The sequence below is a fragment of the Streptomyces sp. MA5143a genome, assembly GCF_900290235.1.
Classification (GTDB): Bacteria; Actinomycetota; Actinomycetes; order Streptomycetales; family Streptomycetaceae; genus Streptomyces.
Genome location: NZ_OLMK01000096.1, coordinates 55,803 through 112,069, shown reverse-complemented (window position 1 = coordinate 112,069; position 56,267 = coordinate 55,803). Strand labels below are relative to the sequence as shown.

The 56,267-nt window shown below is 72.1% G+C and carries 52 protein-coding genes and 1 tRNA gene (2 of these 53 cut by a window edge); 33 read left to right on the top strand and 20 right to left on the bottom strand.

What is annotated here, in order from left to right; genetic code table 11:
- The 3 genes from SMA5143A_RS34535 to SMA5143A_RS34525 all read right to left on the bottom strand — a co-directional run.
- Positions 1 to 11 carry the beginning of a plasmid mobilization relaxosome protein MobC gene (locus SMA5143A_RS34535; RefSeq protein WP_107466764.1) on the bottom strand. 331 nt of this gene lie to the left of the window's left edge, so only the first 11 of its 342 coding nucleotides appear in the window; the start codon lies at positions 9 to 11; the stop codon falls past the left edge of the window.
- A 785-nt stretch (positions 12 to 796) separates the two neighbouring features.
- The gene (locus tag SMA5143A_RS34530; RefSeq protein ID WP_107466763.1) at positions 797 to 1,486 is read right to left on the bottom strand and encodes a zinc finger domain-containing protein; all 690 of its coding nucleotides are present in this window, start codon (positions 1,484 to 1,486) and stop codon (positions 797 to 799) included.
- A 7-nt stretch (positions 1,487 to 1,493) separates the two neighbouring features.
- A complete protein-coding gene (locus SMA5143A_RS34525; RefSeq protein ID WP_107466762.1) occupies positions 1,494 to 2,336 on the bottom strand; it encodes a helix-turn-helix domain-containing protein in 843 nt (280 codons plus the stop codon).
- Between the two features lie 470 nt (positions 2,337 to 2,806).
- Between SMA5143A_RS34525 and SMA5143A_RS34520 the strand changes: the two genes are divergently transcribed.
- The 5 genes from SMA5143A_RS34520 to SMA5143A_RS34500 all read left to right on the top strand — a co-directional run bounded on the left by SMA5143A_RS34520 (position 2,807) and on the right by SMA5143A_RS34500 (position 7,313).
- A complete protein-coding gene (locus SMA5143A_RS34520; protein WP_107466761.1) occupies positions 2,807 to 3,064 on the top strand; it encodes a helix-turn-helix domain-containing protein in 258 nt (85 codons plus the stop codon).
- Positions 3,065 to 3,205: 141 nt separating this feature from the next.
- Entirely contained in the window at positions 3,206 to 3,418 is a 213-nt protein-coding gene (locus SMA5143A_RS34515; RefSeq protein ID WP_107466760.1) for a helix-turn-helix domain-containing protein, read from the top strand.
- A complete protein-coding gene (locus SMA5143A_RS34510) occupies positions 3,418 to 4,569 on the top strand; it encodes a tyrosine-type recombinase/integrase (RefSeq protein ID WP_107466759.1) in 1,152 nt (383 codons plus the stop codon). The genes SMA5143A_RS34515 and SMA5143A_RS34510 overlap by 1 nt, the downstream gene beginning before the upstream one ends.
- Before the next feature lie 201 nt (positions 4,570 to 4,770).
- Positions 4,771 to 6,837 (top strand): GNAT family N-acetyltransferase, encoded by a 2,067-nt coding sequence (locus SMA5143A_RS34505; protein ID WP_107466758.1) that lies wholly within the window; start codon positions 4,771 to 4,773, stop codon positions 6,835 to 6,837.
- The gene (locus SMA5143A_RS34500) at positions 6,834 to 7,313 is read left to right on the top strand and encodes an ASCH domain-containing protein (protein ID WP_258193895.1); all 480 of its coding nucleotides are present in this window, start codon (positions 6,834 to 6,836) and stop codon (positions 7,311 to 7,313) included. Before SMA5143A_RS34505 ends, SMA5143A_RS34500 begins: the two co-directional genes overlap by 4 nt.
- A 59-nt stretch (positions 7,314 to 7,372) precedes the next feature.
- On the opposite strand, the gene SMA5143A_RS34495 is transcribed toward SMA5143A_RS34500, so the two are convergent.
- Together SMA5143A_RS34495 and SMA5143A_RS34490 are read right to left on the bottom strand one after the other, a co-directional pair.
- On the bottom strand, positions 7,373 to 7,873 hold the full coding sequence (locus tag SMA5143A_RS34495; RefSeq protein WP_181362145.1) for a hypothetical protein: 501 nt from the start codon (positions 7,871 to 7,873) through the stop codon (positions 7,373 to 7,375).
- Between the two features lie 508 nt (positions 7,874 to 8,381).
- A tRNA-Gly gene (locus SMA5143A_RS34490) sits at positions 8,382 to 8,455 on the bottom strand.
- A 612-nt stretch (positions 8,456 to 9,067) separates the two neighbouring features.
- On the opposite strand from SMA5143A_RS34490, the gene dcd reads away from it, so the two are divergent.
- The 3 genes from dcd (at position 9,068) to SMA5143A_RS44260 (ending at position 10,608) form a co-directional block, all read left to right on the top strand.
- Complete coding sequence (gene dcd, locus SMA5143A_RS34480; protein ID WP_107466754.1) at positions 9,068 to 9,643, top strand: dCTP deaminase; 576 nt, start codon at positions 9,068 to 9,070, stop codon at positions 9,641 to 9,643.
- 2 nt (positions 9,644 to 9,645) lie between these two features.
- Positions 9,646 to 10,155: a phosphoribosyltransferase gene (locus SMA5143A_RS34475; RefSeq protein WP_107466753.1), complete on the top strand. Its 510-nt coding sequence runs from the start codon at positions 9,646 to 9,648 to the stop codon at positions 10,153 to 10,155.
- 327 nt (positions 10,156 to 10,482) lie between these two features.
- Entirely contained in the window at positions 10,483 to 10,608 is a 126-nt protein-coding gene (locus SMA5143A_RS44260) for a hypothetical protein (RefSeq protein ID WP_258193894.1), read from the top strand.
- A gap of 123 nt (positions 10,609 to 10,731) precedes the next feature.
- On the opposite strand, the gene SMA5143A_RS34465 is transcribed toward SMA5143A_RS44260, so the two are convergent.
- From SMA5143A_RS34465 to SMA5143A_RS34425, 9 genes are all read right to left on the bottom strand, one after another.
- The gene (locus tag SMA5143A_RS34465; RefSeq protein ID WP_107424077.1) at positions 10,732 to 11,751 is read right to left on the bottom strand and encodes a Yip1 family protein; all 1,020 of its coding nucleotides are present in this window, start codon (positions 11,749 to 11,751) and stop codon (positions 10,732 to 10,734) included.
- 133 nt (positions 11,752 to 11,884) lie between these two features.
- Complete coding sequence (locus SMA5143A_RS34460) at positions 11,885 to 13,360, bottom strand: FG-GAP-like repeat-containing protein (protein WP_258193893.1); 1,476 nt, start codon at positions 13,358 to 13,360, stop codon at positions 11,885 to 11,887.
- Between the two features lie 236 nt (positions 13,361 to 13,596).
- Positions 13,597 to 13,992, bottom strand: coding sequence for a nuclear transport factor 2 family protein (locus SMA5143A_RS34455; RefSeq protein WP_107466751.1), 396 nt, complete (start codon positions 13,990 to 13,992; stop codon positions 13,597 to 13,599).
- A 135-nt stretch (positions 13,993 to 14,127) separates the two neighbouring features.
- Positions 14,128 to 17,472, bottom strand: a complete 3,345-nt coding sequence (locus SMA5143A_RS34450; protein ID WP_181362143.1) for an NACHT domain-containing protein — start codon at positions 17,470 to 17,472, stop codon at positions 14,128 to 14,130.
- 195 nt (positions 17,473 to 17,667) lie between these two features.
- Positions 17,668 to 19,059 (bottom strand): FG-GAP and VCBS repeat-containing protein, encoded by a 1,392-nt coding sequence (locus SMA5143A_RS34445; protein ID WP_107466749.1) that lies wholly within the window; start codon positions 19,057 to 19,059, stop codon positions 17,668 to 17,670.
- Between the two features lie 58 nt (positions 19,060 to 19,117).
- Positions 19,118 to 20,554, bottom strand: coding sequence for an FG-GAP repeat protein (locus SMA5143A_RS34440; RefSeq protein WP_107466748.1), 1,437 nt, complete (start codon positions 20,552 to 20,554; stop codon positions 19,118 to 19,120).
- Between the two features lie 533 nt (positions 20,555 to 21,087).
- Entirely contained in the window at positions 21,088 to 22,563 is a 1,476-nt protein-coding gene (locus SMA5143A_RS34435; RefSeq protein ID WP_107466747.1) for an FG-GAP and VCBS repeat-containing protein, read from the bottom strand.
- A gap of 237 nt (positions 22,564 to 22,800) precedes the next feature.
- The gene (locus SMA5143A_RS34430; protein WP_107466746.1) at positions 22,801 to 24,270 is read right to left on the bottom strand and encodes an FG-GAP-like repeat-containing protein; all 1,470 of its coding nucleotides are present in this window, start codon (positions 24,268 to 24,270) and stop codon (positions 22,801 to 22,803) included.
- Positions 24,271 to 24,543: 273 nt separating this feature from the next.
- Positions 24,544 to 25,953, bottom strand: coding sequence for an FG-GAP-like repeat-containing protein (locus SMA5143A_RS34425; protein ID WP_107466745.1), 1,410 nt, complete (start codon positions 25,951 to 25,953; stop codon positions 24,544 to 24,546).
- A gap of 168 nt (positions 25,954 to 26,121) precedes the next feature.
- On the opposite strand from SMA5143A_RS34425, the gene SMA5143A_RS34420 reads away from it, so the two are divergent.
- Together SMA5143A_RS34420 and SMA5143A_RS34415 are read left to right on the top strand one after the other, a co-directional pair.
- Entirely contained in the window at positions 26,122 to 26,898 is a 777-nt protein-coding gene (locus SMA5143A_RS34420) for a DUF6281 family protein (RefSeq protein ID WP_107466744.1), read from the top strand.
- 109 nt (positions 26,899 to 27,007) lie between these two features.
- Positions 27,008 to 27,577, top strand: coding sequence for an NUDIX hydrolase (locus SMA5143A_RS34415; RefSeq protein WP_107466743.1), 570 nt, complete (start codon positions 27,008 to 27,010; stop codon positions 27,575 to 27,577).
- Here the strand turns inward: SMA5143A_RS34415 and SMA5143A_RS34410 are convergent.
- Positions 27,570 to 29,867, bottom strand: a complete 2,298-nt coding sequence (locus tag SMA5143A_RS34410; protein WP_107466742.1) for a (Fe-S)-binding protein — start codon at positions 29,865 to 29,867, stop codon at positions 27,570 to 27,572. The genes SMA5143A_RS34415 and SMA5143A_RS34410 overlap by 8 nt on opposite strands.
- 270 nt (positions 29,868 to 30,137) lie before the next feature.
- Between SMA5143A_RS34410 and SMA5143A_RS34405 the strand changes: the two genes are divergently transcribed.
- From SMA5143A_RS34405 to SMA5143A_RS34360, 11 genes are all read left to right on the top strand, one after another.
- Positions 30,138 to 31,298 carry an MraY family glycosyltransferase gene (locus SMA5143A_RS34405; RefSeq protein WP_258193892.1) on the top strand — a complete coding sequence of 387 codons (1,161 nt, stop codon included), beginning with the start codon at positions 30,138 to 30,140 and terminating at the stop codon, positions 31,296 to 31,298.
- A gap of 69 nt (positions 31,299 to 31,367) precedes the next feature.
- Positions 31,368 to 31,889: a hypothetical protein gene (locus tag SMA5143A_RS34400; protein ID WP_107466741.1), complete on the top strand. Its 522-nt coding sequence runs from the start codon at positions 31,368 to 31,370 to the stop codon at positions 31,887 to 31,889.
- Positions 31,886 to 32,362 (top strand): GNAT family N-acetyltransferase, encoded by a 477-nt coding sequence (locus SMA5143A_RS34395; protein WP_107466740.1) that lies wholly within the window; start codon positions 31,886 to 31,888, stop codon positions 32,360 to 32,362. The genes SMA5143A_RS34400 and SMA5143A_RS34395 overlap by 4 nt, the downstream gene beginning before the upstream one ends.
- 3 nt (positions 32,363 to 32,365) lie before the next feature.
- A complete protein-coding gene (locus tag SMA5143A_RS34390; protein WP_258193891.1) occupies positions 32,366 to 32,686 on the top strand; it encodes a hypothetical protein in 321 nt (106 codons plus the stop codon).
- Between the two features lie 34 nt (positions 32,687 to 32,720).
- Entirely contained in the window at positions 32,721 to 33,962 is a 1,242-nt protein-coding gene (locus tag SMA5143A_RS34385) for an alpha/beta hydrolase family protein (RefSeq protein ID WP_181362142.1), read from the top strand.
- A gap of 142 nt (positions 33,963 to 34,104) precedes the next feature.
- Positions 34,105 to 35,949: a molecular chaperone DnaK gene (gene dnaK / locus SMA5143A_RS34380; protein ID WP_099966864.1), complete on the top strand. Its 1,845-nt coding sequence runs from the start codon at positions 34,105 to 34,107 to the stop codon at positions 35,947 to 35,949.
- Positions 35,946 to 36,626, top strand: a complete 681-nt coding sequence (gene grpE, locus SMA5143A_RS34375) for a nucleotide exchange factor GrpE (RefSeq protein ID WP_055715940.1) — start codon at positions 35,946 to 35,948, stop codon at positions 36,624 to 36,626. Before dnaK ends, grpE begins: the two co-directional genes overlap by 4 nt.
- 42 nt (positions 36,627 to 36,668) lie before the next feature.
- Positions 36,669 to 37,847 (top strand): molecular chaperone DnaJ, encoded by a 1,179-nt coding sequence (gene dnaJ, locus SMA5143A_RS34370; protein ID WP_107466738.1) that lies wholly within the window; start codon positions 36,669 to 36,671, stop codon positions 37,845 to 37,847.
- 7 nt (positions 37,848 to 37,854) lie between these two features.
- A complete protein-coding gene (locus SMA5143A_RS34365) occupies positions 37,855 to 38,313 on the top strand; it encodes a heat shock protein transcriptional repressor HspR (protein ID WP_099966866.1) in 459 nt (152 codons plus the stop codon).
- Between the two features lie 135 nt (positions 38,314 to 38,448).
- Positions 38,449 to 38,592, top strand: a complete 144-nt coding sequence (locus SMA5143A_RS43205; protein WP_181362141.1) for a hypothetical protein — start codon at positions 38,449 to 38,451, stop codon at positions 38,590 to 38,592.
- Between the two features lie 22 nt (positions 38,593 to 38,614).
- Positions 38,615 to 39,007 carry a hypothetical protein gene (locus SMA5143A_RS34360; RefSeq protein ID WP_107466737.1) on the top strand — a complete coding sequence of 131 codons (393 nt, stop codon included), beginning with the start codon at positions 38,615 to 38,617 and terminating at the stop codon, positions 39,005 to 39,007.
- Between the two features lie 9 nt (positions 39,008 to 39,016).
- Here the strand turns inward: SMA5143A_RS34360 and SMA5143A_RS34355 are convergent, their stop codons facing one another.
- Complete coding sequence (locus tag SMA5143A_RS34355; RefSeq protein WP_107466736.1) at positions 39,017 to 40,084, bottom strand: helix-turn-helix transcriptional regulator; 1,068 nt, start codon at positions 40,082 to 40,084, stop codon at positions 39,017 to 39,019.
- Between the two features lie 440 nt (positions 40,085 to 40,524).
- Here SMA5143A_RS34355 and SMA5143A_RS34350 point away from each other — a divergent pair, with 440 nt between their 5' ends.
- Positions 40,525 to 40,770 carry a helix-turn-helix domain-containing protein gene (locus SMA5143A_RS34350; RefSeq protein WP_107466735.1) on the top strand — a complete coding sequence of 82 codons (246 nt, stop codon included), beginning with the start codon at positions 40,525 to 40,527 and terminating at the stop codon, positions 40,768 to 40,770.
- A 75-nt stretch (positions 40,771 to 40,845) separates the two neighbouring features.
- Here SMA5143A_RS34350 and SMA5143A_RS34345 read toward each other — a convergent pair whose 3' ends face one another.
- Positions 40,846 to 41,514: a hypothetical protein gene (locus tag SMA5143A_RS34345; RefSeq protein ID WP_375136579.1), complete on the bottom strand. Its 669-nt coding sequence runs from the start codon at positions 41,512 to 41,514 to the stop codon at positions 40,846 to 40,848.
- 70 nt (positions 41,515 to 41,584) lie between these two features.
- Positions 41,585 to 43,426, bottom strand: coding sequence for an ABC transporter ATP-binding protein (locus tag SMA5143A_RS34340; protein ID WP_258193890.1), 1,842 nt, complete (start codon positions 43,424 to 43,426; stop codon positions 41,585 to 41,587).
- A gap of 276 nt (positions 43,427 to 43,702) precedes the next feature.
- On the opposite strand from SMA5143A_RS34340, the gene lxmA reads away from it, so the two are divergent.
- The 9 genes from lxmA to lxmJ all read left to right on the top strand — a co-directional run bounded on the left by lxmA (position 43,703) and on the right by lxmJ (position 52,451).
- The gene (gene lxmA / locus SMA5143A_RS34335) at positions 43,703 to 43,921 is read left to right on the top strand and encodes a lexapeptide family class V lantibiotic (protein ID WP_107466734.1); all 219 of its coding nucleotides are present in this window, start codon (positions 43,703 to 43,705) and stop codon (positions 43,919 to 43,921) included.
- A gap of 108 nt (positions 43,922 to 44,029) precedes the next feature.
- Positions 44,030 to 44,635 (top strand): peptide terminal cysteine decarboxylase LxmD, encoded by a 606-nt coding sequence (gene lxmD, locus SMA5143A_RS34330; protein ID WP_107466733.1) that lies wholly within the window; start codon positions 44,030 to 44,032, stop codon positions 44,633 to 44,635.
- Positions 44,632 to 45,654: a hypothetical protein gene (locus SMA5143A_RS34325; RefSeq protein ID WP_181362140.1), complete on the top strand. Its 1,023-nt coding sequence runs from the start codon at positions 44,632 to 44,634 to the stop codon at positions 45,652 to 45,654. The genes lxmD and SMA5143A_RS34325 overlap by 4 nt, the downstream gene beginning before the upstream one ends.
- Positions 45,651 to 46,850, top strand: coding sequence for a class V lanthionine synthetase subunit LxmK (gene lxmK / locus SMA5143A_RS34320; protein WP_107466732.1), 1,200 nt, complete (start codon positions 45,651 to 45,653; stop codon positions 46,848 to 46,850). The genes SMA5143A_RS34325 and lxmK overlap by 4 nt, the downstream gene beginning before the upstream one ends.
- Before the next feature lie 172 nt (positions 46,851 to 47,022).
- Complete coding sequence (locus SMA5143A_RS34315) at positions 47,023 to 48,069, top strand: T3SS effector HopA1 family protein (protein ID WP_107466731.1); 1,047 nt, start codon at positions 47,023 to 47,025, stop codon at positions 48,067 to 48,069.
- Positions 48,066 to 48,911, top strand: a complete 846-nt coding sequence (locus tag SMA5143A_RS34310; protein WP_258193889.1) for a class I SAM-dependent methyltransferase — start codon at positions 48,066 to 48,068, stop codon at positions 48,909 to 48,911. Before SMA5143A_RS34315 ends, SMA5143A_RS34310 begins: the two co-directional genes overlap by 4 nt.
- A complete protein-coding gene (locus SMA5143A_RS34305; protein ID WP_181362139.1) occupies positions 48,908 to 50,185 on the top strand; it encodes a M16 family metallopeptidase in 1,278 nt (425 codons plus the stop codon). Before SMA5143A_RS34310 ends, SMA5143A_RS34305 begins: the two co-directional genes overlap by 4 nt.
- Positions 50,182 to 51,411: a M16 family metallopeptidase gene (locus SMA5143A_RS34300; RefSeq protein WP_107466729.1), complete on the top strand. Its 1,230-nt coding sequence runs from the start codon at positions 50,182 to 50,184 to the stop codon at positions 51,409 to 51,411. The genes SMA5143A_RS34305 and SMA5143A_RS34300 overlap by 4 nt, the downstream gene beginning before the upstream one ends.
- Positions 51,412 to 51,419: 8 nt before the next feature.
- On the top strand, positions 51,420 to 52,451 hold the full coding sequence (gene lxmJ / locus SMA5143A_RS34295) for a F420-dependent peptide dehydroalanine reductase LxmJ (protein WP_107466728.1): 1,032 nt from the start codon (positions 51,420 to 51,422) through the stop codon (positions 52,449 to 52,451).
- Here lxmJ and SMA5143A_RS34290 read toward each other — a convergent pair.
- Entirely contained in the window at positions 52,429 to 53,016 is a 588-nt protein-coding gene (locus tag SMA5143A_RS34290) for a PA14 domain-containing protein (protein ID WP_308812060.1), read from the bottom strand. The genes lxmJ and SMA5143A_RS34290 overlap by 23 nt on opposite strands.
- A 325-nt stretch (positions 53,017 to 53,341) precedes the next feature.
- The gene (locus SMA5143A_RS34285; protein ID WP_107466726.1) at positions 53,342 to 53,692 is read right to left on the bottom strand and encodes a winged helix-turn-helix transcriptional regulator; all 351 of its coding nucleotides are present in this window, start codon (positions 53,690 to 53,692) and stop codon (positions 53,342 to 53,344) included.
- A 220-nt stretch (positions 53,693 to 53,912) separates the two neighbouring features.
- Between SMA5143A_RS34285 and SMA5143A_RS34280 the strand changes: the two genes are divergently transcribed.
- Both SMA5143A_RS34280 and SMA5143A_RS34275 read left to right on the top strand, forming a co-directional pair.
- On the top strand, positions 53,913 to 55,550 hold the full coding sequence (locus SMA5143A_RS34280) for an IS200/IS605 family element transposase accessory protein TnpB (protein ID WP_107466725.1): 1,638 nt from the start codon (positions 53,913 to 53,915) through the stop codon (positions 55,548 to 55,550).
- Between the two features lie 58 nt (positions 55,551 to 55,608).
- Positions 55,609 to 56,267 carry the 5' portion of an NAD(P)-dependent oxidoreductase gene (locus tag SMA5143A_RS34275; protein ID WP_107466788.1) on the top strand. The gene runs 223 nt beyond the window's last position, so only the first 659 of its 882 coding nucleotides appear in the window; the start codon lies at positions 55,609 to 55,611; its stop codon lies beyond the right edge, outside the window.

The window sequence follows — 56,267 nt, the reverse complement described above, 5'->3', positions numbered from 1 at the left end:
GTGTCGTTCATACGGCAGCTGGGCTGCTTCAAGCGCTTGCGCTCTTTTGGCTGACGAGCGCGCTGACGCTTCTTCGCGAGGGGCTCTGCCTGCTTCCCTCCTGGCTGCGGTCCGCCCTCGGTCGCAACCTGACGGTCCGGTGCCCCCTGGCGCAGGGCTGCTCCCGCCACCCCTGGGGCGGGAACCCCGGGAGCATTGCTCCCGGGACAACTTGCTGCGCGGTTGTCTTGGGCGATGGGTGTCTCCTGCCGGTTGGTGTGTTCGTTGTGTCGGTCGTGCACGTGTGGTTCTCCGGGGCATGGTTGATACGGGGGCTGACTTGCCGAGGCGCCGAGCGATGGCAGATGAGGCCAGTGGCCAGGGCGATTCGACGGCTGTGGGGGTTGCGGTAGGCGCCGTCAGGGCGGGGCTGTCGTTGCGAGGAGAGCAGGGGGACGGTCCCCAAAGCGCTGCGGGGCACGGTCCCCCGGACGCTTGGGGACCGCGACACGATGCGCATTGGGGACGGTCCCCCTGACACATCGTCACGGGGACCGTCCCGCTTCCACTGCACGGTCCCGGTCCCCGAGGAGACCGAAGGGGCTACTCCGAGGACGGTCCCCGTTGCTGGGGACGCTCCGGGGACCGCGATGAAAGGCCCTCTGGGCTGCGGTTTCAGAGGGGACCGGTCCCCGAAGCCGTCGGTACGGTCCCCGGGACGCGGTCCCCGAAGTGCTCGTCGGGACCGTGTACGACCAGTTCGGGACCGACGGTCGTAGCCGCACGCAGCTGCCGCGAGAAGCGAAGCCGGGACGCGTCACGCGACTCGGTGTCGGTCCATCCGGGCAGCGGCGAGGTCGACGCGCGAGGGGTGGGGAGTCGCACGCACAGCGTTGCCCCGGGCGGCTCCGTCAGGGCTCGCCCTGCGTTGACGGCACGGGGAGCCCACGGGGGCGTGGCACCAGTCGCACCGGACACCGAGCGCATCGGGGACGCCCTCGGCGACGGCGGCCTCGCGCGCAGCGCGGGTCGGACGGTAGCGGGCCAGTTCGGCGCGGACGGTCGGCGGGATGCATGACCCGATCTCGCGCAGGCGCTCCTCGATGTCGCGAGGCCGGCCATCGCTGGTGATCTGCCGGTGCGTCGACGGGGCGGCCATGCCGGCGGCGACAGCGTTCCGGGCACGGAGCAGCTCGGCACGCCAGGCGACCGGATTGTCGGGGTCGGCAGTTGGAGTGGGGTCGGTGTGCCGGTCGAGGCGGTCGCGTCGGTGGGCACGCCATCGGCGGGCGACGTCCACGGGCAGGATCGGGTACGGCGAGTCGAGGACGTGGGACCGTATCGCCTCGCGGACGTCCCAGCCGTGGTCGGTGGCGAAGGGTACGTCGGCGAGCAGCTCCTGCCACTGGGCGATCTGGTCACGGGCCTCGCCCGTGCCGGTGCGGATGGTGCGGGGGTCGAGGCGTCCGATGTAGGCGAGGACGGCGGCGACTTCGCGTCGGTCCAAGGGCGGGTTACTCCGTTCCGGTCGGTTCGTCGAGGGCGGCGAGCAGGGCGGCCATGTGCGCCTCGGAGCGCGTCATGCCGGTGGTCGGGGTGGGTGTGCCGCCGGGCAGGGCGTAGAGGTTGGGGCGGCCAGTGGTGGGGGTGTGCTCCCGGGCGATCCACGCGCGCCAGTCGGCGGCCCACGCGGCGGCGGTGCGGGGCGCCCACGAGCTCCGGTAGGTGCGCCACTTCTCGTCGGCGGCGTGCAGGGCATGCTCGCCGAGTCGGTCAAGGTGGCCGCGGTGCTGCAGCCAGACACGGGCGTCGTCGTCGATCTGCCACTCGGTGGCGGAGACGAGTGGGGAGCTGCTGCTGCTCTTACCGTTCACCTTCGGTTCTCTACAGTTCTGGGGGTCAGAATCTGCACCCCCCTCGGGTCGGAATTCGTACCCCCTGGGGGCCGGATTTCGTTCCCCGGGGTCGGATTCCGATCCCCCCTCGAAGGGCTCGGCAGGGTCGGATTCAGGCCCCCCGAGGGTCGGAATCCGACCCCCCTGAGGTGCCGGATTTCGGTCCCCCTCTCGGGGCTCATCGGCGAGGAACCTGGCGGCGACTGGAAGGCAGTAGTACGTCTCTCCCCTTGGCCCCTTGCGGTCGGGGAGCTGCACCAGCTCGCCGCTGGCGATCAGCTTCGCCAGGGCGTCGCGCACAGCGGAGCGGGAGGCGTTGGCGCGTTTCATGAGGGTGGGCACGGACGCGTACGCGACGCAGTGCCGGTCGCGGCACCGGTCGGCGATCAGGGCGAGGACCATGCGGGCGGTGCCCTTGCTGCGGCTGTGGTCCCACACCCATTCGCGGGCGTCGTAGCTCATCGGGCGGCGGCTCCTAGGTCAGGACGGGGAGGTGCGATCGGCCCTCGTCGGGCGATGCACAGGGAGGGGGGTGCACACAGCCCCGGTCCGAAGGCGCAGGGGAGGGCTGGTGGCGTCGTATGGCCAAGACAGCCACACCCATGCCGCACAAGTCCAGCATTCCGCCGGGAAATCAGACAGCTGACGGCGAACGTGTGCTGCGAGGCAGGAACAAAACCATAAACCCGGATCGCCGGTTGCCGAAATAATGCACCGTCAGGTGAAGCCAGAAGCATCACATCGGGAACCCGTTGACTCCCGCTGAGAGTGCAAGCTACAACACAACACCCCACGTCAGAGCATGTCATCGGGCTGGCGAAGGCACCGCCAACCGGATACTCGGAACCATAAGCCCAGCCCGTTCGCCGGGCGCAACATAGCCGACGATCGCCGGTTAACCAAACCGGCGAATGGAAGCTACAAATGGAGCCATGGCAGCACGATCCCTGGAAATCGGACCGGCCGGAATACGGACCGCTCGCACCATCGAAATACTCCGCACCGAACGCGGCCTCGCCCAGCGCGAGCTCGCCGCCAGCGTCACCGCTCTCGGCCGTCCGATGACCAACACCATGCTGTCCCGCATCGAACGCGCCCAACGCCGCTGTGACATCGACGACCTCGTCGCCCTCGCCCAGGCTCTCCGGGTCTCGCCCCTGGCCCTCCTGCACGGGATCCGCGCCACGTAGTTCCAGGCGACGCCCGCCGAACGGCCTGCCACGCCCAACCACCCCGAGTAAAGGACCCAACGCCCTTGCGCCGACCCGCAATACCCCCTGCCCTTCCGCGCTCCCGGCGCACCGTCTGCATCGCGCAGGAGGTGACCGCGAATGGCTGACCGCCTCCTGACCGTGGCCGAGGCCGGCGAAATGCTCGGCATGGGCGAGCGCTTCGTCCGCCGCTTGATCGCCGAGCGCCGCATCCGCTACGTGAAGCTCGGCCGCCCGGTCCGCATCCCCGAGAGCGCGATCACCGAGTACGTCGAGGCGCGCACCGTCGAGCCGGTCCGGCGCATCCGTGCCCGCTACGGGAAGGCGGCCTGATGGCGGCACGCAAGCCGCAGAGGCGGCGCGAGTTCGGCACGGTACGCAAGCTCGCCTCCGGCCGATGGCAGGCCCGCTACCTCGGACCGGACGGTCAACGGCACAAGGCACCGGAGATGTTCGAGACCAAGTCTGATGCCCAGGACTGGCTCAACCTCGTCCGTGCGGACATCGAGCGCAGCACATGGCGCGACCCGGACGCCGGCGCGGTCAACTTCGAGAAGTACGCACTCCGTTGGCTGGAGGAACGCGGCCTGGCTCCCACCACCGTCGACCGCTACGACGGACTGCTCCGTCTCCACATCCTGCCGACGTTCGGCGGCAAGGACCTGGACGAGATCGCCCCGCCCTTCGTCCGCACGTGGCGCGCCGAGCGCCTGAAGGCGACCGGCGCCACCACGGTCGCCAAGTCGTACCGCCTGCTGAAGGCCATCCTTCAGACCGCAGTCGACGACGACCTACTCCGCAACAACCCATGCCGTATCAAGGGCGCAGGCAAGGAGGAGGCCGACGAACGTCCCACCGCCACCATCGCCCAGGTCTTCGACCTGGCCGACGCCATGGGACCGCGCTGGCGCCTGATGGTCCTGCTCGGCGCCTTCGCCTCCCTCCGCCCGGAGGAACTGGCCGAACTCCGCCGTCACAGTGTCGATCTCGACGAATGCTCCCTGCGCGTCACACAGGCTTCGCCGGAGCTGACGAACGGCCGACGGGTCACCGGCGACCCCAAGACCCGGGCGGGCAAGCGCACCGTGTACCTGCCCGACTTCCTGCTCCCGGAGCTGCGTCGCCACCTTCAGTGGTTCGCCGAGAAGGAGCTGGACGGCCTCCTCTTCATCGGGGAGAAGGGCGCACCGTTCCGCCGCTCGACCTTCGGCCGCAAGTGGCGCATGGCGAGGGCCAAGGTCGGCATGCCGGACAACTTCCGCTTCTACGACCTCCGCCACACCGGCAACACCCTGGCTGCCGACACCGGCGCCAAGCTGAAGGACCTCATGGTCCGCGCAGGCCAGTCCTCGGAGCGGGCCCAGCTGATCTATCAGCACTCGACGGCGAAGCACCAACGGAGGCTGGCGCAGGGGATCGACGCTGAGGTACGCCAGCAGTTGCGCGAGTCAGCTGGCGAGCAGAGGCGAGGCGAACAGGCATGAGTACGCCGCGGCGTTCGGACCCGGCCGACGGTTCTGTCGACCGGGTCCGAACGCGGTAGTGGAGCGGTGATAGCCCCCGCAGCACCGTGCGCCCCTCGTGCCCCCTTGAGCGAGACGCGTGATTGAGATCAGCTTTCCCACGTATGTAAGTGACAGGGGAGTTGCGGTCGGTTACGCCTGGCCCAACTGGGAGGGGAAGCAATGGCGATCAAGTTGGTGTCCGTTTCGCCTGCGCAGGACGAGCTGATCGACAAGGCCATAACCCTGGGCGATCGCTACACCAAGACACTCGGTCTCCTGACGCCGCCTGCCTACCGGAAGGCAGCTGAGGACGGCGGCCTTCTGGTGGCCGTCGAAGCGCACGAGGTGATCGGCTACGCACTGTTCGGGCTACCGAAGAGAAGCGCTCACATACGCCTCGCCCATCTGTGCGTGGCGGAGGAGCAGCGTGGGCGAGGAATCGGACGCCGGCTGGTGGAGGGCATCAAGGAGCGCTATCCACAACGACTCGGGATCAAGGCCAAGTGCCGACGGGACTACAAGCTCAGTGGGATGTGGAGGAGTCTGGGCTTCGTCCCTCACGGTGAGGTCCAAGGGCGAGGCCGTGACGGCGAGATCCTTGACGGGTGGTGGCTGGACCTTGGCCATCCAGACCTGTTCACGGATATGGAGAGCGACGCGCTCTTGGTGGTGACCGTCGACCATGGCGTGTTCGCCGATCTGCGTGGCCTCGCCGATGCGCCCGACGCGGAGGAGTCCCGCGCGCTTGAAGCAGGCTGGATGACGGATCTGGTCGAGCTCGCCTACACACCGCAGTTGTTCCATGCGCTCCGGGACCTCACGGATACGGCAGAGCGGCAGCACCAGCGGGCGGCGCTCACCGGCCTGCGCAAGCTTTCACCCGCCTCGGCTGCTGTGGAGGAGAGAAGCCGTGAACTCCTCCATGCCGCCACACAGGCGCTGCCGGATCTGCCCGTTGGCGCCGAGCTTCAGAGCTGTCTTCAGTACGTGGCCGAGACGTCGTGTGCCGGACTACAAGTCCTTGCGACGCGAGATCCGTTGCTCACCCGCGTAGCCGAGGTGGCTTGGGAGGTCGCCCGGGTTCGCGTCGTCTCACCGGCCACGGTGACTCTCCACGTGGACGAGCTGCGGCAGGCCCAGGTATACCGCCCGGCCGATCTGATGGGAACGGAGTTCAGGTCCAGCGAGATGGCGCCAGGCGCGGAGGACGAATTGGTCGCGTTCTTTCATCAGTCGGGTCATGACGACGGGGCGACCTTCGCTGAGCGCCTGCGCTCCTTGAACGGGGGAGCGGTTGCGTGGCATCGCGAACTGCTGCGCGACGGAGAAGGCCACCCCGTTGCCCTGTACGCGTGGGCCCTGGACGGGCGAACCCTGATCGTGCCCGTACTCCGCACGGCCGGCCACCGGTTGGAAGAGACCCTGGCCAGGCAACTTCTCTTCCTGCTCAAGCGGCTGGGGCGGGATTGCGGTGCCGAGATCATCCGCATCAGCGATCCCCATCCCTCCGAGGCGGCGAAAGCCGCGGCAGGGGATGACGGGTTCTTCGAGCACGACGGCAGGCTCGTCGCTCTCCTGGTGAATGTGTGCGGGACGGCGGCCGAGGTGGAGGCGGTGGCTGGCGGACTCGCCCGCGAGCTGACCGTGGAGACGGCCGCGCTCCGGGCCGGAATGTCGGCTGAGGTGGCCGCTGTAGTGGAGCGGACGTGGTGGCCGGCGAAGGTCATCGACTCCGAGTTGCCGTCCTTCGTGGTGCCCATCAAGCCCCGCTGGTCGACCGAGCTGTTCAATGTTCCCGCCATGCTCGTGCCGCGGAGTGACGTCCTGGGAATCAGCCGGGAGCACGTCTACTACCGCTCTTCCGGCCATCGCGGGGAGAGTGTCCCTGCGCGGCTGCTCTGGTATGTCAGCGAGAGCAAGTCCGCGGTGGAAAGCCAAATGGTGGTGGGCAGTTCGCGTCTCGACGAGGTGCTCATCGACACACCGGATGCCCTCTTCTCGAAATTCGAACACCTGGGCGTATATGGTCGGGCTGAGGTGCAGGAAGCCGCTGACACCTCCGGCCACGCCATGGCGCTGAGGTTCTCGGACACCGAGATCTTCCCCGAGCCGGTGGCGCTTCGGCGATTGACCTCGCTGGCCAGGGAGCTGGGACTACCTTGGTCGTCGAACTCGCTGATCTCGCTGTCGAAGATCAGCAACGAGCTGTTCCAGGCGGTCTACAAAGAGGGGCACCGAAAGACGTGAACGATCCGGAACGCGCGATGCTGCTGTCCGTCCACCCGCGCTTCGCTACCGCGATCCTGGCCGGCAGCAAGACGGTGGAGGTTCGTCGCCAGCGCGTCGCCGCCCCTCCCGGAACCCGAGTTCTGCTCTATGCGACCGCGCCCACCATGGCCTTGGTGGGCATGGCGCGCATTGCCGCGGTTCATGTCGCCTCTCCCAAGGAGGTCTGGTCGGTCCACCGCAGCCAGACGGGGATCACCCGGCGCGAGTACGACGCCTACATGAACGGTGCGACCCAGGCGAGTGGTCTGACGCTGGAGGAACCGGTTTCCTTTGACGAACCGGTGACACTCGGGGCATTGCGGGCTGCGGGGACGTTCCACCCTCCCCAGAGTTACCGCTACATGAAGGTCGATGACCTTCGTCAGGTGGCGGTCGCAGGACCGGTCGTAGGCACGACCCTTCGTGAGGTGCTGGGACACCTGGCGCCTGCGTAAGGTCGCGGTCGGAGTCCTGCGCGCTCGGAGATTCTGGATGCGGGACTTGCCGTGCATGATCAGTCGAAGAACAGCGTCGCCCAAGGCTGTGCCGGTACCACGCCGCCGTGGTGTGAGCAGGCCCCTCGTCGGCCGATTGAGGTGGACGGCCATCCGTCGGCGCAGTGAGCAGGCGACGGCATCTCGACCCGCCTGACCTCGGGGGGCGCCTGTTCTATCCGGGAAGCGGCGGCGATGAAATCGTCACCGAAGCACTCTCGGTGATCGAGAACGAGACGTGCTGCCTGTCCGGCCAGGGTCCGCTTCTCGGAGTACGCGCTGGATATGTCCACCTCGGTCGCGGGCGTAGCGTCGAGGCTCCCCAGGCCGTCGGGGAAATCGGTCCCGAGCTGCAGGATGCTGATGTCCGGGTCGCCGGCGAACACCAGGGGAATCCGGATGGCGCGGGCCTTGTCGCTCAGGGCCAGTGCCTGTGTCCGGTGCGGCCGGCACATGGCCTCATGCTCGTCGTCCTTCCATCCGTTCCAGATGGCGACACCGAGGCCGGCGAACACGGTCACGGTGACGAGAGCGACCACAGCGAGAACGGCCCGTCGCTTCCGTTCCGCCTGCTGCCTCGCGCTCTCGGCACGAGCCCTCGCCTCCTCTGCGGCGGCTTCGCGCTCTGCTCGGGTGGCATGGTGCCGACAGCCCTTGCCGATCTCCTGCGGGAGCTTGCACGGAGTCCCCTTCTGCGTGAGGCGACCACAGCGCGCTGTCGTTCGGCGTCTTCGGGAACGGTCGTACCTGGTGGCCATACTGGGCATTGTGAATCGCCCGGCCATACCACCGCCGCGCAAGTGGCCCTTTGCGTAAGCGACTTAGTCGCCATTTGCTCGACCTGTGCCGCGGGTCACATGAAATGCGTCTCGGTATTTGAGACGGTCGTGGGCTGGAGGGGGCAAAGTGACGCCCGAGGGTCCGGTAAAGGGGTGCGTGGCCTCGATTTAGGGCACACGGAGGGCACGCAACCCCCAAATTGGTCTAGACAACAAACAAACCCCAGGCCGTTGACCTGGGGTTTCATCATGGAGCGGGTGACGAGAATCGAACTCGCGCTCTCAGCTTGGGAAGCTGATGTTCTACCATTAAACTACACCCGCGTGAGACGCCGGTCGGTGCCGGTGTCGGAACGCTTCGTTACTTTACCTCATGTCGGGCCCCGCGTGTTGATGACGTGGGGCCCGGGCCTGTTTCAGGGGTGGGGACGGGGGCTGCGGGGCGCGGGAGTTGGGGCGTACGGTGGGGGTGCGGAAGAGGGTCCGTGGGGGCCTCCGGTGGATCGGAGTGCCGCCTGGAGGGCCGTCCCAATCATCCCGTAATGTGGCTTTCGTCGTCAGGTCGGCGTGAGGTCGGCCATCAGACGCGGCTCTTGGGGAAGGGACTCTTGGACTTGATGGAGCGCACCGTCGTCCGTTGTGCCGATGGGCACGTGTTCAGCACCGCTTCGTTCCCGATGCAGCAGGCCGAGCGACTCGGCCCCGGCCGGCTCATCCGTTGCCCTCGCTGCGCCCGGCTGCGCAGCGTCGTGCCGGTCGCCTTGCAGAAGCGGTGAGCGTGAAGCGGGAAGCAGTGGGCCAGTAGGAGATGCGGTAGCCGTCGTGCTGCTGTGGCGTCGTGCGGCGTAGGCGTGCGGTGCCGGTTTCGGTAGGTGTGAGACGCGCGGTTCCCCGCCCGAATGCGGAGGGTCCGCGCGTCTTGCGTATCCTCGGGGCGTGCTTCTCTCAGACAAGGACATCCGGGCCGAGATCGACGCGGGACGGGTGCGGATCGATCCGTACGACGAATCCATGGTGCAGCCGTCGAGCATCGACGTGCGGCTCGATCGCTTCTTCCGGGTGTTCGAGAATCACCGGTACCCCCACATCGACCCCTCCATCGAGCAGGCGGATCTCACCCGGCTCGTGGAGCCCGAGGGTGACGAGCCGTTCATCCTGCACCCCGGGGAGTTCGTCCTCGCCAGCACCTACGAGGTCATCACGTTGCCCGATGATCTCGCCTCCCGTCTGGAGGGCAAGAGCTCCCTCGGGCGGCTCGGGCTCGTCACGCACTCCACCGCCGGGTTCATCGACCCCGGGTTCTCCGGTCACGTGACGCTGGAGCTGTCGAATCTCGCGACGCTCCCGATCAAGCTGTGGCCCGGTATGAAGATCGGGCAGCTGTGCATGTTCCGGCTCAGCTCGCCGGCCGAGGCCCCGTACGGGAGCGAGCGGTACGGGTCGCGGTACCAGGGGCAGCGGGGGCCGACCGCCTCCCGGTCCTTCCTCAACTTCCATCGGACGCAGGTGTGAGCGTGGCCCAGGCCCGGGAGAACCTCACCTACGAGGCGTTCGGCGTCGCCGTGCGCGAACTCGCGCAGTCCATCGCCGACGACGGGTACGAGCCCGACATCGTCCTCTCCATCGCCCGCGGCGGTGTCTTCGTCGCCGGCGGGCTCGCCTACGCCCTCGACTGCAAGAACATCCACCTGGTCAACGTCGAGTTCTACACCGGCGTCGGCACCACCCTCGAGATGCCCGTCATGCTCGCGCCCGTGCCCAACGCGATCGACTTCTCCGACAAGAAGGTCCTGATCACGGACGACGTCGCCGACACGGGCAAGACGCTCAAGCTCGTCCACGACTTCTGCCTCGACGCCGTCGCCGAGGTTCGGTCCGCCGTGATCTATGAGAAGTCCCACTCCCTCGTGAAGTGCGAGTACGTGTGGAAGCGGACGGACGAGTGGATCAACTTTCCCTGGAGTGTCCTGCCTCCAGTACATAAGTCGGGCGAGGCGCAGAAGGAGAACAAGGAAGCGCTCTGAACTGCGCTGATGCGTTTGCTTGGCGCTCAGGCGAGCGATCTTGAAAGCCGTCGTGGCAGCGATAGGGCGGGCCGTGAGGGCCGGTGTCGGTCGCTGGCAGTTGCTGGGGTTGCTGTGCTGGTTGCTGTACAGCAGGATCGGACGATGTCCCGATCAGTAGGCGAACACACTGCCGACCCGTGCCCTCGGTGCCTCGTCGAAGCGGTCCGTCCGGGCCGGCCGATGACTGCTGAGGGGCGCGATGTGGTCGCCTATCGCTGCGATCACTGTTCGAATGCGTGGGCTCGGCCGGTCGAGGATGACCTGGACGTCCATGACATCGTCAGGGTGGATCTCCCCGACGGTACGCTCTACGGCGACGTCCGGCAGGTGGAGGACGACCGCGTCCAGGTCCGCGGTCCGGGCGGTGAATGGCTGCTGTGGGTTGAGCGCTGGAGAGTCATCCTCTACTGAGGGAATTCGGCAGCACCGGCTTTGTCAGCGCCCGCCGCGCACCGAGTGAGGGGCTCCCGGTCGGTTGGCCGGGAGCCCCTCACTCTGTGGGTCGGTGCCTGCTCGGAGGCTGTTGCTCCGGGGCTAGAACGTGCCCAGTTTGATCAGCGAGAGGATCGCGATCAGTTGGATCGCCGATGCTCCCAGGGCCTTCGGCCAGGGGAGGTCGTGGGACTTGGAGACCATCAGGGTCAGCAGGGCGCCCGCGGCGACCCAGGTGATCCAGCCGAGGATCTGGACGAAGGGCGCGTCGCCGCCCGCGAACATCGCCACGACCAGACGGGGCGCGTCCGTGAGCGCCATGATCAGCATGGAGAGGCCGACCGTCGGCTGCCACGCGCCGTCGCCGCCCAGCTGACGGGCCAGGGTGTGGGTGACCACGCCCAGGATGAACGTGCTCAGCACCATCGTCACGGCGGTGACCAGGACGATCGGCACGGCGTTCGACAGCGTCGCGTTGATCGCGTCCTCGCGGGCCGTGTCGAAGCCGAAGACGGCGAGCAGGCCGTAGAGGAACATCACGATCAGGGCCGGGCCCCACACCGCGTAGTCGCGCATCACCAGGAACGTCTGGTTCGGGCTGGTGACGATGCCCTTCAGGAGGTCCTTCCACGGCAGACGCGGGCCGACCGGGGCCGCGGGGGCGTTCCCGGCGCGGTAGGTGCCGCCCTGCTGGTACGGGTCCTCGCCGACGGCGAACATCTGGGTGTGGCCCGGGTTGTTGGCCGCGTACGGGTCCGCGCCGGCGCCGCCGTGGCCGCCGTCGCCGAAGTACTCCGGCTCGCCGTGGTTCCCCTGGCCCTGGTGGCCCTGGGGGCCGTAGTTGCCCGGGCGGCCGCCGTGCGTCTGCGGCCAGCCCTGGTTGCCGCCCCGGCCGCCGCCGTACGGCGGGCCCGGTGGCGTCTGGGGATAGCCGTACGACGGGCCGCCGGCCTGCGGGGCCTGCTGTCCGTGCGGGGGGTGTTGCGGTCGCGTCTGAGGAGCGCCGTTGTCCCGGCCGCGTCCGATCCTGAATCCAGCCACGTCATCGAACGTACCTGGTCCCGGCGAGCGGCGTGCCGGGCCGGGGGGCACCGGCCCGGCTTTGCGGCCGAGCTGTGACATCCCCTAAGGGATCGTCAGGTACTCGGGTCGGAGATTTCGTTCCGGGATCATCCGCGAGTACTCAGGGTGTCCCGAGGGGACTTTGGCCCTGCCGGGGCCGGGGCCGGTGCCGGTGCCGGGGCCGGGGCCCGGGTCAGTGGCTGCTCATGTACCTGCCGTACTGCAGGGCCGTCGTCGGGGACGGGAGGCCCAGGTTCGACGGGGTGAGGGCGTACGAGCCCTTCGTGGAGGTCTTCGGGAGGAGCCAGACGCCGCCGGAGCCGCCGTTCTCCCCGGGGGCGCCGACCGCCGTGTCGGGGACGCCGTCCTTGTCGTAGTCGCCGGTCGCGACGGCCGCGCCGAACGCGTCGCCGGTCTCGGCCGCGCCGGGGACATGGGGGCTGCCCTGGTTGTACGCGACGGACGTGGCCTCGCCGGACTTGTCGAGGACGCCGCCGCTGTGGCTCAGCAGCAGGGTCGCCGCGCCGGCGCGGGCGCGGCTGCCGATGGCCTCGCCGGGGGCGCCGGCGATCAGGTCGTCGCGGCCGTCGCGGTTCCAGTCCAGCACGGCGAGGGACGCGCCGAAGCGGTCGCCGTCCTCGGCGACGCCGTACACGCCGACCGTGTCCTGGTTGAGGGTCTGGGTGCGCAGACCGAACGAGCTCGGGTGGCCGTAGAGGACGTGGATGCCGCCGCCCTTGGCGTACGACTCCGGGCCGCACGGGTCGTCGATGTTCTCGTCGGCGATCTCCCGGCACTCGCCGAGGGCCAGGTCGTCCAGGCCGTCGCCGTCGAAGTCGCCGGTGGCGAGGGCGGAGGTCGCGCCGTTGCTCGCGTTCCAGAAGTTGTCCATGCGGCGCTCGGCCGGGTCCCACGTCCACAGCCGTACGTGCGACTGGGTGTAGGGGGCGTTGATCGTGTGGAAGGCGAGGGCCAGGTCGTCCGTGCCGTCGGCGTTGAAGTCGCCCGTGGCGAGGAGGGGGGCGCGGCCGCCCATGGGTGTGGCGAGGACGGTGGTGGTGACGAGGTCCTCGCCGCCGTCGACGACGGCCCGCAGCACGACCTTGTCGCGGCCGCCGACCACGATGTCCCGGCCGCCGTCGCCGGTCACGTCGGCCGCGGCGACCGACCAGCCGTACGCGGCGTTGGACGACGGGCCGACCATGGCGTTCGAGCCGGGGCGCGAGCTGCCCTTGCCGCCGCCCACGACGACGACCACGCCCGCGTCCGTGCCGCGGCCGTTCACGTCCTCACCGGGGGCGCCGACGATCAGCTCGGCCGTGCCGTCGCCGCTGAGGTCCTCCAGCGCCACGGCCGCGCCGAAGCGGTCGCCCTTCTCCGGGGTGCCGGGGACCTCGGCGGTGGCCTGACTGATGCGGATGCCGCCGTGGCGGCCGACGCCCTTCGCGCCGCCCCACAGGACGTGGACGTAGCCGGCCTTGGCCTTGCCGTTCACGGTCGCGTCGGGGACGCCGACGGCGAGGTCCGCGTAGCCGTCGGCGTTGAAGTCGCTGGTGACGGGGGAGGGCTGGGGGGCGGCGAGCGCGTGGGGGGCCGCGCAGAGCGTGAGTGCCGTCGTGGCCGAGCAGGCCGCTACGGCGGCGGCCAGGGCGTACGTCCGTCTGTGCACGAGGGGCTCCAGGTGGGTGGCCGGATATCGGCGGTGGTGCGGTTCACCTGTTTGACACCTGGAGGTGGGGTTGGGTTGTGCGGGTGCGCTCCGCTTGGGGGGGCCGGGCGCCTAGTGGGTTGGGGGGCGCTGTGCGTGGGCGGGTGCGGGTGTGTCGTGGTTGCTCGCGCAGTTCCCCGCGCCCCTGAAGGGGGGCCTGCGGCCCCCCTTCAGCACCCCCACCCCCGCCCTCTGCCTCAGGACCAGAAGTCCGCTTCCTTGTCCAGGTCCTCCTGGCACTCGTCTATGTCGGTGATCTTGTCTCCGACGATGCGGAAGACCAGGCAGCCGTTCTGTTCGATGCGCTTGTCGCCGCGCTCGGCGGTGTAGCGGTGCACGGAGACGGCGTGGCCCCGGCCGTCCACGCACACATGGCTCAGGTCGACGCTGAACGTTCCACCGGTCTCGTCGTAGAGCCGCTGGTACAGCTGAATCATCGAGTCCTGGCCCTTGTGGTCGCCCGAGAGCAGGTGGCTGCCGGGGACGTGGTGCGTGCAGTCCGCCGCCATCAGGCCGCGGAGGGTGTCCATGTCGCCGCGCGTGAAGGCGTCGTAGCCCTTGCGGACGAGCGCTGCGTTGGGGTGTTCAGCCATGGGAGATCGCCGGCTTTCTGCTGGTTTCGCTCGAATGTGCGATACGGCAATTGTCGTCGCGGGCGGGCTCTCGTGCACGCGGGTACGGGGCGCCCCCGCGTGCCCCGCCGCCGACGACGCCGCTGCCGGGCCGGTCTAGGACCGCGTGCGGGCGACGATGAGGATCTGGTGTCCCGCCCTCGCTGAGGCGGGGCGGTCGAGTGTTGCCAGGCTCCTCCAGGCCAGGTGCAGGGTGCGGATCGCCACGGGGTTGCGGAACCCTGACTTGCGCAGGGCCGCGATGGCGGCCAGCAGCGCGGTGCGGGCGGAGGCCAGCGACTGTGCGTCGCAGGCGGACGTCCTGGCACGAGTCTGGGTGAGAACGTTCGCCGCGCCCGTCACCAGGGCCAGTGCCTCGCCGAGCCAGCGTCCGGGGTCCCCCTGGTGCGCGGAGCGCAGCAGGTCGCGGACGTCGCACACGGCGCCGGCCGGATCGTCCGGCGTTTGCTGCCCGGCGTACGACTCGGTCGCCCCCTCCGTCAGCAGGCTGTCGAGGCCGGTGAGGACATCGGGCTGGGTGAGGACAGGTCTCTTCCCGGCGGCGAAGAGGGTACGGAAGGCCTGGAGGGAAACAGCCAGGGTTTCCGCAGGGGAGACGAGGGCGAGAGCGAGGAGCGGATCGGGGATCTGAGGCGGAGCGATCCTGCGGCCGAGCTCGTGGGCGATGGCCGGTTCCGTGCTGGTCGCGAGCACGTCACCACGCCCGGGGTCGAGGAGCCGCGCGAGGCTGAGGGCGGCATCGAGATCGGGGCCCGTGGCGTAGTGGAACAGGCTGCCGCGGTTCGAGCCGCCGGCGTAGTCGAGCGCACCCACCCGGTCCATCGGCACCGAAGGGTCGAGGTCGCGGGCCCGGTCGAGGGCGCGGGTGGTCGCGATGTCGAGGGCGCGGGTCGGCTCCGGACGGCGGGCCAGCGTGATGATGATGTCGCGGTCATCGGCGCTCGGGTGGTCGCGGCCCATGGCCTCGAGGTCCAGGCCCTCGGTGATGCCCAGGGCGTGGGCGTGGTGCAGGAGTCGGCCGAGGCGCAGGTGGCGGGCGAGTTCGAGGTTGTGGCGCAGCAGGCCGTCGAGACTGTCGTGCGGGCGGCCGACCGTGAGGGCTCGGGCGGAGGCGTGGACGAGGTCGCTGGTCAGTGCGAGCGCGAGGGCGACGGCGAGGGTGAGGGAGAGTTCCAAGGGAGCGAGGGCGGCTGAGCCGCGCACCTCGGGAACGCGGTCGAGGGCCGTGGAGAGGACGACGGCCCAGTCCTCGATCCGCTCCCGCCGCTCGGTCGAGACGGCCAGCACTTCCAGGTAGATCCCGAGCCGCCGACGGTCGGACACCGGGACCGCGCGAATCTCGTCGGGGTCGGGGGTGTAGGGCCAGGGCGCCCCAGGTGCCTGGTGCAGGACCGTGCGGTGGCCGTCGAGGGCCCAGATGGTGTGACGGTCGAGGTCGGCCACCAGGGCGGCGGCCGGATCGCCGAGTTCCCTGGGCGTGGGGAGTCGGTAGAAGGCGTCGCCGCTGATCGTGTTGAGCCAGTCGACGAAGCGTTCCGCGTCCCCCGCGTGCATTCCCGTGGCCGCTGCGTCGCCCTCTCCGGCCCTGGTGGTCTCGGAAGGCAGGAGGTGGTGGCGGCCGGCCGCTGCCTCCTCGTGGACGAAGAGGTCGTACAGGGCGCGAGGTACGGGACGCCCACACAACTCGGTCGTGTCGTCCAGCTGGATGGACTCGTGGAGGGCCCGGGTTGCCAGCACGCCGGCGAGGAGCCGCTGCCGGGCGGGGTCGGTGGGCTGATCGGAGGCCGGGGGAGCCAGCAGGGCTTCGAGGCGGTCCCGGACGTCGGGATCGACGGTTCTGGCCTGGACGGCGCAGTCGAAGGCCAGGGCCAGAGCCGCAACCGTGCCACGGTCGAGGCAGGCGCCGATGACGGGGGTGGCGTCATTGGCCGCCGACCACAGCAGAATCGTCTCGCGCCACCACGGGTCCTCGACACTGTCGGTCAGTACGCGGGAGTCGGCACGGGGGGTGCCGAGTTGGGCGGATGCCAGGTACTCCTGCAAGGTGAGGTGGGCGAATCCGTACACGCCCTGCTCGCGTTCGACGAGCAGGCCGCTCTTGCGGGCCTCCTCAAGGAACACGTCGGGCGCCACCTCGCCGGGGACCTGCCGTAAGGCCCGGCGAATGGCCCTGGCGGCGTCGCGTACCGGCCAGTCCCGGACCTTGGCCTTCATCATGGCCAGCGCCAGGTGCTGGGCGACGTGCTGCTTGTGCGGACCGGTCAGGCCGGTGGCGTCGCGCAGGCCACGCGCCTCGGACCGGCGGTGCAGCAGCACGTCGCACATCTCCGCGTACAACTCCGCTCGGCTGCCAGGAAGTTGACCACGGTATCGATGAACGTTCGCCGTCATCGTCAGCAGCAGGGGGTTGGCCGCCAGGTCGTACAGCGCGGCCTGCCGCCGCAGTCGGGACAGTAGGTCGCCGGCGCTTCGTTCGGCGGCCAGGCGCACCTCCCGACCGTTGCCGGCCCGCGCGCGGCTCTCCGTCGCGTACGACCACTGGCGCAGGAACCGCTCGATCTGTGGCCAGGTGAACCGTCGTACTTGCAGTACCTCCCCACCGGGAAGCGGATGCGACTCGTAGCCGTGCGGGCGGGAGGTGACGACGTACGTGTTGTGGGGATGGCGTTGGATCTGGCGGGTCGCCCAGGCGACCACCCGGGCTCGTTCCGCCGGGTCGGCGACCTCGTCCAAACCGTCCAACAGGACCACGCAACGCCCACGGTCGAGCCGTCGCTCCAACCAGCGGGGTGAGACCTTGCCGTTCAGCCAGCCGGCGGAGACGGCGACCGCCGCCAACTCCTCGGGCTCCTCGGCCAGCAGGGCGGCGGCATGGTCACGGAGGTAGAGGAGGACGGGAAGCCGGCGCTTCCAGGGCCGCCACCGATGGCCGCAGAGTTCGAGCGCGGTGTTGCGGGCCAGGGTCGTCTTGCCCGAGCCCGGCCCGCCGATCACCGCCAGGACCCTGGACGCCCCGTCGCGTTCGGCGTCCTGGAGCACCGATGCCAGGGTCCGGCGTTCCCCGCCGGTCACCGAGCCCACGTACGGCTCTCTCGACGCGCTGTGCAGGGGCTGGGGTACGACACTCACGTCCACGTACACCTGGCGCATACGGAACACGAACTCGCTCTGGGTGGCGATGCCGACGGTCTCCATGTCCCGCACATTGGCGCGGAGTTGGCGCAGATAGACCCTGCGCCGCCCGCGTGGCGCCGCGTCGGTGGCGGGTGGGGCCGTACCGAACTCCGCATAGAGCAGGCTGGCGACTGCCACCGCGTACGACACGTACATCCACGTCCAGCTGAGGTTCCCCTCGGAGAGGACCTGGTTCGCCGTCACGCTCAGCGCCAGCGCCAGCGCCGCACCGCCCAGGACCCGGAACACACCGCGTAAGCCCGTCATCCCCGCCCCCCTGTTCATCCGCCGTCAGTCGGGCAACCAGTCGTACCCGGTTCACACCGGACGTACGTCCCGCAGTTCCCGTTCAGGATGCATCGGTCCCAAAGGGCGCCGAGCCCGGGTCGAGGCCGCCGGGACGGCGAAGAGCCCGGCCGGGTGGTTCTCCGTCGTCTCCCGGCCGGGCCTGAGGTGTGCGGCCTACTGGAGCATGCCGGGGATGATGTCCCCGTTGACCGGCTGCGCGCCCGTCGTCGTGATGCCCTTCGTCGAGCCCCGCAGGACGAGCGAGCCGTAGTTCGCGGAGATGTACAGGTCGGCCTTGCCGTCGCGGTTGGTGTCGCGGAGGCGGACCGTGTTGCCGAAGGACTCGTCGTCCAGGCTGCCGGGGACGCCGGGGGTGTCGCGGGCGAACCACTGCGAACCCGTACCGGTGAGACCGGACTTGGAGCCGAGGAGGACGTGGACGGCGCCGGCGTACGCGTGGGTGCCGAGCTTCTCGCCGTACGCGCCGACGGCCAGGTCGCGGTAGCCGTCGCCGTTCACGTCACCGGCGGAGACGGACGCGCCGAACGCGTCGTCGACCTCGGGGGTGTCCTTGACGCCCTTCGTGGCCTGGGTGAAGCGGGCCGTCCTGGAGGAGGGGCCCGTGGAGCCGCCGTACCAGAGGGTCACGCGGCCCCGGTACCTGTCGTACAGCGGGGTGCCGATCGCGATGTCGCCGTAGCCGTCCTTGTCGAAGTCGGCGATCACACCGTCGCCGCCCCGCTCGGCCTGGCCGCCGTTGCCCTTCACCGACTCCAGACGGAGGGTCTTGCCGGGGTACAGCTTCGTCTTGCCGCCCTTGACGAACCAGGCGTCGGAGGCGATGTACGTGTCGGTGACGACGTCGCCGATGACGACCAGGTCGGTCTTGCCGTCCTTGTCGATCTTCCCGGCGATGACGGCGGTGGAGTAGAACGACGAGGTGTCCTTGTCCAGGACGCTCACCGAGCCCTTCACACCCGACTTGGTGATCGCCCCCCGGTAGACGTACGTCTTGCTGTCGCGGACGAGGGCCAGGTCCTGGTTGCCGTCGCCGTTGAAGTCGCCGGTGGCGAGGTCGGTGGCGAGGCCGGACACGCCCTTCGCGCCCTTGTTGGGCAGGGCGGTGCCGCCGGACAGGCCCTTCGGGCCGCCCCACAGGACGGTGACCGTGCCGTTGTCCTTGTAGGAGCCGACATTCTCGCCGTTGGCCGACACCGCGAGGTCGCCGTAGCCGTCCTTGTTGAAGTCGGCGGCCGTGCGGACCTCGCCGAAGAAGTCGTCCTTCTCGTCGGTGCCGGGGACGCCCGCGCTGGACTGGTCGATGAACTGCGTCTTCGTGCCGGGGCCGTCGGCCGTGCCGAAGGTGACGAGGACACCGCCGCCCTTGTTGGCCTCGCCCGGGCCGTACGAGTAGACGGCGTAGTCACGGAAGCCGTCGCCGTTGAAGTCGTCCGCGTACTTCGCGGGGGCGGCGGACGCCGGGGCGGCCGTGACGATCGTGAGGAGGCCGCCGGTCAGGGCGGCGACCGTCGTCGCGGCCAGGGCGGTCCGGAAGGGGCGCTTCATGAGGTCGTCTTCCTTGAGTGAAGGTGAGGGTGAGGGGAGTCGGTGAGGGCGCGGGCGGTCAGCCGCGCAGGGGGGCGCCGAAGGCCGGGGTGCCGGTGGTGGCGATGCCGAACTTCGCGGGGCCGAAGGACTTCGCCCCCGACGTCGTCGCCGACTTCAGCCACCAGACCGCGCCGTCGCCGCCGTTCTCGCCGGTGCCGCCGACGCTCAGGTCGGCCTTGCCGTCCTTCGTGGTGTCGGAGAGCAGGACGCGGGCGCCGAAGCGGTCGCCGGACTCGGCGCCGTCGGGGACGCCGGAGGTGGACTGGGAGAGGGTGCGGGCGCCCGTCGGCAGATAGCCGACGCCGGTGCCGCGCAGGAGGGTCACCGTGCCGGTGTCCTCGGCGCCGCCGAAGGACTCGTAGGGGGCGCCCACGGCCAGGTCGCCGTAGCCGTCGCCGGTGAAGTCGCCGATGGCGACGCCGCCGCCGAAGCCGTCGCCGGCCTCCGCGGCGCCGGGGACACCCCAGGCGTCCTGCGTGATCTCCGCCATGGCGCGGGCGTTGACCCACTGGGACTCGGGGGCGCCCAGGACGAGCGTGGCCCGGCCGCCGAGCGCACCGGAGGGGTCCGCGGAGGGCTCGCGGTGGTTGCCGATCAGGATGTCCGCGCGACCGTCCTTGGTGACGTCGCCGACGGCCGACACATAGCCGCCCGGCACGTACTCCATCCAGTTCAGGAAGTCGATCACCCGGGTGTCGGCGACCGCCGTGAGCGCGTCGTCGGTGCCCTTCTTTCGGCCGTGGACGACGAGGCTGTCGAAGCCCTCGCCGTTGATGTCGCCCGCCGACAGGTACTCCACGCCGTACGCCGGGTCGAACGGCGTCGGCGCGTTCGCCATCGACGCGCCCCGCACCCCTCCGTCGGCGCCGCCCGCCCTGGTGTACGGGCCCTGGAGGACGGTGAGGTCGACGGCGCCCCGGCCGCCCGCGGCCACGTCGACCTTGCCGTTGTCGTCGAAGTCGCCGATGGCGAGGGCCTGGCCGAGACGGTCGGTGTCGGAGCCGCCGCCGAGGAGGGTGAGGGAGCCCGACAGGCCCGACCTCCCGCCCCAGACGACCTGGACCATGCCGTCGTCGGTGTCGCCGCCGCGGTCCTCGCCGGGTGTGCCGACGACCAGGTCCGCGTACCCGTCCCTGTTCAGGTCGGCCGACGCCACCGCCGTGCCGAAACCGTCGCCGGTCTCGGCGCTGTCCGGCACACCGGTCGTGTTCTGCGTGAGGAGCTTGTACCTGGCAGTGCCCGGCCCCGTCGAACCGCCGTAGACGACCGTGACCGCGCCCGCCTTCGCCTTCCCGCCGACCGTGGCGCCGGGGGCGCCGGTCGCCAGGTCGCGGTAGCCGTCGCCGTTGAAGTCGTACGGGGCGGCCGTACCCGCCGCGTGGGCGGTGGGCGCGGTCAGCGCGAGCGTGCTCGTGAGCAGGCCCGCGGCCAGGAGGAACGGACGAGTGCGCAAGAGGAACTCCAGAGGGGAGCCGGGGCCCGCGCCGACCGGGGGCGGGCCCAACTGCCGTATGCCGTGAGGCATGTGACGTGACAGGTACTGCGTGGAAAGAGGGACGTACGGGGTCTGCGAGCAGAAGACCCTTGGAGGTACCGGAGGGTTGTACGGGAGTTCGGTGAATTTTTGAGCGGTTTCCGTCGGCCGCCCGGGATTCGATCTCAAGGTGTCACGGGGCGAGGGTCCAGCCGAAGGTGGACTGGCCGCGCAGGCGCCGGCCCGGCGGGCGGAGACCGTTCTCGCCGTAGGCGGTCGCGACCGGGTCGGCCCTGCCGTCGCCGCCGACGTCGGCCAGGCGGACGGCCGAGCCGAACCAGTCCTGGGACTCGGCGGCCCCGGGCCCCCCGGCCGTGGCCCGCGTGGACGTCGCCGCACGCCGCGTCGTCAGGCCGGCGGCAGGGGGCGGGTGCGCATGGTGGGGCTCCCGGGGGAAGGGGAGAGGGCCCGCACCCTTGCCGGATGCGGGCCCAACTCCTGAGTGCGGTTGATCAGTTGGCCGCGTTTCCGCCGAGCAGCGGGGACGCGTCCGTCGACACGCCGAGCGAGGAGGGAGCGAGGGAACGGGACCCGGTCGTGCTGATCTTCGTGCCGTTGGACGGCAGGTAGACCACCGAGCCGTTGCCCGCGTTCTCGCCGTACGCGCCGACCGTGAGGTCTGCCCGGCCGTCGCCGGTGACGTCGGTGAGCTTCACCTCGGACCCGAAGAAGTCGTCCGTCTCGTCCGAGCCGGGGACACCCGCCGTGGACTGGGCGAAGTACTGGGAGCCGGAGGAGGTGTTGAGGCCGGATGCCGAGCCGTAGAGGACCGTCACCGCGCCCGCGTTCACGACGCCGCCGAGGTTCTCGCCGGCGGCGCCCACCGCGAGGTCCTGGTAGCCGTCCCCGTTGATGTCGCCGAGCGACAGCTCGTTGCCGAAGAAGTCACCGCGCTCGGAGGAACCGGGCACGTTGCCGCTGTTCTGGGTCAACGAGGTGGACCCGGCCGGGCCGTCGACGGAGCCGAAGATGATGTGGACCTTGCCGCCGGTGGCGGACTCGGGCACCGAGGGCTCGCTGCCGTCCTTGGACGGGTCCCACTCCTCACCGGTCACGATGTCGCCGTAACCGTCGCCGTTGACGTCGCCGATGCCGGTGATGATGCCGGGCTTCAGCTTCTGCGCGGACGAGGTGGACAGCCCGGAGGCGGTGCCCGGCAGGTAGTAGTTGGCGTTCCAGTTGTAGGGGCTGTCGGTCTCGAAGCCGTCGACGATCAGGTCGGTCCGCTTGTCGCCGTTGACGTCGCCCGCGGTGAGGTTGAGCGGGCCCGTGCCGTCACCGGACATGATGGGCGGCTTCACGGTCGAGCGGGCGCCGTACGTTCCGGACTTGCTGATGCCGCCCTTGAAGACGTAGATCGTGCTAGTCGTGGCGCCGACCGCGAGGTCCTCCTTGCCGTCGCCGTCGAAGTCGCCCGCGGCCAGGGTCTTGCCCCACTTGTCGTGGGAGGAGGCCGCGGGGTCCTTCAGGGTGGTGGCGCCGGACAGTCCGGCCGACGAACCCCACACGATCACGACGGTGCCGCCGTCGGTGTCGCTGCCGGCGTCCTCCAGGAACGCGGAGACGGCGAGGTCGTCGTATCCGTCGTTGTTGAAGTCGCCGTAGGCGCTGACCCAGCCGAACGCGTCGTTCGTCTCGGCGTCACCGGGCACACCGGAGGTGTTCTGGCTGATCGTGGTGCGCTTCGTGGACGTCACACCGCTAGCGGAGCCGTACAGGGCGACGATCTGGCCGGCGCCCCTCTTGCCGCCGACCGTGGCCGATCCGGCCGCGTACGCCACGTCGCCGTATCCGTCGTTGTTGAAGTCCGCCACCGGGTGGTGGACCGAGTCGGCCGCCGTCGCCGTCGCGGCCGAGAACGTGAGCAGACCGCCCGTCAGCGCGGCCGCGGAGGCCGTCGCGAGGGCGAGTCGCAGATGCTTGTGCATGCGGGAATCTCCTGCTGCATGCGGGACGCCTGGCAGACGTCCGCAGTCAATGGGGTGCCCTTCCTGTCCGTGTTCGCCCGTAGTTCGTCCGGGGTTCACGGGGAAGTCGGCGAACAGGAGACCGATAGAGGTGCGGGAGGGTTGTACGGGAGTTCGAAGAATTTCCGTGGAGGGTGGAACCGGTGGGGCGCCGGGGACCTCTTACGTTCTCGGTCGTTTCCCCGCGCCCCGCACGGCTCACCGGCCGAGCACCGCCCCGTACCCGGCCGCTCCCGTCAGTCCGAGCTTCGCCGGGGTGAGCGAGACCGCGGGCAGACGGGAGGCGTCGCCCGCCGACGGGCGGTACCAGAGGGCGCCCGTGGGGGCGTTCTCGCCGGGCGCGCCGATCACGTGGTCGTCGTACTTCGCCCGGTCGAAGTCGGCCGCCGCCACCGCCGCCCCGAACAGGTCGCCCTCCTCGGCCGTGCCCGGCACCCCGGCGGAGCTCTGTGTGAAGGCCGGACCGGTGAACACCCGGTCGCCGCCCGCCTCCAGCTCCCAGTACGCGCCCGCGCGGGCCGCCGACCCCACCGCCTCGTGGCTCGCGCCCACCAGCAGGGAGTCGGGCCCGCTCCCGTCCAGGTCCACGACGGCCAGCGCGGCGCCGAAGTTGTCCTCGGACTCCGCCGTGCCGCCCACACCGGGGGAGGACTGGGTGGTGCAGGTGACCGGGCCGCCGAGCGTGGTGCCCGGCGCCCCGTACACCGTGGCGAGGGCGCCGCCGAGCCGGTCCGCGCAGTACGCGCCCTCCGCCTCGGGGTCGGGCAGCACCTCGCCGACCGCCAGATCCGTCCGGCCGTCGCCGTCGAAGTCGCCGGCGGCGAGCGCGGATCCGAAGTCGGCGGCCTGCCAGCGCGTCGTCCAGCCGCCGGGCGCCAGGGCACGGACACGGGTGCCCGAGATCTCCAGACCCTTGTAGGTGACGGCCAGGTCGTCCCTGCCGTCGCCGTCGAAGTCCGCGGTGGTCAGCGCGCGGGCGTCACCGAAGTCGTAGCCCTCGACGAGGGTCGTGGGCGCGGCGGAGGTGAGCGGCCCCGGCCGCAGGACCGTGGCGCCGCCCTCCTCGCCGCTCACGGCGAGGACGAGGTCCTGGTCGCCGTCGCCGTCGTAGTCCCCGGACGTGGCCAGTCGGCCGAGCCGCTGCCCGGAGGCTCCCTTGGCCACCGTCAGCCCTGTCCTGAGCCCTCTCGCCGAGCCCCACAGCACATACGCGGCGCCCTCGTGCCCGGAGGCGCCGACCTGCTCGCCGGGCGCGGTCACCACGAGGTCGGTGTAGCCGTCCGCGTCGAAGTCCGCGGCCCGCAGGGCGTACCCGAACTGGTCACCGGCCTCCGCCGTGCCCGGGATGCCGCCGCTCGCCTGGTCGATCCTGGTGCTCCTGCCGCCGAGGCCGTCCGCGGAGCCCCACAGCACGTGCACGAAGCCGGCCTTGGCGTGCCCGCCGGTGGTGCCCGAGGGCACGCCGACCGCGAGGTCGGCGTAGCCGTCGCCGTCGAAGTCGCTGCGTACGGATCCCACGGCACTCGCCGGGGGCGCGACGAGCATCCCGAGGCCGAGGCCGGCGACGGTGACGAGGACGGCGGTGGGGAGGGCGGAGGGAAGGGCGCCGGTGAGGGCTCTTCGTCCGCCGGACGGCCGGGGGCCGCGGGGCTGGGGGGTGGTGGACACGAGGGGCTCCAACTGGTCTGGGGGCGGCGGGAGTCGCGGCGTCGGGCCGTACGGAGGCCGAGCCTGGTCGTTCGGGTCACGCCCGGGCGAGGGGACTCGCCGACCCGACGGCACCGATCCTGCAACCGACGCGAGCCGAACGACAGCCCCCGGGGCCTTGCTTGAGGCGTTTCGCAGAGTCACGGCGCCCGGGCTCCGTGACGCCGCACCGGACTGGAGGAGACACCGCGCGGCGCCGCGCACCGGACGCCGCGGAGATCCATCAGAAGGGCCCTAACGGAGGAGGGTGCCGAAGGCGGGGTACGTCGTGCCGCCCAGGCCGAAGTCGAGGGCGTTGAAGGAGGCGGCGTAGGACGTGGTGAGGCCGGAGGCCGTCCCGCGCAGGACCCAGACCGCGCCCGTGTCCCGTGCCGTGCCGATGTCCTCGCCGGTCGCGCCGATCGCCAGGTCGGCGCGACCGTTGCCGTTGACGTCCTTGAGCCGGACGGTGGCGCCGAACGCGTCGTCGGTCTCGGCCGCGCCGGGCACGCCGGGGGTGGCCTGGTGCCAGGACGTGCCCCGGCCCAGACCGCCGGCGGACCCCTTCAGCAGGACGACGTCGCCCACCCCCTGCACCCCGTCGACGGTCTCGCCGGGCGCGCCGACGGCCACGTCCGCGTGGCCGTCGCCGGTGACGTCGCCCGCGGCGACCGAGGCGCCGAAGCCGTCCCCCGGCTCGTCGGCGCCCGGGACGCCCGTGCTCGCCTGGCTGTACGACCGCGAGGGCCATCCGTCGACGCCGAGCCCGCGGTCGTTGCCGGGCCACACGGTGATCCGTCCGCCGGTACCGGCCCCCGGCTCGCCGAGGACGAGGTCGGTGTAGCCGTTTCCGTCGACGTCACCGGCGGCGACCCGCGGCTCGGTGATCACGTCGGACACGGCGCCCTGGAAGAGGGGCCGGTAGTAATAGCCGATGTCGCCCGCGCCGCCGCGCAGGTAGCCCGCGAAGCCGTGGCCGGCGGCGTCGGTGCCGTGCAGGACGTAGTCGCTGCCCGAGCCGTTCGAGAAGTGCGCGCCGAGGACGCCGTCGAGGCGGACACCGGCGGGCAGGAAGTCGACCTCCGGGGCGATCGCGGGTTTGTCCGGCACGCCGTCGGCGTACCACCAGAAGCGGTTCTCGGAGACCACCACCAGGTTCCCGGCGTCGTCGCCGTCGAGGTCGACGAAGGAGGCGCCCTCGCCGAAGCGGACGTCCTCGGCGGTGGGGGCATTGAGGACCATGCCGCCGGTGCGGAAGCCCCGGGCGCCGCCCCAGAGGAGGGTGAGGGAGCCGTCCGCCCTGCCGTCGACCTTCTCGCCGGGCGCGCCGACGATCAGGTCCGTGTAGCCGTCCCGGTTCACGTCCCCGCCGGTCACGTTCTCGCCGAACTCGTCCTCGGGCTCCAGTGCGCCGGGCACGCCCGGCGAGTTCTGCGTGAGGGTCACCGACCTGGCGGAGCCGGTGCCGACACCGGAAGGGGACCCGAACGTGACGGTCACGGCGTTGGCCTTGGGGGTGCCGATGACGAGGTCCCGGTACCCGTCGCCGTTGAAGTCGTCCTTCGTCCCCGGCGCGGCGACCGCGCTCCCGGCCATCGGCAGGGCGAGCCCCGCCACCGCGAGCGCTCCCGCACAGGCGGCCACGACGAGCTTCCTTGCGACCACGGGTGACCTCCAGGGGGACGACGTAGGGCGGTTCGTGGGTGTGACTCGTCGGTGTGACGCGTGGGGCGTACGAAGGGTTGTGTGCGGGTGGCCGGAAAGTGAACCGAACGTTCGACGCGCGCCGTGCGTCCAGGGAGCGAAGCGACCTCTGACGAAGGAGACGTGACCATGCTCGTCGCCCGTGCGCGGACCGCCCTGGCCGCCGTCGTACTGACCCCCCTGGCCGTCGGCTGCGCCGCGTTGGGGGGTGGCGGGGAGTCCTCGGCGTCCTGTGCGTTCGTGGTGGACTACCGCGACAGCCAGTACGTCGACGTGGGCCGCGTCGAGTACGCACTCGGGTCGAAGGTGGGCTCCGCCCGGCAGGCGATCTGCGAGGACGAGGGCGGCGGCGAGGAGGACGCCGCCGACGCCGTGGCCGCCGAGGACCGGACCGTCTACACGGCGTACGCCATCAAGGGCGTCGACCCCGCCGACGCGATCGCCGTCCGGGAGTCACCCGGCGGTGGGCTGTCCGTCATGGTGGACCCGAGGGAGGACGAGCCCATCCCGGACGCGGCGGACCGGATCTTCGGCCGGGACGACGCGGCGGGTGAGGGGGACGGCGCCGCCGGCGACGGGGACTCCGGTGACAGCGGGGCGACCACGGCGAAGTGCGCGTTCGTCCTGGAGTACGACGGGGAGAGCTACATCGGCCGCGCCGCCGAGGACTTGCCGATGGGGGCGAAGGTGGGCACGGCCCGCGCGATGCACTGCGACGACACTCCCGGCGACACCGACGCCACCCCCGCACCGGAGGTGTACGAGGCGTACGGGATCAAGGGGCTGGACCCGGCCGACGCCATCGCGGTCCGCCGCTCGGCGGACGAGGAGCCCGTCTTCCTGACGCGCCTCGGCGAGGAGCTGCCGCCGGAGGTCGAGGAGCGCTTCGCGGAGGCGGAGCGGTGAGCGCCGCCCCGTGCGCGGAGAGGTGGAGCCCGCTGCGCGGAGAGGTGGAGCAGAGGCGCGGGGCCTTTCGCCGGGCCCGTTGTCGGTGCCCTCTGCGAGGGTGGGCCGCATGGGCGAGCTGGTGGAGCGGGTCGGTGACGACGACGAGGTGATCGGGGTCGTCGACCGGGGCGAGGCGATCCGCCGGGGGTGGCCGCACCGGGTGGCGACGATCGTGTGCCGCGACCCCGCCGGCCGGTACCTGGTCCACCGACGCCCCGACGACGTGTCCCGTTTCCCCGGCCACGTCACCTGGCTGCTCGGCGGCGCCACCGAGGTCGGCGAGTCGTACGAGGAGGCCGCCGCGCGGGAGCTGTGGGAGGAGCTGGGGGTCCGGGGGCGACCCCGGTTCGTGCTGAAGTTCCGGTGCGCGGGGGCGATCAGCCCCTACTGGCTGGGCCTGCACGAGGTGGTCGTCACGGGCCCGCTGCGGCCGGACCCCGCCGAGGTCGCCTCGTACCGGTGGGTGGGCGAGGCGGAGCTGGCCGGGCTGGTGGGGGATCCGGCGTTCGTGCCGGACGCCCGCGAGGCGTTCGCCCGGTATCGCGCGTCGCGGGCGGCAGGGCGATGCCCCCGTGCTCGGGGGGAGCACGGGGGCATCGGGGGTGTCGCGGGGCCGGAGGACCGGCCGGTCACTTGACCGGCTGGGGCTCCGGCTCGTTCTCCGTCTCGGCCGCGCCCGCGGGGGGCTCGTCCTCGTCGGTGACCGGGGTCCTGACGGACTCCAGCAGCAGCTGGGCCACGTCGACGACCTGGATGGACTCCTTGGCCTTGCCATCGTTCTTCTTGCCGTTGACCGAGTCGGTCAGCATGACGAGGCAGAACGGGCAGGCGGTGGAGACGATGTCCGGGTTGAGGGAGAGGGCCTCGTCGACGCGCTCGTTGTTGATGCGCTTGCCGATCCGCTCCTCCATCCACATCCGCGCGCCACCGGCGCCACAGCAGAAGCCGCGCTCCTTGTGGCGGTGCATCTCCTCGTTCCTGAGGCCCGGGACGCCTGCGATGATCTCGCGCGGCGGCGTGTAGATCTTGTTGTGGCGGCCCAGGTAGCACGGGTCGTGGTACGTGATGATGCCCTCGACCGGCGTGACCGGGATCAGCTTGCCCTCGTCCACCAGGTGCTGGAGCAGCTGGGTGTGGTGGATGACCTCGTAGTCGCCGCCGAGCTGCGGGTACTCGTTGCCGAGCGTGTTGAGGCAGTGCGGGCAGGTGGCGACGATCTTCTTCGCGGACTTCGGCTTCTTCGACTCGGGCGTGATGTTGCCCTCGTCGTCCATCTCCTCGCCGAACGCCATGTTCAGCGCGGCGACGTTCTCCATGCCGAGCTCCTGGAAGAGGGGCTCGTTGCCGAGACGGCGGGCGGAGTCACCGGTGCACTTCTCGTCGCCGCCCATGATCGCGAACTTCACGCCCGCCATGTGCAGCAGCTCGGCGAACGCCTTGGTGGTCTTCTTGGCGCGGTCCTCCAGGGCGCCGGCGCAGCCGACCCAGTACAGGTACTCGACCTCGCTGAGGTCCTCGATGTCCTTGCCGACGACCGGGACCTCGAACTCGACCTCCTTGAGCCACTCCAGCCGCTGCTTCTTGGCCAGGCCCCAGGGGTTGCCCTTCTTCTCCAGGTTCTTGAGCATCGTCCCGGCCTCGGACGGGAACGCGCTCTCGATCATCACCTGGTAGCGGCGCATGTCGACGATGTGGTCGATGTGCTCGATGTCGACGGGGCACTGCTCGACGCAGGCACCGCAGGTGGTGCAGGACCACAGCACGTCGGGGTCGATGACGCCGTTCTCCTCGACGGTGCCGATCAGCGGCCGCTCGGCCTCCGCGAGCGCGGCGGTCGGGACGTCCTTCAGCTGCTCCTCGGACGCCTTCTCCTCGCCCTCCATGGTCTTGCCGCCACCGGCGAGGAGGTAGGGGGCCTTGGCGTGCGCGTGGTCGCGCAGCGACATGATCAGCAGCTTGGGGGAGAGCGGCTTGCCGGTGTTCCAGGCGGGGCACTGCGACTGGCAGCGGCCGCACTCGGTGCAGGTGGAGAAGTCCAGCAGGCCCTTCCAGGAGAACTGCTCGACCTGGGAGACACCGAAGACGTCGTCGTCACCGGGGTCGGTGAAGTCGATCGGCTTGCCGCCGCTCGTCATGGGCTGGAGCGCGCCGAGGGCGGTCTCACCGGTGGCGTTGCGCTTGAACCAGATGTTCGGGAAGCCGAGGAAGCGGTGCCAGGCGACACCCATGTTGGTGTTCAGCGAGACGACGATCATCCAGATGAACGAGGTGCTGATCTTCACCATCGCGGTGAAGTAGACCAGGTTCTGCAGGACGGGGAGGCTGAGCCCCTTGAACGCGAGGACCAGCGGGTACGAGGCGAAGTAGGCGGCCTCGTAGTGGTCGACGTGGTGGAGGGCGCCCTCGAGGCCGCGCAGCACGTAGATGGCGAGACCGATGGTGAGGATGACGTACTCGACGAAGTACGCCTGACCGGCCTTGGAGCCCGCGAAGCGGGACTTGCGGCCGGCGCGCGAGGGCAGGCTCAGCAGGCGGATCACGATCAGCGTGGCGATGCCGAGGATCGTCATCACGCCGATGAACTCGATGTACAGCTCGAACGGCAGGAAACCGCCGATGACCGGCAGCACCCAGTCGGCCTCGAAGAGCTGCCCGAAGGCCTGGGCGAGGGTCGGCGGGAGGGTGAGGAAGCCGACGGCCACGAACCAGTGGGCGAAGCCCACGATGCCCCACCGGTTCATCCGGGTGTGCCCGAGGAACTCCCGCACCAGCGTCACGCTGCGCTGGTAGGGATTGTCGGTACGGCTGCCGGCCGGGACCGGCTGGCCGAGCTTGAAGTACCGGATGAACTGACCGATGGCGCGTGCGAGCAGCGCGACGCCGACCACGGTCAGTACCAGCGACACGATGATCGCGGCGAGTTGCATTTGGGGGCTCCTCGGGCCTGCGAGGGTCATTACTAAGCGGTAACTTATGCAGTCCGTCTGAGACTACCCACTTCTCCTGCCGCACTGTAGCCAGCGACGCGGTGATCTGCGTCGCTGAGGGTTGCCTGAGTGGGGGGGCGGCGATCTGAAGGGGCCCCGTCGGCCGCGAACGGCTTGCGTACCTCCGATCGGCGGGCGGAACGATCGTGCTGTTTCAAAACGATCGTGTTATTCGTATGAAATCGTCACATTCACCCCTAACTTGGTTCCGTGCTGTACGGAATCCTCGCCGCCGCGTCCGCCCTCCTGGTCACCGCCGTGCTGACGGCGGCCGTACGCGTGCCCGCGCAGCGGCTCGGGATCGTGGAGCGGCGGCGGATGCGGCCGGTGCCGTTGCTCGGGGGTGTCGCGCTCCTCTGCGGGGTGGGTGGTGTGGCCTGGCTGGGGGAGCGGAGCGGGGTCGCGCCGCTGGGGGAGGAGGCCGGGCGGCTCCTCCTGGCGGGCGTGGCCGTGGGCGGGCTCGGGCTCATCGGCGATCTCTGGGGGCTGCCGTGGGTGCCGCGTGTCGTGGGCGTCGCCTGCGCCGCCGCGTTCGTGGTGCCGTACGACGAGGTCGGTGTCCTCGGCGGGGTGGGCGCCGTCGCGTGGATCGTGTTCGTCGTGCACGGGTTCAAGGGGCTCGGCCGTCCCGACGGGGTGCTCGGGGTCGTCGGGGTCGTCACCGCGTTCGGGCTGAGCGTGTGCGCCGCCGCCGAGGTGCTCGACGGGCTGGCCGCGCTGTGCAGCGTGCTCGCCGCCGGGCTCACCGGGTTCCTGATGCAGAACTGGCCGCCCGCGCGGGTGGCGCTCGGGGAGTGCGGAGCGCTGTTCGTCGGGTTCCTGCTCGCGGGCGGCGTCGTCCAGGTGTACGCGTACGCCGCCGGGCACGGCGTGGGGATCGGCGGGCCCTTCGCCCTCACCGTATTGGCCACCGCCGACGCGGTACTGGTCCTGCTCTCCCGGCGGCTCGCCGGCCGCGAACCCTGGCGGAGCGGCCCCGACCACCTCCCCCACCGGCTGCGGCGACTGGGGCTCACCCCGGTGGGCGTCGCCGTCGTGATGGGCGTCTGCGCGGTCGCGTCGGTCGTCGTCGGCGTCGCCGTCCACATGCTGTGGATGAAGGCGGGCGGGGTGTGGTGGGTGGCGGGCACGGCGGTCGTCGTCGTGGCGGGGATGTCACGGGTGCGGGTGTACGGGCTCGGCGCCGCGGGCGCCCAGGGCGCGCGGGCGATGTCGCGTCCCAGACGGCCCGACCCGGCACCGGCGACGGGCCGGTTCCCCGCGGCCGACGGCCGGCCCCGGGCCGCCTCCGGCGCGGCACCGGCGGCCGGAGCGCCGCGCCGGGCGGACGGAGTGGCGGCCCTCAAACGCCGTTCGCAGACCGGGTGGTGAGAGAAGCGGAGAGAGAAGCGGAGAGAGAAACCCGTGGTCCGGCCGGTGCCGGCCGCACATGATGGCTCCATGACTGGACACGATCACGACCACCCGGCGGCGGTCGACACGGACGGGCTGCTCGCCCTCGCGAAGGAGCACCACCCGCGCCCCGTACGCCCGTTGGGCACCCGCGAACTCTCCGGGCACCTCGTCAAGGTCTACGGCCTCACCGCGCCGGGCCGCACCCTCACCGAGGCGGACACGGCCGCCGCGCTCCGCGTCGCCGAGGACCACCTCGCGCTCGGCCGGGCGCGCGGGTCCCTGGGGCTCGCCGTGCTGATCCTGCACGCGGGCGGCGACGGCGACTACGTCCTGGTGCACACCTGGATCGAGGGCTTCATGTCCGACCTGGCGATCTTCACCGGCCCGGCCGGCCGCCCGGAGGAACTGCGGCCCGGCCGCACCGGACTCGCCCCCTGCGTCTGGGAGGCGGCCGTCCTCACCCATGAGCGCGACGCCTACTCCCGCCACGTCCTGGCCTCCGCCGCCCCGATCGCCGACCGGCTGACGGCCTGGCGGTCCGACACGGTGGAGGGCGACCTCCGGTGACCGACGCCACCCCGGCCGTCCGCCGCGCCCGCCCCGAGGACATCGGCCGCGTCGTCGAACTGGCCGCCGAGCACGCCGCCTACGAGCACGCCGCCCCGCCCCCGCCCGACCTCGCGCCCCGCCTGAGCGCGCTCCTCTTCGACACCCCGGCCCCGCGACTGCGTTGCCTGGTGGCCGAACTCCCCGGTGGCGAGGTCGTCGGCTACGCCACCTGCTCGCCCGAGATCTCCACCTGGCAGGCCCGCGAGTACCTCCACATGGACTGCCTGTTCCTGCGCTCCGACAGCCGGGGCTCCGGCCTCGGCGCCCTCCTCATGGAGGCGGTGGCGGCCGAGGCCCGCGCCCTCGGCCTCGACGAGAGCCAGTGGCAGACGCCCGCCTGGAACGAGGGCGCGACCCGCTTCTACGACCGCCTCGGCGCCCGCCCCAAGGAGAAGCTCCGCTACACCCTGACCCTGCCCGCGGATGGGTGACGCGTGGACATCGTCTTACTGATCGCCGGGGTGGTCGTCGGAGTGGGGGCAGCCGGGTTCGCGGGGGACCGGCTGCTGCTGTGGATGGAGCGCAGGGGCTGGGTCTACTGGCGGAGGACGAAGAGACTGTCCTCCATCGGCGCCGGGCTCGTGCAGGAGGTCGACCCGGCCGCCGGGGCCGCCAGGCGGGCCATGGAGCAGGAGCGCGTCCGCAAGAACGTGCGGCCGGCGGAGGATCCGCCTTTTCGCGTGGACCTGGAGGCAGGAACCGTCCGGATACGTCTTCAGGGGCGTGACGAGCGATCGTATGAGCCCCCTTCGTGATCTCCGCCGTGCCGTTCCCGCGACGACCAGGCCCATGACCAGGCCCCTGGCCCTGCCCATGACCAGGAGGCCCATGGGCAGGGCCAGGGGCAGGGTCTTCGCCGGGGTCTTCGCCCTTGCCGTGGCCATGGCCTGTACCGGCCTCGCGGCGACCGGCTCGGCCGCCTCGGCCGCGCCTTCCGCCATGCCGTCGGCCCCGGGCACCGGCACCGGCATCGCCCCCGCTCTCGAACTGCCGCGCCCCACCGGTCCGTTCGCCGTGGGGCGGACCGCGCTGGCGTTGCGGGACGCGTCCCGGGCCGACCCCTGGGTCGCCGGGCAGCGGCGGGAGTTGATGGTGTCGCTGTGGTACCCGGCGGTGCCCGCCAGGGGTGCCCGGCCGGCGCCGTACATGACGGAGCGGGAGTCGGCGGCGCTGCTGGAGTTGCTGGGCGCCGACGACGTACCCAAGGACACGCTGGCGAGGGTGCGGACGTACTCCGTGGCCGACGCCCGCCCGCTGGGGCGGCGTTCGCCGCTGGTCCTGCTCTCACCGGGATTCAAGCTGCCGCGCGCCACACTGTCGTCGCTCGCGGAGGACCTGGCGAGCCGCGGTTACGTCGTCGCGGGCGTCGGGCACAACCACGAGGCCGTCGCGACCACCTTCCCCGACGGGCGCACCACGCCGTGTGCCGCCTGCACCCCGCCGTACGACCAGGCCAAGCTGACCCGGATCGGTGAAGGCCGTGCCGCCGACATGCGGTTCGTGCTCGACCGGCTCACCGGCCCCCGTCCGGTCTGGGGCGGCGGCAGGGCCGTCGACGGGCGGCGCGTCGCGATGGTGGGGCACTCCGCGGGCGGGTACAGCACCGTCCCGGCCATGCGGGGCGACCGCAGGATCGACGCGGGGCTCACCCTGGACGGTCTGGCCGAGGTCTCCACGCCCGGCGTGGACCGGCCTTTCCTGATGATGGGCACGCCCGAGAACGCGCCGGGTGGTGCGGGGGAGCCGTACTGGGGTCGCACCTGGTCCGCGCTGTCCGGGTGGAAGCGCTGGCTGACCGTCGACGGTGCCCAGCACGAGTCCTTCACCGACCTGCTGGCGCTCGTCGACCAGGCCGCCCCGGGGACGGCGGACGGACCCGTCGCGGAAGCCGGGCTCTCGGGCGCGCGCGGGCTGGAGATCACCCGTGCCTACGTCGGCGCGTTCCTGGACCGGCAGCTGCGGGACCGCCCCCGGCCCCTCCTCGACGGTCCCTCCGTTCACCATTCCGAGGTACGGTTCTGGGCCCCGTAGCCCTGCTAAATCCCAGGTCAGCGGCCTCCTGCGGATAAGTGGGAGATAAAAGTTGAGTCGGCTCGACTCAGGTCTGTTGACCCAGCGGGGAGGGTCGTGCACACTTGAGTCCGTTCCACTCAAGTCAGCTGGAGGAATCGAAATGGCACGTGCGGTCGGCATCGACCTGGGCACGACTAACTCCGTCGTCAGCGTTCTGGAGGGCGGCGAGCCCACCGTCATCACCAACGCCGAGGGTGCCAGGACCACGCCGTCCGTCGTCGCCTTCGCGAAGAACGGTGAGGTGCTGGTCGGCGAGGTCGCCAAGCGCCAGGCGGTCACGAACGTGGACCGGACGATCCGGTCCGTGAAGCGGCACATGGGTACGGACTGGAAGGTCGAGTTGGACGGCAAGCCGTTCAACCCGCAGCAGATGTCCGCGTTCATCCTGCAGAAGCTGAAGCGGGACGCCGAGGCGTACCTGGGCGAGAAGGTCACGGACGCGGTCATCACCGTCCCGGCCTACTTCAACGACTCCGAGCGGCAGGCCACGAAGGAAGCCGGCGAGATCGCCGGTCTCAACGTGCTGCGCATCGTCAACGAGCCGACGGCCGCCGCCCTCGCCTACGGCCTCGACAAGGACGACCAGACCATCCTGGTCTTCGACCTCGGTGGCGGCACCTTCGACGTGTCGCTGCTGGAGATCGGTGACGGCGTCGTCGAGGTGAAGGCCACCAACGGTGACAACCACCTCGGTGGTGACGACTGGGACCAGCGCGTCGTCGACTACCTGGTGCAGCAGTTCAGGGCCGGCCACGGCGTGGACCTCGCCAAGGACAAGATGGCGCTGCAGCGTCTGCGCGAGGCCGCCGAGAAGGCGAAGATCGAGCTGTCCTCCTCCACGGAGACCTCGATCAACCTGCCCTACATCACCGCCTCCGCCGAGGGCCCCCTGCACCTCGACGAGAAGCTCACCCGCGCCCAGTTCCAGCAGCTGACCGCGGACCTGCTGGAGCGCTGCAAGACGCCGTTCCACAACGTCATCAAGGACGCCGGGATCGCCCTGTCCGAGATCGACCACGTCGTTCTCGTCGGTGGCTCCACCCGTATGCCCGCCGTCGCCGAGCTCGTCAAGGAGCTGACCGGCGGCAAGGAGGCCAACAAGGGTGTGAACCCGGACGAGGTCGTCGCCATCGGCGCCTCGCTCCAGGCCGGTGTCCTCAAGGGTGAGGTCAAGGACGTCCTGCTCCTCGACGTGACCCCGCTGTCCCTCGGCATCGAGACCAAGGGCGGCATCATGACCAAGCTCATCGAGCGCAACACCACGATCCCGACCAAGCGGTCCGAGATCTTCACCACGGCCGAGGACAACCAGCCGTCCGTGCAGATCCAGGTCTACCAGGGCGAGCGCGAGATCGCGGCGTACAACAAGAAGCTCGGGATGTTCGAGCTGACCGGTCTGCCGCCGGCGCCCCGCGGCGTCCCGCAGATCGAGGTGTCCTTCGACATCGACGCCAACGGCATCATGCACGTGACCGCCAAGGACCTGGGCACGGGCAAGGAGCAGAAGATGACCGTCACCGGCGGCTCCTCGCTGCCGAAGGACGAGGTCGACCGGATGCGCCAGGAGGCCGAGCAGTACGCGGAGGAGGACCAGAAGCGCCGCGAGGCCGCCGAGACCCGCAACCAGGGCGAGCAGCTCGTCTACCAGACGGAGAAGTTCCTCAAGGACAACGAGGACAAGGTCCCCGGCGAGATCAAGACCGAGGTCGAGGCCGCCGTCGCCGAGCTGAAGGACGTCCTCAAGGGTGAGGACACCGCCGAGATCCGCACGGCCACCGAGAAGGTCGCCGCCGTGTCGCAGAAGCTCGGCCAGGCCCTGTACGCCGACGCCCAGGCCGCGCAGGCCGCGGGCGGCCCGGAGGGTGCCGCCGCCGGCGCCAAGGCCGACGACGACGTCGTCGACGCCGAGATCGTCGACGAGGACCGGAAGGACGGTGCCGCGTGACGGAGGAGACCCCGGGCTTCGACGAGCAGCAGCCGCAAGGTCAGCCGCAGCAGCCCGACGTCCCCTCCTCCGGCTCCGAGGACGCCGAGCCGAAGGCCGCCCCCAAGGAGGGGGCGGCCCCGGCCGGGGACGCGGCAGCGGCGGCCCAGGTGGCCGGCCTGACGGCCCAGCTGGACCAGGTGCGCACGGCGCTCGGTGAGCGCACGGCGGACCTCCAGCGCCTCCAGGCCGAGTACCAGAACTACCGTCGGCGGGTCGAGCGCGACCGGATCACGGTCAAGGAGATCGCCGTCGCGAACCTCCTGACCGAGCTCCTGCCCGTGCTCGACGACATCGGCCGCGCACGGGAGCACGGCGAACTCGTCGGCGGCTTCAAGTCCGTCGCGGAGTCGCTGGAGACCGTCGCGGCGAAGATGGGTCTGCAGCAGTTCGGCAAGGAGGGCGAGCCCTTCGACCCGACGATCCACGAGGCCCTCATGCACAGCTACGCGCCGGACGTCACCGAGACGACGTGCGTGGCGATTCTGCAGCCGGGGTATCGCATCGGCGAACGGACCATCCGCCCCGCGCGGGTGGCCGTGGCCGAACCCCAGCCGGGGGCGCAGACAGTCAAGGCGGACGGCGAGTCCGCGGAGACGGCCGACGACAAGGAGAACGGTGGCCCGGACGAGGGCTGACGTCCACGACGCGGAACACGACGGGAAGGAGGGGCGCCGGGGATGAGCACCAAGGACTTCATCGAGAAGGACTACTACAAGGTCCTCGGCGTCCCCAAGGACGCCACCGAGGCCGAGATCAAGAAGGCGTACCGGAAGCTCGCCCGCGAGTTCCACCCGGACGCCAACAAGGGAAACGCCAAGGCCGAGGAGCGGTTCAAGGAGATCTCCGAGGCGAACGACGTCCTCGGCGACCCCAAGAAGCGCAAGGAGTACGACGAGGCCCGCGCGCTGTTCGGCAACGGCGGCTTCCGTCCGGGCCCCGGCGCGGGCGGCGGCTCGTTCAACTTCGACCTGGGCGACCTCTTCGGGGGCGGCGCCCAGGGCGGACAGGGAGCGGGCGGCTTCGGCGGCGGGATCGGTGACGTCTTCGGGGGCCTGTTCAACCGGGGCAGCTCCGGCACCACGCGGGTGCAGCCCCGGCGCGGCCAGGACATCGAGTCCGAGGTCACGCTGAGCTTCACGGAGGCCATCGAGGGCGCCACCGTGCCGCTGCGGATGTCCTCGCAGTCCCCGTGCAAGGCCTGTTCGGGCACCGGCGACGCCAACGGCACCCCCCGGGTGTGCCCGACGTGCGTCGGCACCGGCCAGGTCGCGCGGGGCTCCGGCGGCGGCTTCTCCCTGACGGATCCGTGCCCGGACTGCAAGGGCCGGGGCCTGATCGCCGAGAACCCCTGCGACATCTGCAAGGGCTCCGGCCGGGCCAAGTCGTCCCGCACCATGCAGGTCCGCATCCCGGCCGGCGTCGCCGACGGGCAGCGGATACGGCTGCGCGGCAAGGGCGCGCCCGGCGAGCGCGGCGGCCCCGCGGGCGACCTGTACGTGGTCGTGCACGTCGACACGCACCCGGTGTTCGGGCGCAAGGACGACAACCTCACGGTGACGGTGCCGGTCACGTACCCGGAGGCGGCGCTCGGCGGGGAGGTCAGGGTCCCGACCCTGGGCGGCCCCCCGGTCACCCTGAAACTGCCCCCGGGCACCCCCAACGGGCGTACGATGCGGGCCCGCGGCAAGGGAGCGGTCCGCAAGGACGGCACCCGTGGGGACCTGCTGATCACCGTCGAGGTGAGTGTCCCCAAGGATCTGTCGGGGAAGGCTCGTGACGCCCTGGAGGCGTATCGCGAGGCGACCGCGGGCGAGGACCCGCGGGCGGAGCTGTTCCAGGCCGCGAAGGGAGCATGACCACACCATGGACACACCCGGCCGCCGTCGTAACCCCTATGAGCTGACGGAAGAGACACCGGTGTACGTCATCTCGGTGGCCGCCCAGCTCTCCGGTCTGCACCCGCAGACCCTGCGCCAGTACGACCGCCTCGGCCTGGTCTCGCCCGACCGTACGGCCGGGCGCGGTCGGCGGTACTCGGCCCGCGACATCGAACTGCTGCGCACCGTGCAGCAGTTGTCGCAGGACGAGGGCATCAACCTGGCCGGCATCAAGCGCATCATCGAGCTGGAGAACCAGGTCGCCGCGCTCCAGCAGCGCGTCGCCGAGCTCCAGACGGCGGTCGAGGGAGCGGCGGCGGCGATGCAGCAGCGCGAGGCCGCGGTGCACGCGTCGTACCGGCGTGACCTGGTGCCCTACCAGGAGGTGCAGCAGACGAGCGCGCTGGTCGTGTGGCGGCCGAAGCGGCAGCAGACCTCGGACTGAGAGCCGCCCCCGCGGACCGCCCCCGCAGGCCGCCGCCTGGCAGCAAAGTGCCTGGCAGCAAGTGTCCCGCCCGGTGCAGCATCCTGACATCGCGGAGCCTTCAGGCGGGTTGTTCCCGCTGGCAGAGTCGTGGTCATGAAGAACACGGGGAACACGGGGAACGCACGCATCATCAGGACACTGTCGGCGCTCGCGCTGATCATGGCCCTGCCGCTGGGAGCGACGGTGGCCGCGGGGTCCGGGCCGTCGGTCGCGCTGTCCGTCAACGGCTGGCAGTGAGCCGGCGGGACGAACGGACGGGATGACGACCGTGGAGTTCCAGGACGGTGAGCACCGGGACGGTGAGTGCCGGAACGGTGAGTACCGGGACGGTGAGTACCGGGACGGTGAGTACCGCGGGGAACACCGGGGCCCGACGTGCCGGGAGAAGGAGTACCGGGGCGGTGGGTTCCGGGAACTGGTCCTCGTCCGCAGGGCTCCCGGTGACGCACCCGCCGCGACGGCCGTGATCAGGGTCCTCGGCCAACTGCCCGGGGGCTGGGAACACGCCTGGCGACTCGACGAGGACGGGGGCCGGATCCACCTTCGGATCCGGCCCCCGTCCGGTTCGCCCGCCCATGCCGTACGGGACTGGCTGGCGGAGGTCCTCACCGACCCGGCGCTGGGCGGCTGGCGTGCCGCCGGGACGCCCTGACCGGCGGGGTCAGATCCAGCCCCGCTCCCGGGCCAGCAGGGCCGCATGCGGACGGTTGCTGGCGTTCAGCGTGCGCAGTACGTCGGCGACGTGCCGGCGGTAGGTGCGCAGGGAGACGCCGAGTTCACGGGCACCGATCTCGTCCTTGGTGACCCGGCACATCGACTTCAGGACCTCCAGCTCCATCGGCGTCAGGGCCTCCGACTCGGGTGCCGGGGCGCCCAGCAGGTCGGTGAGGTCCGTCGCCTGGTCCCAGATCTTCTCGAAGAGGGCCAGGATGCTGGCCACCAGGCCCGGTTCCTGCGCGACCAGCGCGCCGCGCGAGGTGTCCGACGGGTCCGCCGGGACCAGCGCGGTGTGCCGGTCGTAGACGAGGACGCGCTCGGCGATGTCGGCGGCGACCCTGATCCGCGCGCCCTGCGCGTTCAGTTCGCGCAGGTAGGCGGCGGTCGCCGGATCGTCCAGGGCGTCCTTGAGGACGACGCTGCGGATGTGGACGCCCCGGCGCAGACAGCGGCTGTCCAGCGGCCGCGCGTGCGCGATGTTCTCCCGGGTGAGCGCCCGGTAGGGCTCGACGGAGAGGATCTCCTCGCGGGCGAAGAACGCCAGGTCGTCGATCCGGTCGCGGATCTGCGTCAGGTTCGTCATCCGCTCCACGCCGCCGCCGGCCTGGGTGTGGGCGCCCTGCTCGGCGCGGAGTTCCGCGACGAGGTGACGGGGCCGGGTCACCTGTTGCAGTTCGTGGTGCAGTTCGCTCAGCCGCCGGTCGGTGAGCAGGCCGACGGCCACCTCGGGGTCGGCCGCCGTCAGGGTGCCGCCGGCTTCGCTCCCGGCGGCGGCCGGATCCTCCGCCGCCCGCGCCGCGCCCGCCGCCCCGCCCTCCGCCGTCGCCTCGGCGCGGCGGAGCAGGCCCAGTTCCGTCAGTCGCCGCAGCGCGGCCCCGACGACGTCCTGCGACGCGTGGAGCAGGAGGTGGATGTCCTCCGCCGTCGTCCCCGGATTCCTCAGGAAGTGCCGGTAGACGCGCTCCTCCATCGCGGTGAGCCCCAACAGCCCCATGCTGCCCGCATCGTTCATCTGTCCCCCCGTGTTCCTCCCGTACGGCCCGGGCCGGTGGCCGGTATCGCGGGTGTGGCTGGTCGGGCCACGGCGATGCGGAATCCACCGAAATGATCGGGACTCACAGTAATGCGTTGGTCAAGACTTCGTCCGTTCACGGCGGCTCGCCGTGGAACGTGTGGCGAATGTGTGACGGAAGAGCCCGGGCCACGACACGAACGAACGGCGCGGGCCGAAAGTTTCGCTCGCAGCATGGTGTCGCGCCGGTGCAGCAAGCTGCGCCCCGCGGGGCGGGATCCGGCCGAAAGCGCTTGGCAGGCTGGAATCCGTCGGACAAGGACCGATGGACGTCGGACACGAACCCATGGACGTCGGGCACGAGCCGATGGATGCGCACGGATTCCCCGGCCACGAGCCGACGGAAGCCGACACGACCGAACACAACCAGGGGGACTCACATGGCTGTTGCCGTACGGGAGGACGCACTCGACTTCTCCGCGCTGACCGATCGCGAGCGGGAGGTGCTGCTGCTGCTCGCGACGGGCGAGCAGAACCGCTGGCTCGCCCGCCGCCTGGGCATCGCGGAGCGCACGGTACGGGCCCACACCGCCAACATCGTGCGCAAGCTCGACCTCAAGTCCCGGTTCGAGGCGGCGATCGTCTCGCACCTGTACGAGGACGACATCAGGGGAACCTGCGGCTGACCTCCGCGGGGGACACGACGAGGCCCTGCCGGTACTGGGGAGTACCGGCAGGGCCTCTCCGCTGTGTGCCGGGAGTCAGCCGGGCAGGAGGTCGCCGACCATCTCGATCGCCGTCATCCACAGGGGCTGGGCGCCCGTGCCGAACGCGGCGGCGAGGGCGTAGCCGAGGGCCGCGTCCAGCGCCTCCGGCTCGGCGTCCTCGCGCCACTCCACCAGGACCTTCCCGTCGCCCCCGGAGGTGAAGTCCCCGAGGTACGCCCCGGCCCGCACCAGCCGGCTGCCCGGGATGGAGTCGGGCACCAGCCGCCAGGAGCGCTCCGCGTACCGCACGTCCACGCGGTACGAGCGCCGGGTCAGCCGGCCCTTGGCGGGGTCGATCACCGCGTCCTCGCCGTCGACGGTCAGGGTGAGCCGCGCACCGTCACGGGTGCCGACCGGTATGTGGTCCTCGCCCTCGGTCCCCTCGGCCCGCCACAGCTCGACCCGCGGCACCCGCTCGCCGGTCACCGTGACCTCGCCCAGCTCGGAGTCCAGCCGGACGGTCAGCGCGCCGAACCGGTCGTCCTCGACGGTGTGCTCGACCACGGGCGCGGGCCCGCTCTCCTCGTACCCGTCCGCGTCGTCGTGGTCGTCGTAACCGTCGTGGTCGTCGTGGGCGTCGTACGGGTGGTCCTCGTGGGCGTCGTACGCGTCCTCGTCGGTCTTCTTGGCGAGCGAGGTGGTGGGGGCCGGGTCCTTCGGCATTGCGGTGTTCCTTCGCTGTGTGGGGGTCTGACGGTGGTCAGTACGTCAGGTAGGACGGAGGGCGGTGCGTTCACGCTCCCGCGGCGGTCAGCTGGGTGGCGGCGAGGTCCCGGTACAGCTCGTCCCTGCCCAGGAGTTCCCCGTGCCGGCCATGGTCGCGCACCCGCCCGCCGGCGAGCAGCACCATGTGGTCGGCGGAGGTCACCGTGGACAGCCGGTGGGCGATGAGCAGCACCGTGCAGTGCTCGGCGGCCCGCTCCACGGTGTGCCGCAGCGCCGTCTCGCTGAGACCGTCGAGGTGGGCGGTCGCCTCGTCGAGCAGCAGCACCTGGGGGCGGCGCAGCAGTGCGCGGGCGATGGCGAGGCGCTGGCGTTCCCCGCCGGACAGGGCGAGACCGCGGGCGCCGACCTGGGTGTCGAGGCCCTCCGGGAGCCGGGCGACCAGCGAGTCGAGCAGGGTGTCCCGCAGGACGCGGGCGACCTCGTCCTCGGCCGCGTCGGGCGCGGCGTACAGGAGGTTCTCGCGGAGGGTGCCGGCGAGCATCGGGGTGTCCTGCTCCACGTACGCGATCCGGCGGCGCACCTCGGCGCGGCTGAGGGTCGCGATGTCGGTGCCGTCGAGGAGGACGCGTCCGGAGTCCGGCTCGTAGAACCGCTGGAGGAGCGAGAAGACGGTCGTCTTGCCGCTGCCGGAGGGGCCGACGAGGGCGGTGACTCCGCCGGCCGGGGCGACCAGGCCCACCCCGTCGAGGGTGGTGGCGCGGCCCGGGTAGGCGAACGTGACGTTCTCCAGGGTCACTTGCGGCGGCGGGCCGGCCGGGCGGGCCGGGGTCTCGTCGACGTCCGTCTCGATCTCCATCCGCTCGACCTCCTCGATGCGGGTGAGCGCGCCGAGGCCCTGCTGGAGCGAGGTCGTGCCGCCGACCAGGGACAGCACCGGGCCGCCCAGGTTGAACAGATAGAGCAGAAAGGCGATCAGCGCGGCCAGGTCGAGGGCGCCGGTGGCGACCAGGGCGCCGCCGAAGCCGATGACCGCGAGGAACGACGCCTGGACGACCAGGGCGGAGAGCACGGCGATCGTGGCGTGGTAGCGGGCGCCGGTCAGGCCGGCCCGGTAGGCGTCCTCGGCGGCGGCCACGGCCCGCGCGGTCTCCGTCGCCTCGCCGCCGTTGGCCTTCACGGTGCGGGCGGCGCCGAGCGCGCGGTCGAGGGCGGCGCCGATCTCGCCGACCGAGGTCTGCGCGCGCGTGGTCACCCGGCGGATCCTCGGCATCACCACGCCCATCGCGACACCGACCACCAGCAGCACGCCGGAGGTGATGCCGAGCAGCGGCAGGCTGGTCATGCCCATCAGGACGATGGTGGCGATCAGATGGATACCGCCGTCGAGCAGCTGGATCACCCCACTGGTCGCCGCGTGCTGCACGAGCGTGCTGTCGGACGTCACGCGGGTGGTGAGGCCGCCCGGCTCCGTCCTGTCCAACTCGGCCGTGCGCAGCCTGATCAGACGGTGGATCAGTCCCCGGCGCACATGCAGCACGACCTTCTCCGCCGTGCGCTCGCTCACCAGGGCCTGCGTCCAGGTCAGCGCGATGGACACCGCCAACAGGGCCAGCATCAGCAGGAGTTCGCGGGTCAGGTCGCCGCCGGTCATCAGCGCCGTCAGCGAGGACTCCACGACCATCGGCTGCGCGAGCCCGGCCGCGCTGCCGGCCAGGGTCAGGGCGAGGACCAGCAGCAGCACCCTGCGGTGCGGGCGGGCGTGGGCGAGCAGCGCGCGGAGCGGGGGGCGCGGGGCGGCGCCCTGCGGGGAATCGGGCGCCTGTACGGGGCCGGGTGCCGGCGCGGGATCGGGCGCCTGCGTCAGCTGGGGCGGCGGAGGTTCGGGCCTCGCGGAGTCATGTGTGTTCACCCTGGACTTTCTACGCGTACGGGCGGGTGCGGCGGTATTGGCGCTTGCGGCAATGCCGGGCCCGGCGACGCCGGTTCGGGCCATGCCGGGTGCGGTCATGCCGGGTTCGGTCATGCCAGGTGCGGTAATGCCGCAACTGCCAATAGCGGGAGGCTCTTCCGGCGGGTCATAGTTATCTCGTCGCCAAGGGGCACCGGCCGAAAAGCCGGAAATTCCGCAAGGCGGCCGGGAATTCGGAGACCCGGAATCCCGCACCATGAATTCAAGGAGAGACTCATGCAGTCGTCGCAGAACGAGAAGGACCTGTTCGAGGGCTACACCGCCTACACCTCCGCCGAGGAGCTGGGCCTGTACGACGGCAAGGACGCCGCGCCCGCGTTCAGCCCGACCATCCCGTGGGCGATCCGCGCCACCATCATCACCGCCCGCTCCTCGCAGCAGTGCGCCGCGGCCCTCGGTTCGCTGACCGCCCGCACGATCGAGAAGAAGTGCTGACGACCGGGCGACCGGAGCAGTGACCCGCGGGGAGGGGCCGGTGCCGGCCACCGGCCCCTCCCCGGGCAACACGACACACACCGAAAAAGAAAGCACAAGGAGGCGGGAATGGACCCCACAGGAGTCGCGGATCCCGGATTCCGCCGGGTGCTCCTCGTGGGCACCGGCGCGCTCAGCGTGGCATTCCTGCCGTTCTGGATCAACTGGCTGGGCAATACCTTCCCGGAAATGGAGAAACGGGTCGTGCTGACCCGTTCGGCGCGGCGATTCGTCTCCGCGGACGCGATATCCGCGCTCTGCGGACGGGAGGTCGTCACCGACGACTGGTCCGAGGCCGCGCCCGGTGCCGTCCCGCACGTCGAACTGGCCCGCTGGCCCGACCTCGTGCTCGTCCACCCGGCCACGATGCACTTCCTCGGCCGTTACGCGCTCGGCCTCACCGACACACCCCTGCTGTGTGCCCTTCAGTCGACGTCCGCCCTCGTGGGCGTGGCCCCGTCGCTGCCGCCCGGCGCGCAGCTCAGCCCCGTGGTCCAGGGGCACCTGGACACCCTGCGCGACCGCCCCGGCGTGGTCGTCGCGCCGACCGTGCCCGCCGTCAGCGCCGGCACGGGCGAGATGGAGGACGGCGGGGCGCTGCCGCTGTCCGAGCTGATGGGCCTGTGCGTCGGCGCGTACGCGCGGGCCCGGCGGGTTGAGGGGGAGGACGAGTGACCGTACGGACGCCAGCGCCGGCGGGAGCACAGGCGGCCCCAGGGGCTCAGTCGGCACAGGCGACACCGGCGGCCCAGGTCGACGGCCCGGCGGCCGAGTTCGGCACCGGGCTCCAGCTGACCCGCGTACGGCCCACGGCCGACGGACGTCATGAGTGGTGGCACGGGGCGGGATCCCGGCGGGCGGCCCCGCCGACGGCGCCCCTCGCCGCACACGTCCCCCGGCACACCGCCGGCGCCCGGCTGGTCACCCCGGTGGCCTCGGGCGCGGGGCTCGCCTACCTCGCCGACGGCCCGTACTCGGCAGCGGCCTGGCTCCGCGACCCCCGGCCGGCGGCCCGGCGGCTGGCCGCGCACGCGCTCGCGGCGGCCGGCACGGCGCTGCGGGACCTGCACGCCACGCCCGCGCCGACCTGGGCGCCGCCGCCCGCGCTCACCCGACTGCGGGGGTTCGCCGACGGGACGGACGCGGGCGACGGCGACCTCGGCGCCGTACGGCGTCTGCGGGAGCACGCCGTACGGGTGTGGGGTCCCGCCCGCCTCTCGACGCTCCGTTCCTGGTGCGCCGAGGTCGCGGCGCCCGCCCCCGCGCACGAACGCGGGGGCCGGGACGGCCACGGACTCGTCCTCGTCCACGGTTTCGCCTCGCTCGGCGCGCTGGTCCCACCCCTGAGCCGGGGTCCGGTGGCGCTGCTGACGGGCGAGGACCTGGGCGCCGCCCGGCCCGAACTGGACCTGGGCTGGCTGCTCGGCGATCTCGCCGAACTCGCCTGGGCCGTACCGGTGTGGGGCGAGGGGCCGGGCGTCGACCTGCCGGCCGTTCTGCTCGACGCGTACGGGCCGGGCGCGGACCGGGAGCTCGCGGCCCGCGCCGCGGTGCTGCGGATCGCCGCGCACACGCGGGACTTCGCCGCCTACTGCGGCTGGAGCGACGAACTGGCCGACTACACCGCCTTCGTCGCTGACCTGATCGACGAGGAGGGCCGCCGCGCGGTCCCCGGGGGAGCCACGACACGATGACGATCACCACCGACACACCCACGAGGACGGACCCGGCGGAGCCGGTCCGCACCCGGCAGCGCTACCGGCCCACCGAACTGGGCACCGTGCCCGCCGTGAACGCCCTGCTGGAGCGGCTCGGGCTCGGCCGCCTCGACGCGGCGGCGGTCACCGCGTTCGGCGGCCGCAACGACAACTGGGCGGGGCCGACCACCACCGGCGAGCAGGTCTTCGTCAAGACGGTGACGCCACTGCCGGACGGGGGCTGCCCCGAGCTCGAACGCGCCCTGAGCTTCGAGGAGTCGGCGGCCCGGTGGCTGCCGGGCGGCTCGCCGCTGCGCTCGCCGGACCTGCTGGGCGCCGACCCGGCGGCCGGGGTGACCGTGCACCGGCTGGTGCCCGGCGCCCGGTCGGGGGCGGAGCTGGCACTGGACGGGGACTTCGACGACGCGCTGTGCCGGGCGGCGGGGCGTGCGGTGGGGACGCTGCACGCGCTGCCGGCCGGGGACGGGCTCGACACCGGGGAGGCGCCGCTGCCGCCGCTTGCCTGGCTGCGCGCGCTGCCCTGGAGCGCCGTCCAGGAGCGCAGCATGGCGCAGATCGCCGCCTGGCAGCTCGTCCAGGACGACGGCGAGGTGGTCGACGCACTGGCCCGGCTGCGGGAGGGCGAGGCGGGCGTGCCGCACGCGCCCACGCACTGCGACCTCCGCTTCGACCAGTTCATCGGCGCCGACGAGGGCCGCGGGCCGCTGTACCTGTGCGACTGGGAGGAGTTCCGGCTGGCCGACCCGGCGCGGGACGTGGGCGCGTTCGCGGGGGAGTGGCTGTTCCACGCGACGTACTCCGTGTTCGCGCCGACCGGGGACGCCGGGGACGCCGGGGACGACCGTCGGGGCGCCGGGGCCGGGTTCGGCCTCGCGCACGAGGAGATCATCGGGCGGGGCTCGGCGAGCCTGCGCCGCCATCTGCCGCGCGTCCACGCCTTCTGGCAGGGCTACCTGGAGTGCCGTACGCCCGACCCCGGCCTGCCCGAGCGGGCCGCCGCCTACGCCGGGTGGCACATGTACGACCGCCTCATCGCCACCGCCGAGTCCCACGCCACGCTCAACCCGGTCGCCCGCGCCGCCGCGGGCATCGGCCGCACTGTCCTCCTGAACCCGGGCGGCGCGGCGCGGACGCTCGGCCTGACCCTCCCGGACGGGAGCGCCGACCGATGACGACCGCCCCCCGCGCCGTGGCCGGGACCGTGGCCCGGCGCGTTCCGGTCCCGGCCGCCGCCACAGCACGGCAGGGCCCGGCCGTGGCCGCCCACAGGGTTCCGTGCGCCCGGCCCGCGGCCGCCCGTACGCCCGGCCTGACCCCCGACCACCCGAACGGGAGCCACCACCGATGACCGCTCTCTCCCTCCTGGACACCCCGGTGCCGGGCGCCTCCCCCGACGCCCGGCACCCGGGGCTCGCGCCCCGGCTCCGTGCCGCGCTGGACGGCGTCGGTGTGGCGCCCGGTGCGCGCGAGGCCGCCGTCGCCGGGCGTACCGTCACCGCCGACAGCCCCCGTGACCTGCGGGGCCGCCTCACCAACGCCCTGTACGAGGAACTGCACGCCGGCCGCGACCGGGGCGGCCCGGCCGCCGAGGGCCCGCCACCCCGCCGTACGCTCCGCGACCCCGCCCTGGAGGCCCGGCTCGCGGCGGCCGTACCGCACACCACCACCCCCACCCGGGGCCGGCTCGTCGAGGTGCTCCACCGGCCCGACGGCGACCAGCTCGTCGTACGCCTCCCCGAGGTCACCACCCGCGTCCCGGCCGAGCGGCTGCTGACCCCGGCGGCCCCGCCCGCACCCGGTGACCTGGTCGAACTCGCCCTGGAGGCCGCGCGCCCCGCGCTCTCCCCCGGCTTCTTCTACGTCATGGGCTCACGCCCCCTGCCCCGCCCCGCCGGCCCCGTACGCCGTCTCTTCCTGCACGCGCGGGACGCGGACGCGGCGGTCGTCCTGTGGGGCACGGCGCTCGGCGCGCTGGAGGCGGCGGGCGCGCTGTACCACGCGAAGGTCCTCTCCGACCCGCAGGACCACCCGCGCCGGGACTCCGTCGTCGTCTACCTGCACGGCGACCACCGCCCCGGCGAACGCGCGGTCGCCACCGCCGTCGCCCCTCACGCGGGCACCCTCACCGGCGACGGCACGTCCGTCTTCACCGAGGAACTGGCGCCCGGCGTCGCCGCCGCCTGGGACCCCGAGGACCCGCGCCCCGGCCAGGACGGCATGAGCTTCGGCCAGCACCGCGCCTTCGCCCTCGCCAGCGGACTCATCGCCCACGCGCTGTCCGACGGCGACGACAGCCGCGAGGCGCACGTCGTCCGGGCCTTCCACGAGGCGGGCATCGACCCGCTGCACCCCCAGAACAACCTCGACACCCGCTTGGGAGGCGGACGATGACGACCAGCCTGGCAACCGAAGAGACCCCGGCGACCGTCCCGGCCGACGCCGCCGTGGACGCCGACACCGTCGCCGTCGAGCCCGGTGCCGGGCTCGGCACCGCCCTGACCACCGCGTACAGCGACGCGCTCGCCGAGGTCTACGACGAGATCTACCCGGCCACCCCCGACCTGGAGGACATCGCCGACTTCCTCCTCACCCTCACCGCGCCCGGCGCGAGCGTCCTCGAACTGGGCGTCGGCACCGGCCGGGTCGCCCTGCCGCTCGCCGACAAGGGCTTCCGGGTGCACGGCGTCGACTCCTCCGAGGGCATGCTGGCCCGGCTGGCGCACAAGGACCCCGAGGGCCGGATCACCCCCGTCCACGCCGACTTCGCCACCCTCGACCTGGGCCGCGCCTTCGACGTCGTCCTCGCGCCCTTCAACTCCCTGTGCTGCGCGGTCGCCCCGGACGAGCAGATCGCCCTGATGCACGCGGTCGCCCGGCACACGGCGCCCGACGGGCACGTGGTCATCGAGACGTTCGACCCCAGCGACTACCACGTACAGAAGAAGAACGAGATCAGCACGTACCCGATCGACGGGCGCGGCGCGATGATCGAGTCCATCGGCGTGCTGCCCGCCTCGCAGAACATGATGATCCACAACACGCTGTTCCTCGACGGCGAGGCCCCCAGGTCGGCGACGACGGTGATGCGTTACCTGTGGCCGAGCGAGCTCGACCTCCTCGCCGGCATCGCCCGTCTGGAACTCTCCGCCCGCTACTCCGGCTGGCGCGAGCAGCCCTTCGACGGCGGTGACAGCCGGAAGATGTGCGTCTCCGTGTACCGGCCCCTGCGGTGAGCCTCCGCCTGGTCACCGAACAGACCCCCGGCCGCGGCCTCGTGGCGGTCGCCGTCGCCGTGGCGGCGGGCGGCGACGACGACCCGCCGGGGCGCCACGGGACGGCGCACCTGGTGGAGCACCTGATGTTCCCCCGCGGCGAGGGACATGAGGCAGAGGGGTTCGTCGCTCTCGTGCAGGAGGCCGGCGGGACGTGCAACGCCGAGACCCATCGCGACCACACCGTCCTCCACACCGTCGTCCCGGCCGACGCCCTGCCCGACGTCCTGGCCCTGGAGGCCCGGCGCCTCCTGCGCTTCCGGCCCGGACCGGCCACCGTGCGCTCCGAGACGGCCGTCATCGCCGAGGAGATCCGCGCGGCGGGGGCCGGTGCCCGCCTCTGGGACACGGTCCTGGCCGCCCTCCACCCGGGCGCCCGGCACGCCTACGGCACGACGGCCGAGCTGACCGGGGTGACGGCGGAGGAGGCCGAGTCCTTCTTCCGGGCGCACTACCGGCCCGAACGGGCGGTGCTGTCGGTCGTGGGCGACGTGGACGCGGAGCGGGTGGCGGCGCTGGTGGAGCGGGAGTTCGGGGCATGGGCCCCGGGGCTGCCGACCGCCGGGGCGCCCACCACTCTTCCGGCCGCCGCCCCCGGCGCGCTCCACTCCACCGCCCCTCAGCCGACCGCCCCCCGCGTCCCCTCCGGGCACGTCACCTCCCCGCACCGGCCCACCCTCGGCGCGGCCGTCCCCTACGCCCGTGACGGGGTGGCGGTCGGGCACGCGCTGGCCGATCCGCGGGGCGACTTCCGGCTGTACGTCGCCCAGGTCGTCCTCTGCGAACTGCTCCGCCGGGGCCGTCTGCCCCACCTCGTGGCCACCGCGCCGGAGGTGGACGCGGCGACCGTGCGGTGCGGCTACCAGGGCCAGTGGCTGGCCTCCGCCGCTCCCGACCTCGCGCTCGTGCTGCTCGGCCGGGTACCGGGGGCCGGTACGGAGGAGGCCGTCGGGCGGTGGCTGGAGGCGCTCGGCGAGCTGGCCGCCACCCCGCCGGGGGAGACGGAACTGCGGCGGGCGGCCCGCGTGTTGCGCGCCGGATGCCACCGGCAGTCCGACTCCCTCCCGGCCCGCGCCGTCACCCACGCCCGCGCCGCCCTGCTCCTCCCGCACGCCACCCCGGACGCGCTCCCGGCGCACCTCGCCGCCGTCACCCCGGCCGACGTGTCGACCGCCGCACGGGCCCTGCTGACCGCCCACAGAACCGTTCACCCCCTGGAAGGAGCCGCCGCATGAGGACGGCCGAGACCTTCCGCACGGTCCTCCCCAACGGCCTGGACACCGTCCTCGTGACCGTGCCGGGCGCCCCGCTCGCCGAGATCCGGCTCGTGCTGCCGTACGCCCGGACCGAACCCGGACTCGCCGCCGCCCAGGAACTGCTCGCCGCGCACCTCGGGACGGCGACGACGACCCGTGACCGGCAGGCCGTGGCGGACCGGGCCGCCGATCTCGGCGGGGAGTTCAGCACGGTGGTGACCGCCGAGCAACTGGTGCTGTCGGCGAGTGTGCTGGCGGAGGGGCTGCGGGAGGCGCTCGAACTCCTCGCGGACCTGGTGCTGCGCCCCGCCCTCCCGGAGACGGTCGCGCGGGACGGCCACCGGGGGCCGACGCCTCCGGCTTCCCACCCGGCGGGCCCCCGTACGACACTCCGCCGCGCCCAGCTGCGCCACGCCTTCGGCGCGCCGCACCCGCTGGTCGACGACACCCCGGACGGGACTGCCGCCCTGGACGTCCGCGCGCTCCACCGCCGGGCCGTGGTCCCGCAGGGTGCCGTGCTGCTGGTGATGAGCGGGGAGGCGCCCGAGCGTGTACGGGCCGCCGTGGAGGCCGAGTTGGGGGAGTGGACCGGCCCCGGACCGTCGGGTCTCGTCCTGCCGCCCTTCCCGCGCGCCGAACCCACCCCCGGACGCCTCGCCCTGCACGCCCCGGACGCCGACCAGGCGTCGCTCCTGACCGCCGGCCCCGCGATCCCGGCGCCCGAGCCGGGGCACACCGCGCTCCATCTCGCCCAGGTCGTCCTCGGCGGTCACGCCACCTCCCGGCTGACCCGGCGGCTGCGGGAACGCCAGGGTCTGGCGTACGCGGTCGACGCGAGCATCCGGCAGAACGGGGCGGGCTGCTGGCTGGAGATCGACTGCGTCGGCGCCCCCGGTACGGGCGACCGGATCGCCGACGAGGTCACCGCCTGCCTCGCGGAGCTGGCCGAGGGCGGCCCGACCCCGGAGGAGGTGCGGCGGGCCCGCCGTTACGCGGCCGGGTTCACCCGGTTCGCGCTGGCCACACGTGCGGAGGAGGCGAGCGCCCTGGCCGGCTTCGTGGCGGGCGGGCTGCCCGTGGACTGGCTGACCACCTACCCGGACGCCCTCGCCGAGGTGACCGACGCCCATGTCAGCGAGGCCGCTGCCCACTACCTCGACCCGTCCCGCACCCTCGTGGCCACCCTCGACCACCGCCCTTCATGAGGACCCCGATGACCACCACGGAACCCAGGCCGACCACCACGGAACCCCGGCCGACCGGCGCGAACGCCGACGGGGCGGCGCGCGACCTGCCCGCCGTCCTCTACCCCCTCCAGCCCGACCACCCCGAACTCGTCGCCCCGTTCGCCGCGTCCGTGGCCCGTACCGGGGCGCGGCGCCTGTGGCTCTGTCAGTCCTTCCGTGCCGAACCCCACCAGGTGCTGGCCCATCTGGCCGGGATGGGGCACACCGTGCCCGTGGGCACCGCGGTGACGCTGCTGCCGCTGCGGCACCCGTACGAGGCGGCGCTCCAGGCCCGTTCGCTGGCGCTGCTCACCGGGCAGCCGGTGGTGGCCGGGTACGGCATCGGCACGCCCGACTTCGCGAAGGGCCTCGCGCCGGAGCCGTACCGCAGCCCCCGTACGGCGGTCGGCGACTACGTCCGCTCCGTACGCGCCCTGCTGGACGGCGAGAGCGTGGCGTACGACGGCCCGTACCACCGGCTGCACGCCGAGCTGCCGCCGGTCGGGCCGCACGCGCCGGTGGAGGTGGGGGCCGGGGTACTCCGGCCCGGCATGGCACGCACGGCGGGCGCGACGGCGGACGTGGCGATCACCTGGATGACCCCGCCGGCGTACGTACGGGACGTGCTCGCCCCCCAACTGGACGCGGGCGCCGCCGAGTCGGGACGTGCCGGGCGGCCCCGGATCGCGACGGCCGTGCACGTCGCCGTCGCCCGGCCGGGCCGCGACCCGCGCCGTCTGGCCCGGGTCGCCGCGGGCGCGCACCTGGGCGCCCCGCACTACGCGGACATGCTCCGCCGCGCCGGCGTGGACACCGGCGGCCCGGACCCCGCCGCCGAACTGCTCCGCGCCGACGTCGTCGTCACCGGCACACCGGAGGAGATCGCCGCCGGGCTGGCCCGCTACCGGGCCGCCGGTGTCGACGAGATCCTCCTCAACCCCACCGCCGTGCTCCTCACGGAGGGCGTGCACGCGGCGGTGGACGACATGGAGGCGATCATCGCGGCGACGGCGGGATGACGGTCCCCGTACCGGACAGCGGTACCGCCGTGAACGCGACCTCGGCGGCGCCGCTCCGGTTGACGTAGTCGACGCGCAGGGTGTGCCGTCCGGGCGGGACGGTGACGTCGACGCTCTTCGAGACCGGCGTCGGGCCGTACGTCGGGACCGGCGCCGGGACCGGCGCCGGGACCGCCGTCGCGCCCGGAGACAGCACCGCCGCCGCGCCCGGCGTCGGGACGTCGCCGCGGACATCACCTCGGAGGTCGATCCGCAGCCGGCCGTCGACGTACACGCGGACGCCGCCGTCCCGCCCCGAGGCGATGAGGGTGAAGGGACCGCCGGAGCCGAAGTCCCGTGTCGCGCTCCACCGCACACCGAAACGGTCGTCCGGCAGCCCCGGCGCGGGCGCGTCCATGCCCCAGTCCTGGGCGATCGCGCTGTCGCAGTCCGTCGCCAACGGCGTACCCGAGAACGACGTGTTCGCGAACATCTGCCGTTTGAACACGGACGGGGCACAGGTCACGGCCGCCTCGGCGGTCAGCGCATACACCCCGCCCATCGCGGCGGCGATGACCGTCGCCACGGCGGTGGCCCCCACCCGCCGCCGTCGACGCCCACGGCGCCACCGACGCCCCGTCCTCCCGGACGCGGAACGAGAACCCTCGGACATCACTCGCAGCCCTTTCGGCCCACCGACACGGAACGAATGACCTTCGGCGTGGGGGTGCTGGGGCGCTACAGCGCAGGTGGGGCTGCTGGGACACCGGAGCGCGTAGCGGCGAGGATAGGGGATGCCTTTCGGGGTGGGAACGGGCGGCCGCATACCGAGACCGGCCGAGGTCGGCCGAAGTCGGAAGCCAGCCGAAGGCGGCCCAGGCGGCCGGAGACGGCGGGGGCGGGGGCGGGGGTCAGGTCGTGCGGGCCGGGGCCGGCTGTTCGCGTCCCCAGGCGGCCAGTGGCTGGAGCGCGTCGTTGAGGCGGATGCCGGACTCGGTCAGCGAGTACTCGACGCGGGGCGGGACCTCGTCGTAGGAGACACGGCGCACGACGCCGTCGGCCTCCATCTCCCGCAGATGCGAGGCCAGCACCTTCTCGGTGATCCCGGGGAGCAGTCGGCGCAGTTCGCCGAAGCGGCGGCAGGGCTGCTCGTGGAGCGCCCAGAGGATGAGCACCTTCCACTTGCCGCCGATCACCTCCATCGCGGTGTCGATGCCGCAGACGTGTCCGTCCGGTGTGCCCGGCCGGTTCAGCGTCGTCATGCCCCACCCTTCCGACGTGCTCGCTCACCGCGGGGTTGTGAGCTGCTCGGGTTAACTGCGAACAAGCATGTTCTGCCGCGTATCAGTGAGTGTCCGGGCTGCTTCCCGTGTGGCCTCATGGGGGTGAACGGAGGTTCCTCGGTCGAATGTGTGACCTTCGTCCGTGTGGGTCGTTGAGGAGCGTGGTGAGGGTTCGACGGGCACGGAGAGCGGGGCGGGGATGGGCGGGCTGCGGAAGTTGGCGGCGCCGTTCGTCGCGCTCGGCCCGTCCGGTGTGGCCATCCGTGACCGGCTCAAGCACCTGACGGCGGAGGACGAGCAGGTTCTCCGTCTCGTCGGCGATCACCTGGGCACTCTCGCCTCCCGGGACCTCAGGGCCCTGTGTGCGGTGGGGCTGGACCATGACGCCGAGGGGTGGGCCGCGCGTAAGCGGGCTGTGACGGCGGTGTCGTCCTCCCGTTGGGCCGGCAGCATCACGAAGGCCACGCATGATCAGTGGGCGCTGGCCCGGCGGAGTCAGCTCGCACACATCCAGCAGCTGGAAGCGGGGGTGCGCGTGCTCGCGCACCGGTTGTCGCTTCCGGTGGGCGAGAAGGGCGGCAAGCATGCTCCGGGCGGTTATGCGAGCAGGCGGGAGTGGCATGCCAAGTCCCGCCGTCTGCCAGTGCTCACCGACCGGCTCCAAGCCCTCCGGGCGGACTGGCAGGCCGGGCGGGTAGGTGTGGTGCGTGGTGGGAAGCGGCTGCTGAACACCCGCCACCACCTGGAGGCCGCCCGGCTCACCGAGGAGCAGTGGCGCACCCGCTGGCAGGCGGAGCGGCGCTTCCTGAAGGCCGACGGCGAGTCCGGCAAACGGTTCGGCAACGAGACCATCCGCGTCACCCCCGACGGCGAGGTCTCCCTCAAACTCCCCGCCCCGCTGGCGTATCTGGCGAACGCCCCGCACGGCCGGTACGTGCTCACCTCCCGCGTGAGGTTCGCGTACCGGGGTGAGCAGTGGGCCGACCGCGTCCACGCGAACCGGGCTGTGGCCTACCGCATCCACGAGGACCCCGCCCGCGGCCGCTGGTACCTCACCGCCTCCTGGACCAACCCTGCCGTGCAGAGCGTGCCGCTGGCCGCAGTCCGCGCGGGCGGTCTGGTGGGGGTGGACACCAACGCCGACCACCTGGCCGCCTGGCGCCTGGACACCCACGGCAACCCCCTCGGCGCACCCAGGCGGTTCGCCTACGACCTCACCGGCAGCGCCGCCCACCGCGACGCCCAGATCCGGCACGCCCTGATCCGCCTGCTGCACTGGGCCCGCCGCCATCACCTCGCCCTCGCCGTCGAGGACCTCGACTTCACCGGCGAGACGACCCGCGAGAAACACGGACGCCGCAAGCGGTTCCGCAGGCTGGTCTCCGGCATGCCCGTGGCCAGGCTGCGGGCCCGGCTGGTGTCGATGGCCGCCGAACTCGGCATCCCCGTCGTCGCCGTCGACCCCGCCTACACCAGCCGCTGGGGCGCCCAGCACTGGCAACAACCCCTCACCACCGCGAGCAGGAAGACCACCCGCCACGACGCGGCAGCCGTGGCGATCGGCAGACGCGCCCTGGGACACCCGGTCCGGCGACGGACGGCACCGCCCCCACACGACCGGAGTGATCGTGCGGGGCATCGGACCGCCCAGGCCCCACCGGCCATCCCGGGGCGTGAGGGACCCCGCCCCCGCGTTCCCGGACCACGGACACGATCCGTGCCGCCCGGACGCGGAGCGAACGCGGGCGACCAGGACACCCAACACCGTTCGGGGCGTCCGGCTGAGCACCAGTCCTGGCAACAGGACACGCTCCCGCTCAGTATCCAGGAACGGTAACCACCCACCGCGAAGTGCGTACTTGATCGATTCCGGAGCTGTGACCAGCCTGTTCGGCATGACACAGCACCCTGTTGAGAAGACGCCCGTCACGCTGCTGGGGCTCGGTGCGATGGGCACCGCGCTGGCCCGTGCCTGGCTCGCCGCAGGCCACCCGCTCACCGTCTGGAACCGTACCCCGGCCCGTGCCGCGGCACTCGCCGCCGAGGGCGCGACGGTCGCGGACGACGCCGCCGAGGCGGTCCGGGCCAACTCCTTGATCATCGCCTGCTTGTTGGACGACGCGTCGGTCGCCGAGGTGCTGGCCGGTACCGACCTGACCGGCCGGGACCTGGTCAACCTGACCACCAGCACCCCCGAACAGGCCCGCGCCCGCGCCGTATGGGCCGACGGGCGCGGCGCCCGCTACCTGGACGGCGGGATCATGGCCGTCCCCCCGATGATCGGCGTCCCGCAGGCCGGCGGCTACGTCCTGTACAGCGGCTCGCAGGACCTGTTCGAGCAGCACCGGGAGACCCTGGCCGTCCCGGCGGGCACCACGTACGTCGGCGGGGACGCGGGTTTCGCCGCCCTGTACGACGTGGCGCTGCTCAGCGCCATGTACGGCATGTTCGCGGGCACCGCGCACGCCTTCGCCCTGATCCGTCGGGAGGACATCGACCCCACCGGGTTCGCCCCGCTGCTCGCCGACTGGCTCACCGCGATGGCCCCGTCGGT

What these genes read in the sequence shown, in the direction of transcription:
- SMA5143A_RS34310 (WP_258193889.1), top strand. Translation starts at nt 48,066, where the DNA reads ATGACGACCAGCCTGGCAACCGAAGAGACCCCGGCGACCGTCCCGGCC.
- dnaJ (WP_107466738.1), top strand. Translation starts at nt 36,669, where the DNA reads ATGAGCACCAAGGACTTCATCGAGAAGGACTACTACAAGGTCCTCGGC.
- dnaK (WP_099966864.1), top strand. Translation starts at nt 34,105, where the DNA reads ATGGCACGTGCGGTCGGCATCGACCTGGGCACGACTAACTCCGTCGTC.
- SMA5143A_RS34285 (WP_107466726.1), bottom strand. Translation starts at nt 53,692, where the DNA reads ATGACGACGCTGAACCGGCCGGGCACACCGGACGGACACGTCTGCGGC.
- lxmD (WP_107466733.1), top strand. Translation starts at nt 44,030, where the DNA reads ATGGACCCCACAGGAGTCGCGGATCCCGGATTCCGCCGGGTGCTCCTC.
- SMA5143A_RS34520 (WP_107466761.1), top strand. Translation starts at nt 2,807, where the DNA reads ATGGCAGCACGATCCCTGGAAATCGGACCGGCCGGAATACGGACCGCT.
- SMA5143A_RS34280 (WP_107466725.1), top strand. Translation starts at nt 53,913, where the DNA reads ATGGGCGGGCTGCGGAAGTTGGCGGCGCCGTTCGTCGCGCTCGGCCCG.
- SMA5143A_RS34420 (WP_107466744.1), top strand. Translation starts at nt 26,122, where the DNA reads ATGCTCGTCGCCCGTGCGCGGACCGCCCTGGCCGCCGTCGTACTGACC.
- SMA5143A_RS34445 (WP_107466749.1), bottom strand. Translation starts at nt 19,059, where the DNA reads ATGAAGCGCCCCTTCCGGACCGCCCTGGCCGCGACGACGGTCGCCGCC.
- SMA5143A_RS34315 (WP_107466731.1), top strand. Translation starts at nt 47,023, where the DNA reads ATGACCGCTCTCTCCCTCCTGGACACCCCGGTGCCGGGCGCCTCCCCC.
- SMA5143A_RS34510 (WP_107466759.1), top strand. Translation starts at nt 3,418, where the DNA reads ATGGCGGCACGCAAGCCGCAGAGGCGGCGCGAGTTCGGCACGGTACGC.
- SMA5143A_RS34365 (WP_099966866.1), top strand. Translation starts at nt 37,855, where the DNA reads ATGGACACACCCGGCCGCCGTCGTAACCCCTATGAGCTGACGGAAGAG.
- SMA5143A_RS34355 (WP_107466736.1), bottom strand. Translation starts at nt 40,084, where the DNA reads ATGAACGATGCGGGCAGCATGGGGCTGTTGGGGCTCACCGCGATGGAG.
- SMA5143A_RS34350 (WP_107466735.1), top strand. Translation starts at nt 40,525, where the DNA reads ATGGCTGTTGCCGTACGGGAGGACGCACTCGACTTCTCCGCGCTGACC.
- SMA5143A_RS34435 (WP_107466747.1), bottom strand. Translation starts at nt 22,563, where the DNA reads ATGCACAAGCATCTGCGACTCGCCCTCGCGACGGCCTCCGCGGCCGCG.
- lxmA (WP_107466734.1), top strand. Translation starts at nt 43,703, where the DNA reads ATGCAGTCGTCGCAGAACGAGAAGGACCTGTTCGAGGGCTACACCGCC.
- SMA5143A_RS34515 (WP_107466760.1), top strand. Translation starts at nt 3,206, where the DNA reads ATGGCTGACCGCCTCCTGACCGTGGCCGAGGCCGGCGAAATGCTCGGC.
- SMA5143A_RS34415 (WP_107466743.1), top strand. Translation starts at nt 27,008, where the DNA reads ATGGGCGAGCTGGTGGAGCGGGTCGGTGACGACGACGAGGTGATCGGG.
- SMA5143A_RS34410 (WP_107466742.1), bottom strand. Translation starts at nt 29,867, where the DNA reads ATGCAACTCGCCGCGATCATCGTGTCGCTGGTACTGACCGTGGTCGGC.
- SMA5143A_RS34400 (WP_107466741.1), top strand. Translation starts at nt 31,368, where the DNA reads ATGACTGGACACGATCACGACCACCCGGCGGCGGTCGACACGGACGGG.
- lxmJ (WP_107466728.1), top strand. Translation starts at nt 51,420, where the DNA reads ATGACCACCACGGAACCCAGGCCGACCACCACGGAACCCCGGCCGACC.
- lxmK (WP_107466732.1), top strand. Translation starts at nt 45,651, where the DNA reads ATGACGATCACCACCGACACACCCACGAGGACGGACCCGGCGGAGCCG.
- SMA5143A_RS34300 (WP_107466729.1), top strand. Translation starts at nt 50,182, where the DNA reads ATGAGGACGGCCGAGACCTTCCGCACGGTCCTCCCCAACGGCCTGGAC.
- SMA5143A_RS34525 (WP_107466762.1), bottom strand. Translation starts at nt 2,336, where the DNA reads ATGAGCTACGACGCCCGCGAATGGGTGTGGGACCACAGCCGCAGCAAG.
- SMA5143A_RS34385 (WP_181362142.1), top strand. Translation starts at nt 32,721, where the DNA reads ATGACCAGGCCCCTGGCCCTGCCCATGACCAGGAGGCCCATGGGCAGG.
- SMA5143A_RS34465 (WP_107424077.1), bottom strand. Translation starts at nt 11,751, where the DNA reads ATGTCACAGCTCGGCCGCAAAGCCGGGCCGGTGCCCCCCGGCCCGGCA.
- SMA5143A_RS34345 (WP_375136579.1), bottom strand. Translation starts at nt 41,514, where the DNA reads ATGCCGAAGGACCCGGCCCCCACCACCTCGCTCGCCAAGAAGACCGAC.
- SMA5143A_RS34505 (WP_107466758.1), top strand. Translation starts at nt 4,771, where the DNA reads ATGGCGATCAAGTTGGTGTCCGTTTCGCCTGCGCAGGACGAGCTGATC.
- SMA5143A_RS34450 (WP_181362143.1), bottom strand. Translation starts at nt 17,472, where the DNA reads ATGACGGGCTTACGCGGTGTGTTCCGGGTCCTGGGCGGTGCGGCGCTG.
- SMA5143A_RS43205 (WP_181362141.1), top strand. Translation starts at nt 38,449, where the DNA reads ATGAAGAACACGGGGAACACGGGGAACGCACGCATCATCAGGACACTG.
- SMA5143A_RS34360 (WP_107466737.1), top strand. Translation starts at nt 38,615, where the DNA reads ATGACGACCGTGGAGTTCCAGGACGGTGAGCACCGGGACGGTGAGTGC.
- SMA5143A_RS34455 (WP_107466751.1), bottom strand. Translation starts at nt 13,992, where the DNA reads ATGGCTGAACACCCCAACGCAGCGCTCGTCCGCAAGGGCTACGACGCC.